Genomic DNA, 56497 nt, shown 5'->3' on the forward strand with positions numbered 1-56497 from the left:
CTCGTAGGTGCCGTAGAGGTATCCGGAGGCGGGCAGGCCCAGCCGTCCGCAGGGCCCGGTCGCCAGGATGACGGCCTTGGCCCCCACCGCCACGAGCTCGACGTAGGTGGCGTCGGCGAACTCCGGGTCGGTCATGATCGTGGCCGGGTTGGAGTTGACCAGCGAAACCCGCAGGCCCTCCGAGCGCAGCACGCGGCACGCCTGGGTGCCGGAATAGTCGAACTCACAGGCCTGGCCGATGACGATCGGGCCCGAGCCGATCACCAGGATGTGCTCGAGGTCGGTACGGCGTGGCATCAGGCACCTTCCATCAGGGCGGAGAAACGATCGAACAGGTAGGCGGCGTCGTGCGGTCCGGCGGCGGCCTCGGGGTGGTACTGCACCGAGAAGGCGCGGCCGCTGACCAGCTGAACACCTTCCACGACACCGTCATTGGCGCACACGTGGGAGACCTCGGCCTTGCCGAACGGGGTGTCGAACACCTCGCCGCGCTCGCCCTCGAGGGCGAAGCCGTGGTTCTGGGCGGTGATCGAGATGCGCCCGGTGTGGTGCTCGATGACCGGGATGTTGATGCCGCGGTGACCGAACTTCATCTTGTAGGTCTTGCGCCCCAGGGCGCGGCCCAGGATCTGGTTGCCGAAGCAGATGCCGAACAGCGGGATGTCGGCCTGCAGCACCTGCTGGGTCAGCGCGACCGCGCCGTCGGCGGTGGCCGGGTCACCGGGACCGTTCGACAGGAACACCCCGTTGGGGTTCAGTTCCTTGATCTGGTCGAAGGTGACGTTCGAGGGCACCACGTGCACCCGCATGCCGCGCTCGGCGAACATGCGCGGGGTGTTGGACTTGATGCCGAGATCGACCGCGACGACGGTGAAGCGGTGTTCGCCGACCGGCTCGATGGTGTACATCTCGTCGGTGGAGACCTCACCGGCCAGGTCCGCGCCCAGCATGGAGGGCTGGTTGTTGACCCGGGCGAGCAGTTCCTCGTAGTCGGCCAGGGCGCTGCCGGAGAAGACGCCGGCCTTCATGGAACCGCGGGTGCGCAGGTGCCGCACCAGGGCCCGGGTGTCGATGCCCGCGATGCCGACGATGTTCTGGTTCTCCAGCTCTTCCTGGAGGGTGCGCTTGGAGCGCCAGTTGGAGGCGCGGCGCGCGGGGTCGCGCACGGCGTACCCGGCGACCCAGATCCTGCTGGACTCGTCGTCCTCGTCGTTCCAGCCGGTGTTGCCGATCTGCGGGGCGGTGGCCACCACGATCTGCTTGGCGTAGCTGGGGTCGGTGAGGGTCTCCTGGTAGCCGGTCATCGCGGTGCAGAACACCGCCTCGCCCAGGGTCTGTCCGGCCGCGCCGAAGGTCGTCCCGCGGAACACGCGACCATCCTCGAGCACCATCACCGCGGTATCGCCGCTGCTCATGCCTCGTCTCCCGTCTTCGTAGATGTCTTCGCCCCGGTCCAGGCCGGGTACACGGTCTTGTCATCGCCCCGGAAACCGGTATCCACCTCGGTTCCGGTCGGCAGCTTCCAGCGAATCACCAGCACGCCGCCTTCGGTCATCACCTTGCCCGCGTGCCCGCGCTCGGTGCGCACCGCGGTGATGGACTCCTCGGGAATCCAGATGGTCCCCGCGCCCGATCGCTCGAGCAGGATGCCGCGTTCGAACCTGGTCATCTCCGCGGTTGCCCGGAAACCCAGGTCGCCCACCGTGATTCGCTGAATCCAGCTGGGCGAGAGGGTGCTGCCCAGGTAGAGGCCGGTGGTCGGCTCCAGCAGTTGCGCGCCGCAGTCCGCGGGCACGGGCGGCAGTTCGCCGATCGAGGCCGCCTGCTTCTTGGCCCTACCGGTCCAGGCCCAGTACATGAGCCCGATTCCGGCGACGAAGGCCACCAGCAGCAACACGACCTGCACGGTTCGATCCATTACGGTTCTCCTCGGTTCCCCACCCGCCGGTCTCCACCGGCGAAGACCACATCGGCGCCGCGCGCGGCGCTCGCGACCCCGTCGCGCGAGGTGATCCGGCCGCGCAGGAAGGTGGCTGTCACCTTCGCGGGCAGGGTCATCTCGTCGAAGGGGGTGTTGTGGGCGATGCTGGCGAGTTCCTTCGCGCGCACCGTCCACTCGGTGTTCGGGTCGATCAGCGTCAGGTTCGCCGGTTCGCCGACCGCGATCGGGCGGCCCTGATCGTCCAGGCCCACGATGCGGGCCGGGTTCTCGCTCATGACGCGGGCGACGCCGCGCCAGTCCAGCAGGCCGGTCTCGACCATGGTGCGCACGATGATCGACAGCGCGGTCTCGAGGCCGAGCATGCCGGGGCGGGCGGCCGCGAACTCGCAGCACTTGTCCTGTTCGGCGTGCGGGGCGTGGTCGGTGGCGACGCAGTCGATGACGCCCTCGGCCAGGGCCTGGCGCAGGGCGGCCACGTCGGAGGTCTCGCGCAGCGGCGGGTTGACCCGGTTCACCGCGTCGTAGGTCTCCAGGCGCGAGTCGTCCAGCAGCAGGTGATGCGGGGTGACCTCGGCGGTGATCGAAATGCCCTGGGACTTGGCCCATTTCAGCAGTTCGACGGTACCGGCGGTGGAGGCGTGGCAGATGTGCACGCGGGCGCCGGCGTCGCGGGCCAGCAGCGCGTCGCGGGCGACGATGGACTCCTCGGCGGCGCGCGGCCAGCCGGCCAGGCCCAGGCGGGCGGCGTTCGGGCCCTCGTGCGCGACCGCGCCCTTGGTCAGGCGGGGCTCCTCGGCGTGCTGGGCGATGAGCACGCCCAGGGAGTTGGAGTACTCCAGCGCGCGGCGCATGATCAGCGGGTCGTAGACGCAGTGGCCGTCGTCGGAGAACATGCGCACGTTGCCGATTCCCGCGGCCATGGTGCCCATCTCGGCGAGCTGCTTGCCTTCGAGGCCGACGGTGACCGCGCCGACCGGGTGCACGTCGACCAGGCCGACCTCCTGCCCGCGCCGCCACACGTGGTCGGTGATGACCGAGGAGTCGGCGACCGGGCTGGTGTTGGCCATGGCGAACACCGCGGTGTAGCCGCCGATCGCCGCTGCGGCGGAACCGGTTTCGATGGTCTCGGTGTCCTCGCGGCCCGGCTCGCGCAGGTGCGTGTGCAGGTCGATGAAGCCCGGGAGCAGGAATTGCCCGGCGCCGTCGATGATCTCGGCGTCGCCGGCGCTCAGGCCCGTGCCGATCTCGCGGATCTCACCGTCGGCGAGCAGCACGTCGACCGCGTCGCCTTCGCCGTAGAGAAGGACGTTCTTGATCAGGACGCTGTTGCTCATGCCACCACCTCGTCGGTTCCGACCAGCAGGCGGAACAGCACCGCCATGCGCATATGGACTCCGTTGTTGACCTGTTGCAGCACAGCCGCTTTGGAAGAATCGGCGACGGCCGACGCGATTTCCATGCCGCGCAGCATGGGGCCCGGGTGCAGCACCACGGCGTGCTCGTCGAGCAGGCCGAGGCGGCGCTCGCTGAGGCCGTAGTTGATCGAGTACTCGCGCGCCGACGGGAAGAAGCCGCCGTTCATGCGCTCGGCCTGCACGCGCAGCATCATGACCGCGTCCGCGCCGGGCAGTTCCGCGTCCAGCGAGTGCGAGACGCGCACCGGCCAGGCCTCCACGCCGACCGGCAGCAGGGTGCGCGGGGCGACCAGCACCACCTCGGCGCCGAGGGTGGCCAGCAGGAAGGCGTTCGAGCGGGCGACCCGGCTGTGCAGGATGTCCCCGACCAGCACGACCCGCTTGCCGTCCAGGTCGCCGAGGCGCTGGCGCAGGGTCAGCGCGTCGAGCAGGGCCTGGGTGGGGTGCTCGTGGGTGCCGTCGCCGGCGTTGATGATGGCGGGGCCGGGGCCGGCGAAACCGCCGCTGCCGTCCTGCATCTGGGCGAACCAGCGCGCGATCTGATGGGCCGCGCCCGAGGCCGGATGGCGCACGATGAGCGCGTCCGCGCCCGCCGCGTGCAGGGTCAGCGCGGTGTCGCGCAGGGACTCGCCCTTGGAGTTCGAGGACGAGCTGGAGCTGACGTTGATGACGTCCGCGCTCATCCACTTGCCGGCGACCTCGAAGGAAACCCTGGTGCGCGTGGAGTTCTCGAAGAACACGGTCATGACCGTGCGCCCGCGCAGGGTCGGCAGCTTCTTGACCTCGCGGCCCAGCAGCGCCTGTTCGAAGCGCTCGGCGTCATCGAGCAGCGCGGTGGCGTTCGCGCGGTCCAGATCGGTGACCGAGAGCAGATGCTTCACTTGTCCCCCTCCTGATGACGCAGGTACACGCCGTCGCGGCCGTCGTGCTCGCGCAGCAGCACCGAGATGTCCTCCGAGCGGGAGGTCGGCACGTTCTTGCCGACGTAGTCGGCGCGGATGGGCAGTTCGCGGTGGCCGCGGTCGATGAGGACCGCCAGCTGCACGGCGCGGGGGCGGCCCAGATCGCGCAGCCCGTCCAGCGCCGAGCGCACGGTGCGGCCGGAGAAGAGCACGTCGTCGACGAGTACGACCAGCGCGTCCTCGACCCCGCCCTCGGGCACCGAGGTGCGCTCGAGCGGGCGGTGCGGTCGCGAGCGCAGGTCGTCGCGGTAGAGGGTGATGTCCAGGGAGCCGACCGCGGGGCGCACACCGGAGAACTCCTCGATGCGATTGGCCAGCCGGGTGGCGAGAGTGGTTCCGCGCGTGGGGATTCCGACCAGGACGACGCGGGCGTGCCGGGCGTCTCCGGAATCCAGGGCGGTCTTCTCGATGATCTGGTGCGCCATCCGCGCGATGGTGCGGCCGACATCGGAATCGGAAAGCAGTTCGCGACCGGCGTCGACCTGTTCGGGGTCGTGCCGCTGCGAGTGTTGCTGCTCAGCGCTCGACTTGGGCGCCCGGTCTTCGGGCACAGCCATGCCGACCTCCTTCTCCGCCTCACCGGACGGTCCGTTAAAGGATGTCTTTTCGGGTTTGGAGCCTAGCAGCGGCGGCGAACGCGGCGGGCACCGCACCCCTGTGGCAACCGGGCGTTCGCGGCGGTGGCGCGGGGTGCCCGGAACGCCGGTTCCGCAGAGTGCCCGGTTCGACGGGAATGGGCAGTACAGGGGCCGGCACCTGCGGATTCTTCACCACCGATCCTCGCAACCCGGGGGCGCGAACAGCAATCTTGCAGCAATGAATGAGACCGATGAGTTTGCATAGATCGCCGCCCACTCACCGCGGGCTGGGAGGAACATCACAGCGAACAGGGCGCTGATCTGCGGGTCTCGCCGAGGCGGTCGAGATCACACGCGGTTTGCTCACGCCATCGCCGCGTCTCGCGCGCCGCGCCGCGCACACCCCCGGCGACACGGACATTCCCGGCTACTGACCGGTCTTCATACACCGTAAACCAGACGTGTGCGATGCTCGGGGTGTGAGCAACGAAGCTGATTTCACCGAGCCGGCCCGCGTCACCTTCCGCGGCCACGGCGGCATCGACCTCGCGGGCGACTCCTGGGGACCCCAGGACGGACCGCTCGTGGTGTTCCTGCACGGGGGCGGGCAGACCCGGCATTCCTGGAAGGACTCCGGGCTGGCGCTGGCGAAGGCCGGCATGCACGCGGTGCTGCTGGACGCGCGCGGGCACGGTGACAGCGACTGGTCGCCCGATGGTGACTACCGCCGCGACGCGATGGTCCAGGATCTGATGTCGGTGCTCGAGCAGCTGGGCAAGCCCGCGTTCGTGGTGGGCGCGAGCATGGGCGGGCTGACCGGCCTGCTCGCCACGGTTCACCCGCGCCACGAACTCATCACCGGTCTGGTGCTGGTGGATGTGGTGCCGCGCCCCGAGCGCAAGGGCGTGGAGCGGGTACTGAACTTCCTCAGCGGCAACCCCGAGGGTTTCGCCACCCTCGACGAGGCCGCCGACGCCGTCGCCGCCTACCTCCCCCACCGCCGCCGCCCCCGCAGCCCCGAGGGCCTGCTGCGCAACCTGCGTCAGCGCGCGGACGGCCGCTGGTACTGGCACTGGGATCCGGCGATGATGTCCGGCAGCGGCGAGGACATCGACCTGCACTCCGAGGTCCTCGAGGACGCGGCCCGCCGCCTGACGATCCCGGTCCTCCTGGTCCGCGGCGCCCTCTCCGACGTGGTGAGCGAGACCGGCGTGGCCGCGTTCCGCGCCCTGGTCCCCGCCGCCGACTACGTGGAGATAGGCGCCGCCGCCCACACCGCCGCCAGCGATGCGAACGACGAGTTCACCGACGCGGTAGTCGATTTCGTCCGGGCCAAGTCCCTGCTGAACTAGGTCCCGCGCCCCGCGGCGACTACTCTACGGGCCGTGACCGTGCGCGCGAAGATCTGCGGAATCCGATCCGAGTCGGACCTCACCATCGCGGTCGCCGCGGGTGCCGACGCCGTGGGCTTCATCTGCGGCGTCACCCACCTCAGCGAGGACGCGCTCACCGCCGAGCAGGCGCGCGCACTGGTCCGCCGGACTCCCCCGTTCGTGACGCGGACCCTGGTCACCCATCTCGAGGATCCGGCCGAGATCCTCTCGCTCGCGGACGATCTGGGTGTCGACGCCGTTCAGGTGCACGGTCTGGTCTCCGACGACACGGTCCGCCGGGTCCGCGACGGTGCGCGGGGACGCAAGGTTCTCCGAGCCGTTCATGTCACCGGCACCGAAGCCGTCGAGACGGCGACCCGGATCGCCGCGGATTGCGATGGCGTCCTGCTCGATTCGCGCACCGGCGACCGGCTCGGCGGCACCGGCCTGGTTCACGACTGGTCCATCAGCGCGGCCATCGTCCGGGCACTCGAGGGCTCCGGTTGCCGGGTGATCCTGGCGGGAGGTCTCGATCCCGGCAATCTGACGGCGGCGATCCGGGCGGTACGCCCGTTCGCCGTCGATGTGAACACCGGTGTCGAATCACCCGGCGGCGACAAGTCTTTCGACGCGTGCGCGCGATTCGTCTCGCTGGCTCACGAGGGCGGACAGGACATGGCACTGTGAACTTCCCCTTGATGTCGCACGTCCGGACTTGATCACCGGTCAAACGTCGCGGTGATCCGTGTGGCGAGGGCGGCGACGTCCACGGGAACGGTCGTGTCGACCTCGATCACCGGGGTCAGGGACAGGGGTTCGGGGGCTCGAGACCAGAGGGGCCAGTCGGTGCGTAGGCGGTCGGCATCCCTGTGGATCGCGGCGCGAATTCTGTTGGTGTAGCGGGCTTTTGCTACATCGGGCGGGACCGCGCACCAGATTTCGGCGGTGTGGGTGGCGGCTACGCGGGCGATGCCGGCCTTCGCGTGCGCGCGGTCGCGGGGAGCGAACCACCACGAGTCGAGTACGACAGTATGGGGGGCGGACGCGGCCAGGGCCCACGCCGCGTCCATCGCGATGCCGCCGAGGCCGGGGAACGCCAACTCGTCTTCCACGCAGGTGGCCAGGGACTCCTTGATCGCGTCCTTGGACAGCAGTTCCGCGCGCAGCAGCGGTGCGAGCGTACGCGCCAGCGTCGACTTGCCGGAGCCGGGCAGGCCGTTGACCAGTATCAGGAGTTTGCTCACGGGGGAATCCTCGCCGAAGCGCGAATCCGGCGGGGGCGGATCAGACCCGGGGCAGGGTCGTGTCCAGGGACTCCAGGTACAGGTGGGTGTCGGTCGCTTGGATCTTCAGTTCGTAGATCTGCTGGTTGTTCAGGTGGGTGCGGAGGTAGTCGGACAGCTCGGAATTCTCGGGGGTCCAGGGGGCGGCGGGGCGGAAATCCAGGGCGCTTTCGAGGCCTCGGGGGGTCGCGTCCAGGCCGGGGGTGCGTGGGAGGAGGCGGAGCTCGTCGGTCGTGTACAGGCGCAGGGGGTAGGTGCGGTTCGTGGGGGAGGTCAGGGTCGCGGGGTGTTCGGTTTGGGCCCAATCGAAGTGGTCGAGGGTCAGGGTCCAGCCGGCGGGCAGGGGGCCGCGGAAGGACAGGGGGCTCTCGGGGGCCAGGGTCAGGGCGGACTGATCGGTGTGCGGGTCGGCGGGCAGGAGGGCCTGTTGCAGGGGGTGATCGGTGGGGGTGAAGGACCAGGAATCGGCGTACAGGGGTTTGGACCAGAAGCCGGTGCGGCCGCCGGACCTGCCCTCCACCACCAGGATTCGATCCTCGACGGCGGGACCGCTGTCGTGGATGGACAGCCGCGAGGTGATCTCGCCGGGAACCTTGGGCTGATGCCGCCAGTCCGCGGCGGGCAGCGCGATGGCGGCATACCGCGGATCGAGGCGTTCGACCAGCTGATTCGGCGCGGAAGGCTTGTCGCCCTGCGGTTGCCAGGTGTACCGGCCCGGAATATGGTTCGCCCCGGCGAGATCCAGGTCGTATTCGCGGGTGTAGATGTCCCCGTGGCGATTCATGACCACCGTGACCGACCCGGACACCGACAGGGATTCACCGATGAACCGCCCGCCCACGGGCCCGCCGATCTCGTAGCTGAGATCGGCCGGGAGCCAGGGATCCTGGTAGGTGATGCGCGATCCGTCCCCGGTGAGGCTGACGATCTGCACCAGCCCCGCGGTCAGCGGATGGGTGTACCCCTGGGCGTCACGGAAGCTCGTGGACATGCGATGACTCAGCGCCCACCGGTTCGAGGAGATCGAATCCGATTCCGCGCCCGGAATTTTCATCCCCGGCCACAGCCAGATCGGCCCGCCGTAGGAGTGCGTCCAGTTCCACAGCAGCGGCCCGGACAGCAGATTGTCCAGGGAATAGATCCAGCCCCGCGCGTCGATGGCGACGAGCATGTTCGCGTTCAGCGAGATCGCCTCGATGCGGCCGGCGAGGCAGCCGGGGGTCGGCACCGTGCGCCACGGATCGTCCGAGCCGCGCGGTCGCACGTACAGCGCGCCCGAGCGCAACACCATCTCGACGTAGTCGTTGAATCCCTGCGTGTAGTCCCGGAATTCGACCGCGGGCGGGAAGCTCACGTCCCCCGGAGCGAGCGCGAGCGTATCGAATTGCGCGAGCCCGCCGGGCGTGGGCAGCGGCAGGAACAACCCCGGCAGCGGCGGCAGGATCTGCAGCGTCCCGATCGCGGGCACACAGTCGAGCGGCGCGTCCGCGGCGGCCGGCGGCACCCCGGCGACCCCGGTCGCGGCGCAGGCGGCGACGATCAGCAGCGACGTGCGTACCGAGTGACCCATCATGCGGTTCCCGACTCCGATCGACTGTTCACCCCCGGGCGCACAGCGCGCCCGCCGGAGCCTATCCCCGCCGCCTACGCGATTCCGCTCAGCGACACAGCCGCGAACCACCCTCGAACAGTTGTTCGATGTCTGCTACGTTGATGCCATGTCGATGCCGCTGCAGGGTTCCCTGCTCGATGGATTCGGGGAGGTGGGCGTGGGCGCCCTGACGGGCGTGCGCCGCACCGAACTGACCGCCGGGGCCTGGGTGGACGTCCTGCCCGGCTGGCTCACCGGCGCCGATCAGCTGTTCGAGCACCTGGCCGCCGCGGTGCCGTGGCGCACCGACCGGCGCACCATGTACGACCGCGTGGTCGATGTCCCCCGGCTGCTGTTCTCCTACCGCGAGGGCGAGCCGCTCCCGGATCCGGTGCTGGTCGAGGCCAGGCAGGCGCTGAGCGCGCACTACCGGGACGAGCTCGGCGAGCCGTTCGTCTCGGCCGGCCTGTGCTACTACCGCGACGGCAACGACAGCGTGGCCTGGCACGGCGACACCATCGGGCGCGGCGCCACCGACGACACCATGGTGGCGATCGTGTCGGTGGGCGCGGCCCGCGCCCTGGCCCTGCGCCCGCGTGGCGGCGGCGAGAGCCTGCGCTTCGCCCTGGGCCACGGCGATCTGGTGGTCATGGGCGGCAGCTGTCAGCGCACGTGGGAGCACGCGATCCCGAAGACGCGCCGGGCCGTCGGCCCCCGGATCAGCATCCAGTTCCGCGCCCGCGGCGTGTGGTGAGTCCCCCGCGCGTCCCCGCCGATCCGCCGTTCGCCGAGGGGCGAAGACGGGAATGAACCCCGCCGCCACGCGGTTGCCCCGCATCGCGACAGTCGATACGCGAGGCGAGGAGTGATGTGCGATGGCAACTTTCGAGCTCGGTGGCGATCTACCGGTGGGCCGGATCGGCTACGGCGCCATGCGATTGGCGGCCGCTCCCGAACCCGGATTCGACGCGGGCATGGGCCATATCTGGCGCGCCCCGCGCGATCGTGACGCGGCGATCGCGGTCCTGCGCCGCGCCGCCGAACTGGGGATCACCCTGTTCGACACCGCGGATTCCTATGCCCTCGGCGAGAACGAGGAGCTTGTCGCCGAGGCCCTGCACCCCTATCGCGACGAGGTGGTGATCGCGACCAAGGTCGGGGTGGCCCGCCCGTCGCCGACCGAATGGGTACCGGTCGGGCATCCGGCGTATCTGCGCCAGCAGGCCGAACTGAGCCTGCGGCGGCTGCGGGTGGACCGCATCGATCTGCTGCAGCTGCATCGCGTGGATCCCACGGTGCCGCTGGCGGATCAGATCGGCGCGCTGCGGCAACTGGTCGACGACGGCAAGGTCCGGCACATCGGCCTGTCCGAGGTCTCGGTCGAGCAGCTGCGCGAGGCGACGGCCATCACCCCGATCGCCTCCGTGCAGAACCTGTACAACCTGGGTGCGCGTCAGCACGAGGACGTCGTCAATTACGCAGCGGCACAGGGCATCGCGTTCATTCCGTTCTTCCCGGTGGCCGGTGGATCGCACGCCGGCGCGGACAGCCCGCTGGCGGCGGTGGCCGCCGAGGTCGGCGCGACGCCGGCGCAGACAGCGCTGGCCTGGCTGCTGCGCCGCTCCCCCACGATCCTGCCGATTCCGGGCACCACCTCGATCGCGCACCTGGAGGAGAACACCGCGGCGGCCGAGGTTCGGCTCTCCGCGGACCAGTTCGAGCGCCTGTCCGAGGTAGGCGCGGCGGTGCCCGCGTAACCATCCCGCTGCGAACGGATTTCGCGCGCACCCACGCTCAGGGCCGGCGCGCGAACTCCGGCGCGTGCTTGGGCAGCACGCCGCGTGCCACCAGGAACGGCGGCACGCTCCGCAGCACGGGAATGCGCCGGAACACCCGCAGGGCCGGATTCGCGCGCTCGGCGTTCGAGACGTTGAGCTCCCCGCGCACGGCCGGGCCGATGATCCGGGCGTGCGCGGTGCGCTGCATGGCCTGGGTCAGGACGGTCGGCAGCATCCGGCGCCGTTGCACCCGGGCCAGATCCGCGGGCCGCACCCGGCGGGCGAGCAGCTGGGGCGCGAGGATGCGCGCCGCCGCCACCGCGTCCTGGACCGCCAGGTTGATCCCGACCCCGCCGACCGGCGACATGGCGTGGGCCGCGTCGCCGATGCAGAGCAGGCCGTCGGTGTACCAGCGGTCCAGCCGATCCAGTTGCACGTCCAGCAGTTTCACCTCGTTCCAGTCGCGCACGGCGTCGACCCGGTCGAGCAGCCACGGCACGACCGCCGCCATGTCGCGCAGGATCTCCCCCACCGGCCGTTCCCGCAGTCTCGCGTCGGCGCCCTTGGCCAGCAGCACCGCGCACTGCCAGTAGTCGCCGCGATCGAGCATGATGGCGACGCGGTCGGCGGTCAGCACCGGTACCGCGCCCGCCGGGTCGACGCCGGTGCGCGGTATCGAGAACCACCAGACGTCGAACGGTGTGGCCCAGCGCCGCGAACCGAGTCCGGCCGCCGCGCGCAGCACCGAGGTGCGGCCGTCGCAGGCCACCACCAGGTCGGCTCGAATCTCGCCGGCCGCACCGTCTTTCGTGCGGTAGCGGACACCGGCGATCCGGCCGTTCTCCCGCAGTGGCGCGGTGACCTCGGTGTCCATCTGGAGCCGGAAAGTGGGTTCGCGATCCCCCGCGCGGGCGATCAGATCCAGCAGATCCCACTGCGGCACCATGGCGATGTAGTTGTATCGCCCCGGGATGCGGTCGAAGGTCGCCACGGTCTGCATCGACCCGCCGATGGGCAGCTGCACCGAATTCATGCGCCGCTGCGGCAGTTTGGCGAATTCGTCCATGAGCCCGAGCTCGTCGAGCAGCTCGAGCGTCGTGGGATGCACGGTGTCGCCGCGAAAGTCCCGCAGGAAGTCGCCGTGTTTCTCGAGCACGGTGACCTCGACCCCGGCCCGGGCGAGCAGCAGCCCGAGGATCATGCCCGCCGGACCGCCGCCGGCGACGAGACAGGTCGTTTCTTCCATCGGGCAACCTCCCGGGCGACAACCAGGTTTCGGTCAGTGTCGATGGTAGGCCGAATCCCCCGGGCGACACGGCGGTTCGACGACCTCGCGCGACGATGACCGTGATTCACCGGCCGACCGCCGGGGGAACGAGGGCGGGAACAGCTCGTCGGCGGTGCGGCGCAGGTAGTCCCGTTCGGCATAGGCCGCGCGCATGCGGTCGAACAGCCCTTGCGCGCGCCGCGTCATCGCGGGCAGATCGACCCCGGGAATCGTGCCGTCACGCAGGACCGTGCGCCCCGCCACCATCGCGAACCGAGCGGACCGAGCGGTGCCGTTCATGCACAGCGTGCGCACGGGATCGTCGTGGACGCCGTCGCGCGGGTCGTCCAGGCCGAAGGCCACCAGGTCCGCGGTGGCGCCGGGCTCGATCCGGCCCAGGTCGCCGCGGCCGAGCGCGTCCGCACCGCCGAGCGTGGCCGCGGTGAGGTAGTCGCCGTAGGTGGCCGCGTCGGTGCGGTGAGCCAGGATCTTGGCGATGGTGACCCCGATGTCGATGCCGCGCACCAGATCCGGTGGGAACGAATCGGTGCCCAGCGCCAGGGCGACACCGGCCGCCCGATAGCGCCCGAAGCTGTGCAGCGCCGCGCCGTGCCGGGCGAGGGTGAGCGGACAGTGGACGATCGTCGCGCCGGACGCGGCGAGCGTCGCGACATCCGAGTCCGCTTCGGAGTCGACGTACGGGCTGGCGTCGATATAGATCCCGTGCGGGATGAGCAGTTTCGGCCCGAGGAGCCCGGTGCGCCGCAGCACCTCCAGGGGCGGTGCGCCGAACCTGTCGAGGATCAGCTCCCGCTCGTGGAGTCCCTGAAGCGCGTGCAACCGCACGAGCGCGCCGGTCTCGGCGGCCAGCGCGGCGGTCGCGGCCAGCAGATCCTCGCTCAGGGTCTCGATGCGGCACGGCAGCAGCACCCCGTGCACGAGATCGGATCCGCGTTCGGCCGCCCAGTCGAGAAACCGTGCGGCGCCGTCGAATCCGTCGGTTCCCAGTGCCTCGTTCCAGTAGACGGTCCGCTCGCCGGTGTCGTCCACGACGTTGACCCCGGACCGGTAGCTCGGCCCCAGGTACACGCGCAGCCCGAGCCGCTCGGCGGTCTCGGCCATGGCCGTCGCGTCCTCGAACGTCTCGGCCCAGTCGCTGTGCACCTCCGAGGCGATGGGCATGGCCGTGGTGACCCCGTGCAGCAGCAGCTGCACGAACCCGTATTCCCGGATGAAGGCGCGTTCCTCGGCGTCGAACACCGCGCGCCGCCGGTGTGCGGCGTAGTCGCGCGACCACTGCAGCCCGAGCCCGAGTTCGGGCGACTGCCACGAGTCGAGCAGGGTGTGGTCGATGTCGGTGAGCGCGTCGAGATCGATGAGCCCGGGCAGCAGCACCGCCGTGCCGAGGTCGACGACCTCGTCCACCTCGGCGGCGCCGCGCGGGCCCACCGAGACGATGCGCGTGCCCCGCACCACCACCTCGGCGTCCTCGTACAGCACCTGCTCCCCGTCCCGGTGGCCCAGCACGTGCCGGGCCCGAATGGCCTGTCGCACCGTCATGTCCGACCCCAGCGCCCGGGAATCTCGAAGCCGTCGTGATCGGTGTCCACGGCCACGACCGCGCCCCGGTGCACCACGGTGCGCTCGCGCGGCCGGTCCATGACCGCCGCGGTGGGACCGATCGCATCGAGCAGCACGAATTCGGCGGGATCGCCCGGCGCGAATCCGCCCCACGCCCCAGGTTCGCCGATCGGGCGCAGCGTGCGGTCCAGGATTCCCGCGCCACCCCAGGTCGCGACGGCGAGGGCGTGCTCGACCTCCGCGTCGGCGCCGAACCCGTTGGTGAAGGCCAATTGCCATGCGCGGTCGAGCATGTCGCCGTTGCCGTAGGGCGACCAGTAGTCCCGCTGGCCGTCCATGCCCACCCCCACTCGCACGCCCGCCGCGGCCAGGTCCAGCAGCGGCAGTTCCCAGCCCTTCGGGCTCGCGGCGTGGGTGATCGCGACCTGGTTCGCGGCGAGCCGCTCGATCGCCGCCGGGACCGCGGGCAGTCCGCTCGCCAGGCAGCGCGCGTGCGAAATGGTCACCCGCCCTTGCATTCCCAGCGCCTCGACCCGCTCGAGAATGAGCGAGAGGGTGAACAGGCCCAGCTCCCCCGCCTCGTGCAGGTGGATGTCGACCTCCACCAGATGCCGCTCGGCGAGGGCGAACACCGCGTCCAGGTGCCGCACCGGATCCCGGTCGATCTCGCACGGGTCGATCCCGCCGATCAGGTCGGCGCCCGAGCGCAGGGACGCGTCGAGCAGATCCACCACACCCGGTTCCAGCAGAATGCCGACCTGCGGGAACGCCACGATCTGCACATCGGCGGCGTCGGCGTAGCGCTCGCGCGCCGCGAGCACCCCTTCGAACTTCTCCAGCCCGGAGTCCACGTCGATCTGCGCGTGCGAGCGAATGCGCGTGGCCCCGTTGGCGATCGCCACCGCCAGGGTGAAGGTGGCCCGCTCAGCGACCGACCGTTCGGCCGATCGCCAGTTCGCCCGGTCGTTCATGATCCGGCCCCAGCGGCCCGGCGCGCCGGTGGACTCGCGAACCGGCAGACCGAGACAGCTGGAGTCCAGATGCAGATGCGTGTCGGAGAACGCCGGCAACGCGAGCCGGCCGCCGCCCTCGAGCCGGGAGCCCGCGGGCCCGTCGCCGGGGGCGGCGGCGCGCACCGCCGCCACCACCCCTTTCTCGACGGTGATGTCGACGGCGGCCCCGCCCCAGGGGCGCACGTTGGCTATCACGAGGTCGTGCACGATCAGTCCTTTCCGAAGGTCGCCGTGTTCACGGTGATCATGCCGTCGGCCCGCGGGGTCCAGCTCAGCGCGGGATCCACCGCGTAGCTGGTGTCCGGGGTGTACAGGCCGATCAGCAGCGCCTGCGCGTCGTTCAGCGCGAAAAGCTCGCTGTAGGCGTCGATTCGGGCCTGCCCGCCCACGGTGCGGGTCTTGGCGACCAGGGCCTTGGTGGCGGGCAGCATGGCGTAGTCGTTCTGCTGGCCGCCGAACATGGAGGACACGGGCGCGTCGCCGTCCATGGTGGAGGGCGCGTAGGTGTTCAGGTACAGCCCGGTCGCGGATTTGGTGCCGTAGATGATCTGGGAGAAGCTGCCCTGGTCGGTGCCGTGCAGGGTGACGTTGAGCCCGGCCTTGGCCAGGTCGCCCTGAATCGCCTGTGCGATCTCGGAACTGAGCGGGATGCGCCCGTTGTTCGCGTACTGGAACGGGATCGGCTCGCCCTTGTACCCGGATTCGGCGACCAGGCGCGCGGCCGCCGCTGGGTCGTACACGGCCGCCGGGTACTCGGGGTTGTAGCCGCCGACGTTCTCGGCGACGAGCTGATTGTCGACCTTGGCCTTGCCCGCGAGCACGTTCTTCACGATGCCCTCCCGGTCGATCGCCAGCGCGATGGCCGCGCGCACCTTCTGGTTCGCCAGCGGCCCACCGCTCGAGTTCATACCCAGGAAGGTGACGCCGTTCGACACACCCGACTGCACAGACACATTCGACGCGTCCGAGACCGCCGCCACCTGGTTCGGCGCGATGAGCGCGACGTCCAGGCTGCCCGACTGGACGCCGTTGAGCCGGGCGTCGGCGTCGGCCACGGTCTTGAAGGTCACCTTGTCCACGGTCGCCGGGGTGCCCCAGTAGTTCGGATTGCGGGTGACCACGTATTCGACCCCGCGCGTGTAGTGGTCGAAGACGAACGGTCCGGAGCCGACCGGCGCCGCGGCGAAGCCCGCGGAACCCAGTGCGGTGTAAACGCTTTCGGGCACGATGGACACGCCCGTGACGATGGTGGGCCACGCGGAATAGGCCGCGTTCAGGGTGAAGATCACCGTGTTGCCCGGCCCGGTGACGGCGTTGTCGAACATCTCCATGTACGAGGCCGGATCGCCGGTCGGCGTCGCCTTGATCGTGTTGTAGGTGAAGGCGACATCGGAGGCCTTGACCGGTTCGCCGTTCTGGAACGTCGCGTCCTCGCGAATGGTGAAGGTCCACCGCGTGAAGTCGGCGTTGGCCTCCCAGCGCGTGGCCAGCAGCGGGGTGATCACGCCCTGCTCGTCGAAGCGGGCGAGCTGGTCGAAGGTGGCGAAGTAGTAGTTGTATCCGGCGAGCGAGCCGTCGACGATCGGGTCGGGCACCTTCTCGGGCTCGGCGACCGCGCCGACGACGATGGCGTTGGCCGGGCCGCTGTCGATTCCGGCCGGTGAGCAGCCGCTGACGGCGAGCGCCGCCGCGGTGAGCGCGCCGACGCCGGCGAGGGCGGTGAATCTGGTGAATCTCACGGTGTTCCTTCGGATGTAGTTGCCGGGGTCAGAGGGGGAAGAGACAGGCCGCCGTGTGCTCGGCGGCCCCGATCGGGGTGAGCGCGGGCGTATTCCGCGCGCAGGCGGGCTGGGCGCGGGGGCAGCGGGTCCGGAACGTGCAGCCGCTCGGCGGATTCGCCGCGTCGGGCATTTCGCCGCGGACGAGGGCGGCGGTCCGCGCGCGGCGGGCGTGCGGATCCGGCACGGGGACCGAGTCGATGAGCGCCCGCGTGTACGGGTGCCGGGGCGCGGTGAAGATGTCCTCGGTCGCGCCGATCTCCACGAGCTTGCCCAGGTGCATGACCGCGACCCGGTCGGCCAGGTGCCGCACGACCGACAGGTCGTGCGCGATGAACAGATACGACAGTCCGAGCCGATCCTGCAGGTCCCGCAGCAGATTGATGACCTGCGCCTGGACCGAGGCGTCGAGCGCGGAGACGGGCTCGTCCAGTACCAGTATTTCCGGTTCGAGCGCGAGCGCGCGGGCGATCCCGAGCCGCTGGCGTTGCCCGCCGGAGAATTCGGCCGGTTTTCGCGACAGCGCGTCGGTGGTGAGACCGACCTGGTCGAGCAGTTCCGCGACCCGGGCCGGGGTGTGCCGACCGGCGATGCGCAGGGGTTCGGCGACGATGTCGTGCGCGGTCATGCGCGGATCGAGCGCGGAGTACGGGTCCTGGAACACCAGTTGCACGCGGTTGCGCAGGGCACGGCGTTCTCGCCCCCGGACCTCCCGGGGGTCGTGGCCCAGAACGCGGATTCGACCGGCATCGGGGGTGTTGATGCCGAAGAGCGTGCGCACCAGCGTGGATTTGCCGCCGCCGGATTCGCCGACGAGACCGAAGGTTTCGCCGCGCCGCACCTCGAAGCTGATGTCGTCGAGTGCGCGCAGGGTGCGGCGGGCGCGCAGGCCGCGGCGGCTGGTGAAGGTCACCGTCAGGTTCCGCACCTGGATGACCTCGTCGTACACGGTGGTGGGTTTCATGCCGGGATGTCCTGTCCGGTCGACCGGGCCGCGAGGGCGGGCGGGCAGGCCAGCGCCCGGCCGGACCCGAACGGAATCAGCGGGGGCGGAGTCGATTCGCAGGCGTGTCCCTTGCCCGCGAAGTCGCAGCGGGGCGCGAACCCGCAGCCGGCCGGCCGGTCCGCGGCCGGCGGCGGGGATCCGGGGATCGCGTAGGCTCGCGCCTTGGCGCCCGCCGGGTCCCGGCCGAGCAAACTGCGCTGGAGCCCGCGTGTGTAGGGGTGTGCGGCGTCGTCGAAGATCTGCCACATCGTGCCGGTCTCCACGACCCGCCCGGCGTACATGATCGCGACCCGATCCGCCTGCTGGGCAACCAGACCCAGGTCGTGGGTGATCAGGACCAGGGCCGCGCCGCTGCGTTCGCGGGCGTCGGCGAGCACCTCCATCAGCTGGGCCTGGATGGTGACGTCGAGCGCGGTGGTCGGTTCGTCGGCGATCAGCAGCGCGGGGTCGTTGGCCATGGCCATGGCGATCACGGCGCGCTGGCGCATGCCGCCGGACCATTCGTGCGGATACGACCGGGACCGCTCCTCCGGCTGCGGAATACCCACCGCGGCAAGCAATTCCACCACCTTGTCCCGGCGCGTGCGCAGGTCGAGCCGCTGATGGACCGCGAGCGCCCGCTCGATCTGCACGCCGACCCGGCGAACCGGGTTGAGCGAGGTCATGGGGTCCTGGAAGACCATCGCCAGTTCCGGTCCGCGCAGGCGGCGCAGCGTCTCGTCGTCGGCGCCGACCAGCTCGCGCCCGCGATAGCGCACGCTGCCGGACAGCACCGTCAGCGGCGGCGCGAGCAATCCGAGCACCGCGAGCATGGTGAGGGATTTGCCCGAGCCGGATTCGCCCACCAGGCACAGGACTTCGCCCTCGTCCACGTGCAGACTGACCGAATCGACCAGCGCCACCGGGTGTCCGTCGGGGGTGCGGTAGCCCACGGTGAGATCGGTGATCTCGAGCAGCCGGGCCGGCGCCCCGGGGGTCGTCGAGGTGCTCATGCCGCCACCGACCGCATCCGCCGGGCCGACCGCCGCTCACGGGGTGCGCGCGTGTGCCGGCGCAGCCCCTGCCGTTCGGCGGTGAATCGGCGGCTGATCAGCAGTGTTCCGGCGATGACCAGCAGCAGCGCCACCGCGGGGACGATCGTCAGGTACGGCGCCTGGCGCACGTACTTCTGTCCGTCGGTGATCATCAATCCCCAACTGGGAGTGGGTGGTTGCACGCCGAGCCCGAGATAGTCGAAGGACGAGATCATGATCATGACGTTGCCCAGGTCGGCCGTGGCCAGAATGCCCGCCGGGACCAGCGCGTGCGGCAGGATGTGCTTGCGCAGCACCCACGCCGGTCGCGCCCCGAGCAGTCGCGGCGCGATGACGAAGTCGCGGGCCGACAGGCTCAGCGCCACCGACCGGCTCACCCGGGCGTAGCCCACCCAGAAGGTCACCGCCAGGATCGTGGCCATCAGCGTGACGCTGGGGCCGCGCACGGCCGAGAGCGCCATGATGATCAGGCTGATCGGCACCGCGAGCTGCACGTCGGCCAATCCCATGAGCAGGTTGTCCAGCGGGCCGCGGAAGTACCCGGACAGCGTGCCGATGAGCACGCCGATCGCGGCGTTGACCAGGACGATGGCCAGCACGAGCCCGAGGGTGATGCGGCCCGCCAGCGCCAGCCGCGCGGCCAGGTCCCGGCCGAGCGAATCGGTTCCCAGCGGATAGCGCGAGTCGGTGAACGGACGGGTGAACGCGTCCGAAAGCTGTTGTGCGTACGGGTCGTAGCCCGGGGTCAGCGGGTACAGCAGCGCGAACAGCACGACCGACAGCACCATCGCGAGGCCGATGCCCGTGGCGATGTCGCGTTTCGGCCGGGTGCGCCCGGTGTTCGAGGTTTCAGCGGTCATCGGACTCTCGCTCTCGGATCGACGAAGCCGTACAGCAGGTCGACGCACAGGTTGACGACGACGAAGATCGTCGCGATCACGATCAGTCCGGACTGGACCACCGGGAAGTCGCGACTGAAGACCGCACCGAGCATCAACTGCCCCAGACCCGGCCAGGCGAACACGGTTTCGACGATCACCAGACCGCCGAGCAGCGTGCCGAAGTTGATGCCGGACACCGTGAGCACGGGCAGCAGCGCGTTGGGCAGCATCTCGCGCAGCAGGACCGTCGAGCGGCGCTCACCCCGCGCGAACGCGGTGCGCACGTAGTCCTGCGAACTCTCCGTGGTCAGCGAATTGTCCAGCAGCCGTGCGTACACGACGAACTGCGCGGTCGCGATGGTCACCGCCGGCATCACGATCGACAGCGGATTCGGGCCCGCAAGCGACGGCAGCCAGCCCAGCGACACCGAGAACACCAGCACCAGCAGCAGCCCGAACAGGAAGTCCGGCACCGCGAGCCGGGCCGCGCCCAGTCCGAGCAGCACGCCGCGCAGGGACCAGTACCCGCTCAGGTGGACCGCGAGCACCGCGAACAGGGCCAGGGCGACGCCGAGCACGAATCCCGCGACACCCAGTTGCAGGGAGGCGGGCAACCGCTGCAGCACCAGGTCCATCGACGAGGTGCCCTCCTGGCGGTAGGAATCGCCGAAGCCGCCGGTCACGACCGCGCCCAGGTAGTCCAGGTACTGGGTCAGCGGCGGCTTGTCGAAGCCGAGTTTCGCGTCCAGCGCGGCGATGTCGGCCTGGCTCGCGGTATCGGGCAGGAGCGACGCGGCCGGACTCCCGGTGAGCCGCCCGAGCACGAAGGCCAGGGTGACGACGACGTAGATGGTGATCACCGCCTGAACCAGGCGGCGCGTTAGGTAGACGGCCAAGCTCGACTCTCCTCAGATCTGCCAATCGGTATACAGAATTGGTTCGAGCCGTATCCGGGCCATGATCCGGGTGTTTCCGGACGGTGAACGATCACGAGGGCCTCGGACACTCGAAAACCCGTGCTCAAAACGACTTTGGAGAGAAATCGCGCCCACGTGCGCGCGTTAGCGAGCCGATGGGCATCCGTCAATACCGCGGAAAGGCGCGGAAGAATATATCTTCCGGGATACCGAATGCCTGGAAAGGTAGGCTGAACCGGTGCCCCGTGATCTGAACCCTGTACCGCCGGTCGCGGACGACACCACCCAGACCCGGCGGATCTACGACGATCTGCGCCGCGGCATCATCACCGGCGCGTACGGCGAGGGGCAGAAGTTGCCCGAGGCGCGCCTGGCCGAAACCCTCGGTGTCTCACGGCTTCCGGTGCGTGAGGCGCTGGCGCTACTGGAATTCGACGGGATGGTCGGCACGCGGCCGCGGCGCAGCGCCGTGGTGCACTCGTGGGACAGCACCGGGGTCGAGGAGCTCTTCGACGTCCGCATCGGCCTGGAACCGCTGGCGGCCCGGCTCGCCGCCGCCCGTATCCGGCACGGCCACGATCGGGCCCCGCTGCTGGCGGCGCTGCGCGAATCCGAGTCGGCGGGCGCGGCCGGAGACCGGCTGCGCGTCGCGGAAACCAATGTCGACCTGCACCGGGCGATCGTGGAACTAGCGGGCAACACCCTGCTCACCCGGCTGATGCGCACCATTCTCGCGCGCATGACGTGGCTGTTCTACATCACCGCCCAGCGCACGGACGACGGCAGCCAGTTCGATGAGCACCGGCATCTCATCGACGCGATCTGTTCCGGCGAGGAGCGCATGGCCGAGTACGCGATGCTCAGCCATACCGAGGCGGGACGGGCGCCGTCACTGGCGATCGTCACCGCGCTGCGGCATCCCGGGGCGGAATCGCCCGGGGCGTAAGGCTTTCGGCGACCGCGTCAGTCGCGGTAGAGCACGAAGAAGTACGGGTCGCGCATCCCGCGCATGTCCATCACGCCGAGCAGGGTGTCGGCGTCGATCTTGCGGAAGACGTCGATGATCGGGAGGTGGTCGTAGATCATTGCGGCGCCGGACTTTCCGCGGAACTCGAGATCGCGCAGGCGGGCGCGCGGGGTCCGGGTGGACAGCAGCGGGCGCAGGACGTTCAGCGATTTGCGCACGGGGCGCAGCGCGGCCAGCGGGACCTTGCCGGCCAGGAACAGCGGCGCCTTGCGCGGATCGACCGGGAAGATCCTGCCGTCAGGGCCCGCGAACAGCAGCGGCTGCACGCTGTCGGCGTCATCGAACTGCTTTCCGTACCAGCCGGATTCGACCAGCACGCCCGCCCACGGATGCCCGGTGTCGAGTTCGTCGCCGCGCCAGCGCCCGGTGGTCACCTCCGCCACCCGGGCCACGGGCAGGCTGTCGAACAACTGCCACGCCTGCTCGGGCGTGCACCCACCGCGCAACTCCCGCAACCGCGCGGCGCCCCTCGACGCCACTTCACCGGCGACCATAATCAGCCTCCCAGCCGAGTCGATGACACATTTTCGCACACAATATCTCAGTGCCGGGGAACGGCATACCCCCTAGGCTGGCGCGATGCTCACCGGACTTTCCGCCCACGTCCAGGGTTCCAATCGCCTCACCGCCCGCTGGTGCGCGGCCGCGGGCACAGACGATTTCGCGGTCGCCGGCTGCGGAGTCTGGCCGCTGCTGGCCATTCTCGCCGCGACCGCCGCGGAACCGGCGCGATCCGAATTGGCCGGGGCCATCGGCATTCCCGCGACGGACGCGCACGCGGCGGGCCTCGACCTGCTGCGCACGCTGGCCGAGTCGAAGACCGTCACGACCGCGCTCGGCGTGTGGATCCACCGCGACCTGCCGCTACACGAGGACTGGCTGGCCGCCCTGCCCGCCGGGACGGCGGACCTGATCACCGATCAGGCGGCGCTGGACGCGTGGGCGCGGCGGCACACGGCCGGGCTGATCGAGAAGTTCCCCCTCGACCTCACCCCCGGCACCCTCATGCTGCTGGCCACGGCGCTCCTCGCGGAAACCGAATGGCGGCAACGATTCTCCGAGGAGGGCATGCTCGTCACGGACGGGCCGTGGCGCGGGCACGAAGGGCCCGCCCTGGTGCGCAGGGCATCCGGAGCCGAATACATCAGCGTGCTGGCCGGGCTCGACGCGGTGACGCGCGTCGTCGTCGAGGGCAACTCCGACCTCGATGTGCATCTGCTGCTGAGCGAGGGCTCGCCCGCCGACACCCTCGCTACCGGAATCGCAGCGCTGGACGGTTCGGTCGCCGTGCACACCGAGTTGCCCGAGGACAACCCCGGTCCCGGACTCTTCGTATCCCGCGTGCGGAATTGGTCGGAGGAAGACGTGTCCGAGGTCTGGGTGCCGCCGTTCGAGACGCACTCCTCGCACGACCTGCTCAAGCATGCCGAGGTCTTCGGCCTGGACTCCGCGCTGGACAGCACCCGAGGGCATTTCCCCGGCATATCGCCCATGCCGCTCTGCGTATCCAGGGCCGCCCAGGACATCCGGGCGCGATTCAGCGCCACCGGATTCCAGGCCGCGGCCGTGACCGTGTTCGGGGTGGCGCCCGGATGCGCGGAGCCACAACGACCCCCGTACCTGGTCCGCAAGACGACCGCCGTCTTCGATCGCCCCTTCGGCTATCTGGCGGTGCACCGGCCCACCGGCCTCGTGGTGGTGGCGGGCTGGGTCGCGCGGGCGCCGACGACGCGGGAGTACCTGCTCGGCCGGCTTTGCCGAGGGTTGCACAGGCTCTACTCGACCCGGGACGGGTTCGATCAGCCCTGACCGCTCCAGTGGAGACTCCGCGAAACCGCACCGCGCCGTAGGCCCGCGGTCGCACGGCCACGGGACCGGATGGCGGAGCCCCCGACTGCAGGCACGGGCCGCCCGGCCAACCTGCCGGGGGCACGCGGCGCGATCGTCGGTTCGCGCAAGCTCACCCGACTGCCCGCGCGAAGGTTTCATGCGAGGACAGGCCGATGCGCCCGATTCTGCACAGGGAGAGCACCACTTCCCGCGCGAGAGTCCGAGCCGCGCGGCGGCCCAGCGTTTTAGTCTCCTGAACAATTAATTCCCCGAATCAGTAGCGCTCCATGTTTTAGTCATCTAGCCTAAAACACATGACGACGGTTGGGGACACAGCGGAGGAGATCCGGGCGGCACGACGGCCCGAGGATCTCTTCGGCAGTGCCGCAACCGATTCCGCCGCGCGTGTGGCCGCCAAGCGCCGCTACCACCGCATGGCGGCGGTCGTACATCCCGACCGGGTGGACCGGGCCGACGCCGAGCTCGCGGCCACCGCTTTCGCCCGGCTGGCCCGGCTGTACCGGCAGTGGCTGGCGACCGGTCCGGCGACGATCGAACTCACCGGGAAATACGCGACGCATCCGGTCGGCGAGCTGTACGCGCGCGGATCGGTGGCCGACGTGTATCACTGCGGTTCGGACCGGGTCGTGAAGATCCCCCGCCGCGCGGTCGCCAACCGCCTGCTCGCGGGCGAGCGAAACGCGCTGCGGGACATAGCGTCCACCGCCGCGGGGCACGAATGGCTGCGGCCGTACTTTCCCGAACTGGTCGACACCGTCGACCATCACGACGCCGCGACCGGTGAGCACCGGGCCGTCAACGTGCTCACCGCGCACATCGACGGCTTCGTGACCCTCGAACAGGTCCGCGCCGCCTACCCCGGCGGCTTGGACCCCCGCGATTACGCGTGGATGCATCGGCGGCTGCTGCGCTGCCTCGCCGGTGCGGCGCTCGCGGGCTGGGTGCACACCGCGCTCACCCCCGCCAACGTGCTCATCCACCCCCGGCAGCACGGCGTGGTGCTGGCCGGCTGGTCCTTCGCGACCCGGCCGGGCGCACCGGCCGCCGCCACCCTCGGCGCGCTCGACTATCCACCGGAGATCCGCGACGCGGTCTCCCCCGCCACCGACGTGTACCTGGCGCACGGGCTCATGCTCACCATGCTCGGTGACCGCGCACCCGCGCCGATGCGCACCTTCGCCGCCGGGTGCCGCCAGTCCGATCCGCGACTGCGCCCCGACGCCGCCGACCTGCTCGGCGAATTCGACGACCTGCTCGACCGGCTGTACGGACAGCGCCGCTTCCGGCCCTTCGAGCTACCGAAAGGACAGTGATCACCATGGGTTACGGCAAATGGGACGACAGCGCGTACGACGCCGCCCGCACCTTCCGCGCCGCGCGGGGCCTGGACGACTTCGGCTACACCGCCGACATGGCCTCGGTGCCGTGGGACAAATGGAAGGCGCACCCGGACCTGGATCCGCACGGGGTGACCGTGCGCGAGTGCCGGGACTCGGACGATCACGGGAACTCGCTGCCCATCGCGGTGCTGTTCGACGTCACCGGCTCCATGGGACTGGTGCCGCGCGTCATGCAGGAGAAGCTCGGCAAGCTGCACGGGCTGTTGCAGCGCAAAGGATATGCCGATGATCCCCAGATCCTGTTCGGGGCCATCGGCGACGCCGATACCGATCGGGTTCCGTTGCAGGTCGGGCAGTTCGAATCCGACAACCGGATGGACGAGCAGCTGCGGCTGATCCTGCTCGAGGGTGGTGGCGGCGGGCAGAAGTCCGAAAGCTACGAGCTGGCCGCGTATTTCATCGCCCGGCACACCGCCACCGACGCCTGGGACAAGCGCGGGCAGAAGGGCTACCTGTTCATCGTCGGCGACGAGCTCAACAAACCGCGACTGGCGGGCAAGCACATTCGGACCGTCATCGGCGACAGCGTGAACCAGGACATCGCCGTCGAGTCCGTCTACCGCGAACTCACCGACCGCTGGCACGTGCACTACATCCTGCCCAATCAGTCCAGCTACTACAACGATCCCGAGATCGGCGAACACTGGCAGGGACTGCTCGGCGAGCGCTTCCTGCGGCTGGACGATCCGGCGGCGGTGTGCGAACTCATCGCGCTGACCATCGGCATCGGTGAGGATCGCGTCGATCTCGGTGCGGGACTGGCCGATCTGCGCGACATCGGCTCCGGGACCGCGGCGGACGCGGTCGGCAAGGCCCTGGCCCCGGTCGGCGCGGCCCACCGCCCGCGCAGCACCGGCGCGCTGCCCGCCGCCGAGTCCGACGTGGACGACGATGTCGATTTCGGGAAATAGTTCCCGGTCAGCGAGGGAGACGGGCATGTTCGGGGACCGGCATCTGATCGTCGTCGATCTCGGCTTCGGCGACGCGGGCAAGGGCGCGACGGTCGACTGGCTGTGCTCGCCCGCCGCGGGCCTGGACGTGTCGGCCGTGGTGCGCTTCAACGGCGGGGCGCAGGCCGCCCACAACGTGATCGCGCACGGGCGGCATCACACCTTCCAGCAGTTCGGGTCCGGCACCTTCTCCGGGGTGCCGACCCTGCTGTCCCGGCACATGCTGGTCGAGCCCATCGCACTGGCGGCCGAGGCGCGGGCGCTGGCCGAACTCGGTGTGCCCGAACCGCTGTCGCTGCTGTACGTGGACGAGCGCGCGCTGCTCACCACCCCTATTCACGGGGCCGCCAACCGGTGCCGCGAGGACGCGCGGGGCGACGCGCGGCACGGTTCGTGCGGCGTCGGCGTCGGGGAGACCGCGAGCTACGCGCTGACCGCCGACGCGCCCCGGGTCGGCGACTGCCTGCGGCCGGAGGTGTTGCGGCGCAAGCTGACAGCGCTCGCGGAACACTATCGGCCGCTGCTCGATGCCGGTTCGCACCGCCACGCTCCGGTCGACGACCTGGTCGAGGTCTACACCGAATTCGCTCGGGCCGTACGCATTCTGCCCGGGGACCAACTGGCCGGATTCGCCGCGCACGGGCGGCTGGTCTTCGAAGGCGCGCAGGGTGTCCTGCTGGACGAATGGCGGGGGCTGCATCCGTACACCACCTGGTCGACGGTCGAACCGCGCAACGCCCGCGCCATGCTCGCCGGTATCGGAGCGCCCGGCTACGTCCTGGGCGTCACCCGCGCCTACCTCACCCGGCACGGCGCGGGCCCCTTCCCCACCGAGGACACCTCGCTGTCGATTCCGGAGCGACACAACGGAACCGGGCGATACCAGGGTGAGTTTCGCGTCGGGCACCTCGACCCGCTGCTGCTGCGCTACGCGGTGGACGCGTGCGGGGGCGTCGACGGCCTGGCTGTCAATCACCTCGACGTGGTCGGTGAGATCCGCACCGCCACCGGCTATCTCACGCGCACCGGCTTCCTCGATCGGCTCGACTGCGGCCCGTGGCGCGATCTCGGCTATCAGGAGCGGCTCACCGGCCTGCTCGGCGCGGCCGTGCCCGCTCTCGCGGACCTGCCCGCCGATGTGCCCGCCTACCTCGAGACCGCCCTCGGAGCGCCCGTGGTTCTCACCGCGCACGGCCCGAAACGAACCGATCGCACGATACGGGTGCCCGCTGAGGCATGATTGTCCACTTGTGGAGCAACAGTCCGCGGTATCCATCGATGTCATCGCCCTGCGCTACGGGCCCGACGACCCCACCCTGACCCTCGGGGTCGCGCCCCGGGCATGGGAGCCGTTCGCCGGTGAGCTGGCGCTGCCCGGCGTGCTGCTCGATCGCGGGGAGCGGCTCGACGCCGCCGCCCGCCGGGCGGTGCACACCAAACTCGGGGTGCCCGCGGACGCCATCCTGGCCGTCGGCCAGGTCGCGACCTTCGACGAACCGAATCGCGATCCGCGCGGACCGACCCTGTCCATCGCCATGTGGGCGGTCATCGGCGAGCACGACGGCGACACCGCCTCCTGGCCGTCGTTCGACGACGTGCCGCCCCTGGCCTTCGACCACAACCGCATCCTGGGCACCGCCCGGACCATCTTCGCCGAAATGCTCTGGAAGGACCTGACGTTCACACGCCCCCTGATCGGCGAACAGTTCCCCGCCACCCGCGCGGTCGAACTGACCGCGGCCCTGGCCGGCGAACGCCCCGACCCCGGGAACCTGAACCGCACCCTCGCCGCCCTCCCCGGCCTGGCCCGAACGGGCGAACGCGTGCGCGTGAAAGCGACCGGCCGCCCGGCCGCGATGTGGGCCTTCGACGCGGAGTGAGCGGCGGTTCGTCAGAATCCCAGCAGCAGCCGTAGCGGCCCGGCCATGATTCCGGCGGTCAGGTTGTTCAGGGCCTCGGGGTCGGTGATCGTGGTCGGCACGGTCCGGACATCGCAGCCGGTCGGGTCGGCGGGATCGGCCGCCCGCGCCTCCAGCCAGGCCAGGGCCGCCGGGGCGCCGATGAACCACTCCAGGGTGTGGGCGGAGACCGGCATCGGCATCGTCTCGCGGCGGTAGGTCACCGGCGTGCCCGCCGCGCAGTAGCGCTCGACGAGGTCGTCGACACCCGCGATGAGGGCGCCCTCGTCCTCGACCGAGTTGTAGACGTACTGCGGAATCGAGGGTGCGACCGTGCCCAGCTTCATCGCCTCGAGGGCCGCGCTGATCACCGGGTCGTTCAGCAGGTCGGTCAGCGGGACGGTCAGGAAACGGTTCAGGTCGAACCCATAGTTGGCGGCCATGTTCTGCGGTGTGCAACTGCCCGCCGCGTCCGCGACCCGCTGGAGCCCCTCGGGCGTGAGGTATCTGTCGAGGGCGGCCGCGGCGGTCGGCGATTCGTGCACCAGGGCGCTGAACACCACCGGCACCAGTCCGCCGAGCATGGCCTTGCCGTTGATGGCCTCCAGTGTGGCGCGCGGATCGCCCACCGGGCCGCCCAGCGCTGCCCCGGCGATGTCGAGTTCGGGCGCGTAGGTCGGATGTTCCTGTGCCGCCCAGGCACTGGCGATCGCGCCGCCGGAGTAGCCCCACAGCAGCGCGCGCGTGTCACGGCCGGGCAGCCCGAAGGGCTCGAAGTCCTCGGCGGCCCGAATACCGTCCAGCACAGCGAATCCGGGATCACGCGGGGTCATGAAGTTGTTGTCGATCCCGCCGAAGTCCGGCACCGCCACCGCCATGCCGCGCACCAGCGCCGCGACGACCAGCGGGGTGTCGTTGGCCATGGTGCCGAGCTTGATCGGCCCCGGGCTCGACGGATCGATCCAGGGCACCTGCCCCTGGAGCAGAATCTGCGACGGCGCGCAGTGCGGCGCGACGGCGTCGATCATGTTCTGGAAGGACAGCAGGGTCGAAGGCTGTTCGGCGCCTGTACGTTTCAGGACCGTCGTCACCGCGGCGTACGGACTGCCGTCCGCCTTGGTGGTGCGGTACAGCAGCTGCCACGCCTGCACCGGCAGCGGTATGGCCTGGAAGTAACTCGCCTGGATGGGGCGGCTGCGCAGGATCTCGCCCGGCTGGGCCGCCTCGTATTCCGCGGGCGGGGTGTAGAACGGGTCCGTGGTGTTCGGGAGGGCGGGTGCGGGAGCGGCCATCACCCCCGCGCCCAGGGCCAGCGCTACCAGCGGCAGCAGCACCCCCCGCGCCAAACCCTTTGTTCTGCAGAAATATTCATGTACGACAGACATCGACATCTCCCCCTTCGCAGCGAAACTGTAACAGGTTTCACCAATTCGCCAGGGGATTCTCGGCCGAACGGCCGAATCGACGGTGCGATCAGAGTGGTTGGCGCAGGACCGATTCCACCAGTTGGCGGATCGCCGTCCGCAGGCGGTCGACCTCGTCGGCGCGGACCATGGCCCGGGCCACCTCCGACCCGACGGAGCTGAACAGCAGGCGACCGGCGGCCTGGGCGTCGAGGTCGGGACGCGCCTCGCCCAGCAGCACGGTGATGTGGTTGTCCCAGGTCGTATGGAACTCGGCCGTGCGAGGATGGGGCGGCATCGCGGACCCGGTGTAGGCGGCCATCAGCTCGACGTTGTCGGCCATCATGAGGGTCATCGCGTCGAAGAAGGCGAGCAGGCGATCGGGGGCGGGGGCGCCGGGGCCCAGCGGCGGCGGACCGGACGCGATCGCGGCCATGAGGGTTTCGGCGGGCTCGGCCACCAGGGCGTAGAGCAGGCCGGCGCGACTGCCGAACCGGTGGAAGATCGTGCCCTTGCCGACCCCGGCGGCCGCGGCGACCCGGTCCATGGTGAGCGCCTCCCCGCCGTGCTCGGCGAGCAGGGCGCGGGTGGCGTCGAGGATCGCGCGCCGGTTGCGCGCGGCGTCGGCGCGCTCTTTCGGCTGGTCAGCGGACATCTCTCCCCCTCTGTCGGATCGGTCGGACGCGGTCCGCCACACCGCGGGCGCGGGGAACCGTCAGCCGGATTATGCCGGGACACACCGAAACCGGCCGCCATCGGGCAACCCGCGAGCGTTCCCACGGGCGGCTCAGCCGCGCACGAACAACCGTTGACAACTTGACCGCCGGTCCATATTGTCGCTGACACATATTGACCGTCAGTCCAGTTAAGGATGTCACATGCAGGCAATCGTCATGACCGCGACCGGTGGACCCGAGGTGCTGGAGGCCCGGGAGGTCCCCGCGCCCACGCCCGGACCGGGCGACATCACCGTGCGCACCGAAGCGATCCCCGTCCTGTTCCCCGAGACCATGCTCCGTTCGGGCGCGTTCCCCCTGCCGACGCCGCTGCCGCTGATCTTCGGCACCCAGGCCGCGGGCGTGGTCACCGAACTGGGCGCGGGCGCCGACCCGGCGCTGCTCGGGCAGCGGGTCATGGTGAGCAGCAACAGCTTCGGCACCTACGCCGAACAGGTGTGCGTCCCCGCCGCGGCCGCGGTGGCGATCCCGGACAACCTCTCCTTCGACGACGCCGCCGCGGTCACCATGAGCGGCTCGGTGGCCCTGCCCCTGCTCGCCGCCGCCCGCCTGACCGGCACCGAAACCGTCCTGATCCAGGCCGCCGCGACCGGCGTCGGCGGCTACCTCGCCCAGCTCGCCAAGGAATTCGGCGCGGCGCGCGTCATCGCCACCGCCGGCGGCCCCGCCAAGGCCGACCTGGCCCGCCGCAACGGCGCCGACGAGGTGATCGACCACAACGACCCGCACTGGCCCGGGCACCTGCGCGCCCTGCTCGGCGCCGCGACCCTCGACGTCGTCTTCGACTCGATCGGCGGCGAATCCGCCACCGCCCTACTCGATCTCATGACCCCCCTGCGCGGCCGCATGCTCTCCTACGGCTTCCTCAGCGGCGCCCCCGCCCAGGTAACCGCCATGGACCTGATCATGCGCGGCCTCACCCTCACCGGCTGCTCCGGCCCGGCCTGGCTGGCAAACGTGGACGCCGCCCGCTCCGCAGCCCTCGAACGCGCGGCCACCGGCACCCTCACCCCGCTCCTGGATCGCGTACTCCCCCTGGACCAGGCCGCCGCGGCCCATCAACTCATCGCCGACCGGTCCGCCGAAGGCACGATCGTGCTGCGCCCGGGCAACTGACGCACCGTTGTCACCGGCGAATCGGTCCGGCCGGACGGAATGCCCGAATATCCTCGGCGCCGCGCATAGAGTGCGTACCAGCGACAGCAGTGTCGAATCACGAGTCCGGAAGCGAGGCCCCGATGGGCAGCTCGAAGATCGTTCTCATTACCGGCACCTCCTCGGGTATCGGGCTGGCCGCCGCGGTCGCGGCCGCCGACGCCGGATGGCACACGGTGGCGACCATGCGCGACACCGGGCGGGACGGCGACTTACGGGACGCGGCCGAGCGGGCCGGGGTCGCCGAGCGGTTACAGGTCGAGGAACTGGATGTGACCGAACCGGATTCGATCGCGAGCTGCCTGAAGAAGGTCGTCGCCGAGCACGGGCGGCTGGACGCGGTGATCAACAACGCGGGGGCGGGCTTCGTCGGCACCGTCGAGCAGATGAGCATGGACTTCATCCGTAAATCCATGGAGGTCAACTACTTCGGCGTCGTCGAGGTCACCCGCGCCGCCATGCCGCTGCTGCGCGAGTCCGGCGGCCGGATCATCACCGTGACCAGCGTCGGGGGCGTGATCGGGCAGCCGTTCAACGAGGCGTACTGCGCGGCCAAGTTCGCGGTCGAGGGGTTCATGGAATCGCTCGCCCCGGTGGCGGCCACCGTGGGCGTCAAGGTCTCGGTGGTCGAACCCGGCGCGGTGGCAAGCGAATTCATCGCGGGACAGCAGCTGGACATCCCCGCCATGGTCGCCGCCGCCGGGCCGTACGCGCCCGCGCTGCAGCACTATGTCGAACGCACGGTCGGAGCCTTCCGCAACGCCCAGACCTCGGATGAGGCGGCGGCGACCGTCATCGCGACGCTGACCGCCGAGGAACCCGCGTTCCGGGTGCAAACCTCGTCCTGGGCACGGGGATTCACCGGTGTGAAGCTCGCGGACCTGGACGGTTCGGCGGTCCAGATGCTCACCGGCGGCTGGGTCGAGGAACACCAGCACCACCACTGAGGATCAGCCGGTGATTTCCCACTCGTAGACGGTGAGTTCGGACGCGCCGGTGGTGTGAATCGGATCGGTGAGAACCAGATCCCGTGCGGCGTCGAGAGATTCGGCGAGAATGACGTACGCGCCACCGGAACCGTCGGTGAACTTGCCCGTCTCGACCAACTGGCCGCGGGAGCGAACGGCGTCGAGCCATTCGCGATGTGGCTGCGCCACAGCCGAATCGAAGCGCGGGGTGCGCATGGCCAGAACCAGATACTTGCGCACCCTGCGCTTCTCCTTCGCTACTGCTGCTCGTCGCCCGCGCGCGGCGCGCGCGTGGCGGCGGCCGCGGCCCGCACCTGCGGGGCCACCGTCACCACCTGGCCGAGCACCCCGTTGATGAACGAGGGGGAATCGTCGGTGGACAGCTCCTTGGCCAGCTCCACCGCCTCGTCCACGGCCACCACGGGCGGGACGTCGTTGGCGTGGAACAACTCCCACACCGCCACCCGCAGAATGGCGCGGTCCACGGCGGGGAGCCGGGGCAGCGTCCAATCCTGCAGATAGGACTCGATGGTGCCGTCCACCCGGTCCAGGTCGTCGGCGACGCCTTCGACCAGCACGCGGGTGTACGGATTCACCGGGGCCACCGAATCGTCACGCACCGAGAGCGATACGCGTTCGGCGAGCAGCTCGGCGGGATCGATATCCCGAGCTTCGGCCTCGAAGAGCAGATCCACGGCACGGCGGCGGGCCTTGTGCCGTGCGCCGAGCTTCTTGAAGCCCGGCTTCTTGTCCTGGGGCTGATTGGCCACGGTCACCATTCTCCGCGCGTCAGGAGTTGACGCGGGAGATGTAGGACGCGTCGCGCGTATCGACCTTGAGCTTGTCGCCCACGTTGATGAACAGCGGGACCTGGATCTCGGCGCCGGTCTCGATGGTCGCGGGCTTGGTGCCCGCGCTCGAGCGGTCGCCCTGCAGGCCCGGCTCGGTGTGGGTGACCACGGCCTCGATGGAGACCGGGAGCTCGACGAACAGCGCCTCGCCCTCGTGCATCGCTACCTGCACGCCCATGTTCTCCAGCAGGAAGCCCGCGCTCTTGCCCAGGAGCTGCTCGCCCAGATGAATCTGGTCGAAGGTGTCGCCATCCATGAAGATGTAGTCCGAGCCGTCGTGGTACAGGAAGGTCATGTCGCGACGATCGACGGTCGCGGTCTCCACCTTGACGCCGGCGTTGAAGGTCTTGTCGACAACCTTGCCGGACACGACGTTCTTCAGCTTGGTGCGCACGAAGGCGGGACCCTTACCGGGCTTCACATGCTGGAACTCGACGATCTGCTGCAGCTGATTGTCGATCTTCAGCACGAGGCCGTTCTTGAAGTCGCTGGTATCCGCCACTGTCCTCGGATCTCCTGTTCTCGTTTTCCATTCACGGCTCGCCGTGCTGGCAAACCGACGTCATTCGACGACGGTAAGGTCTTTGCTGGTGCGGGTGAGCAGCTCCGGGCCCCCTTGGCGAACCACGAGCGTATCCTCGATCCGGACTCCGCCACGGCCGGGGAAATACACACCTGGCTCGACGGTCACCGCCACGCCATCGAGAAGTGTACCCGTGCCCGTTTTGGCGAGTCCGGGCGCTTCATGGATCTGCAGTCCGACCCCGTGTCCGAGGCCGTGCACGAAGAGCGCGCCGTGGCCCGCCGCCTCGATCACCGATCGCGCGGCCCGATCCACCGCCCGGGTCGACGCGCCGGGTGCCAGCGCCTCACAACCCGCCCGCTGCGCGGCGTGCACCAGGTCGTATATCTCGCGCTGCCACTCCGAGGGCTGTCCCAGCACGACCGTGCGGGTCATGTCGGAGTGGTAGCCCGCGACCGTCGCGCCGAAGTCGAGCTTGACGAAGTCGCCGGCGGCCAGCACGGCCTCGGTCGGACGATGATGCGGCACGGCCGAATTCGCGCCCGCCGCCACGATGGTCTCGAAGGAGATGGCGTCCGCGCCGTGCTCGAACATGAGCCATTCCAGCTCCCGCGCGACCTGGCGTTCGGTGCGGCCCGGGCGGATCCCGCCACGTTCGAGCAACACCGCCAGCGCCGCGTCGGCGGCATCGCAGGCCCGCCGCAGCAACTCCACCTCGACCGCGTCCTTGACCATGCGCAGCTGTTCGATCAGCCCCGCGATCGGCACCAGGTCCAGGCCGCAGCCCTGATTCACGAAGCCGCGATGCTGATCGACGGTGACGATATGACTCTCGAACCCGACCCTGCCGGTCTGCCACTCCCCCGCGATCTCGATGACCCGGCGAGCACTGGCGCGATTGATCTCCGCGCGCAGATCCGGGGCCTGCTCGCCGACCTGGGTGATGTACCGGCCGTCGGTGCACAGCACCGTGCGATCCTCGCCGCTGTCCCAGGCGTAGACCAGCAGGGCGGCGTTGGAACCCGTGAAGCCGGTGAGGTACCGGATGTTGATCAGGTCGGTCACCAGCAACGCGTCGACGCGGTTCTCGACCAGCAGGTTCCGCAGGTTGGCCCGGCGCACCGCGTAGTCGGGGCGACCGGCCGGATCGTGGTCAGCACACATGCGTCAAAGTTACCGCCGACACGCGGCATCCCGGACATGCAACACGTCAATCGGGGTGTAGGCGAAACCTGCGGTGTTCACATGCCAAGAGGTTGTCCACATTTCGCGGAGCAGGCGACCGAACGGGCCGGGATCGGCGCACGCTCGGCACATGCGAATTCCGCTGCTGCTGATACTCACCGGCTGGTGCGCGCTGCTGAGCTGGATCGACGTCCGCGAGCGCCGGCTGCCGAACGCGCTCACCCTGCCCGGGTTCGTCGCGGTGCTCGGCTGCGGGGCGCTGCTGGGCCGGGGCGCCACGGCGGCGGCCGGGGCACTGCTGCTGGCGTGTCCCTATCTACTGGTTCATCTCTGCGCACCCGGGGCGCTCGGGGCCGGAGATGTGAAACTCGCCGCTGGTCTGGGAGCGGCGACCGCGCTCGGCGGCGCCGGGGTGTGGGTCTGGGCCGCGCTCGGGGCACCCGTGCTCACCGCCGTCGCCGGTGTCGCGCAACTGCGCGCACGGGCCGCGCGACCACGGGATTCTCCGGAATCCGCGCCGCCCGCCCGTACGCTCCCGCACGGCCCCGCCATGTGCGCGGCGAGTTTGCTGGCGCTGTTCGCCGCAGCGTGAACGGGTCGCCGCCCGGCACCGGCCGCGGGCTCGCGCCGGACCTGCGTGTCCGGGTAACGGGATTCCCATGGAAAGATGTATTCCGTGTTGCGCTGGATAACTGCCGGGGAATCCCATGGTCCTGCTCTTGTCACGATCCTCGAGGGGATGGTGGCCGGAGTCGAGGTGAGCTCTGCCGATGTTGCCGCACAGTTGGCGCGGCGCCGACTCGGCTACGGCCGTGGCGCCCGGATGAAGTTCGAGGCCGACGCGGTCACCCTCGTCGGTGGCGTGCGCCACGGTCGCACCATGGGCGGTCCGGTCGCCGTCGAGGTCGCGAACTCCGAGTGGCCCAAGTGGACCCAGGTCATGTCCGCCGACCCGGTCGACGCCGACGAGCTCGCCGAACTCGCGCGCAACGCCCCGCTCACCCGTCCGCGCCCCGGGCACGCCGATTACTCGGGCATGCTCAAGTACGGCTTCGACGACGCCCGCAACGTCCTCGAGCGCGCGAGCGCCCGCGAGACCGCCGCCCGCGTCGCGGCGGGCACCGTCGCCAAGAACTTCCTGCGCCAGGCGCTCGGGGTCGAGGTCATCTCGCACGTGATCTCGATCGGCGCGGCCGCCGACACCACCGGTTTCGTGCCCTCGGCCGCGGATCTGGCCGCCATCGACGAGAGCCCGGTACGCGCGTTCGACAAGGCCGCCGAAGCCGCCATGATCGCCGAGATCGAGGCCGCCAAGAAGGACGGCGACACCCTCGGCGGTGTGGTCGAGGTCGTCATCGACGGCCTGCCCGTCGGCCTGGGCTCGTTCACCAGCGGTGAGGCGCGCCTGGACTCGCGACTCGCGGCCGCCCTCATGGGCATTCAGGCCATCAAGGGCGTCGAGGTCGGCGACGGTTTCGAGACCGCGCGCCGGCGCGGCAGCCAGGCGCACGACGAGATGAAGCCCGGCCCCGACGGGGTGCTGCGCTCGACCAACCGCGCGGGCGGTCTCGAGGGCGGTATGACCAACGGTGAGGCCCTGCGGGTGCGCGCGGCCATGAAGCCCATCTCCACCGTGCCGCGTGCGCTGGCCACGGTCGACATGTCCACCGGTGACGAGGCCGTCGCCATCCACCAGCGCTCGGACGTGTGCGCGGTGCCCGCCGCCGGCGTGGTCGCCGAGGCCATGGTCGCGCTCGTGGTCGCGCAGGCCGTGCTGGAGAAGTTCGGTGGCGACTCCCTGGCCGAGACCGTCGACAACATCACCAGCTATGTGAAGCGAATCAACGCGCGCCCGCACGTGCCCTCGGGCAACGCGCCACAGTGACAGAGGCAGCCGACCAACGACCACCGAGTGTGGTCCTGGTCGGTCCGCCCGGCGCGGGCAAGTCGACGATCGGCCGTAAGCTCGCCCGCGAACTCGGCGTGGACCTCTATGACACCGACGCCGGGATCGAGGAGGAGACCGGGCGCACCATCCCGGAGATCTTCGCGCAGGACGGCGAACCCGAATTCCGCCGCATCGAGGAAGAGGTGGTGCGCGCGGCCGTACTGGCCGAGCACGGCATCGTCTCGCTCGGCGGCGGCTCGGTGCTCTCGGCCGCCACCCGCGAACTGTTGCGCGGACGCACCGTCGTCTACCTGGAAATCAGTGTGGGCGAAGGACTTCGGCGTACCGGGGCCAGCACCAACCGCCCGCTGCTCAACGGCGACGACCCGGCGGCCAAGTACCGCGAGCTCATGAAGATCCGCCGCCCGCTGTACCGCGAGGTGGCCTCGGTGCGCGTGCGCACCGACGGTCGCAGCCCGGGCCGCGTGGTGCGCATGATCCTGGGCAAACTCGGCCTGGAGTCCACCCTCCCGCCCGAGGAACTCGTCATCGAGATGCCCACCCCCGCCGCGGAACCCGGCTCGACCGGCCGCTCCCGCTCCCGGCGGCGGCGACGCCGCGGCCGGGGTCGCGGTGAGGCGCAACAGGCCGCCACCGCGCCGAATCCGTCCGGCGGCGAGCCGGTTTCGGCTCCGGAGCGGTCCGGCTCCGACGCGGGCGGCGGCCCGGACGCCGCCGACGCCGCGACGAGCACGGCCAAACCCCGCCGCCGGCGCGGACGCGGGCGGGGCCGCAAGAACGCGCAGCCCGTGCCCGGTACGCAATCGGCCGAAGCCGCGACCGGCACGGCGGTACCCGGAACCGAGGCGACGACCCCGGCTCCCCGACCGGTGACCGCCGCCGGAGCCGACGCGGTCCACACCGCGGCGCTCGACGTCCCCGCCGAAACACGCACCGCGGCAACTCGGTCCGACGCCGACCGATCCGGTCCGGTCGAGCCGGGCGGCACGGACGCTGCGAGCACCGGCGCGTCCGGCACCCGCAGCCGTCGTGGCCGCCGCCGTGGCCGCCGACCCGCGGGTCCCGCGGCCGCGGTCTACGGCGAAAACACCGGCGCTTCCGGCGCCGCGGATGCCCACCCGGGTACCGCCGCACCGGAATCCGGGAACATTCGCGCCGGGGCGACCGGCTCGCCGAGTGATCTCTCCTCCACCGCGGGACGATCCGCGGCGTCGGGCGGCGGTCCAGCCACCGGTGCGGACTCGCCGTCCGCCACCGGTTCCAGCTCCGGCACCGGTCCGGGTTCCACTTCCGCGGGGTCGGCCACCAACCCGGGGTCCGACCGCGGCGCGGATTCGGCTGCTGGACAGCCGGATTCAGGCGGCGGACAGCCGAACGCGGGCGAGGCACGACCCGGCGCCGGCGGCCCGGCCACACCCGGGGCCGGGCGATCGCGCCGAGCCAGAGCGCGGCGGGCCCGCGCCCGGGCGCGGGCCAACGGCGAGCAGACACCAGACACACCTTCACGAGAATCGGAGCAGCACCCATGAGCGAGCCGACCCGCATCGAGGTCCGCACCGCAGACCCGTATCCGGTGATCATCGGGCGCGGTCTGCTCGGCGATCTGGTCGAGGAGGTCACCGGGCGGAACGGCGTGCGCACGGTCGCGATCTTCCATCAGCCGCCGCTGGCCGAGACGGCCGAGGTGGTGCGAAAGGCGCTCGCCGACAAGGGCATCGACGCGCACCGCATCGAGATCCCCGACGCCGAGGCCGGTAAGGACCTGCAGGTCGCCGGATTCTGCTGGGAGGTGCTGGGCCGGATCGGGCTGACCCGCAAGGACGCCATCATCAGCCTGGGCGGCGGCGCGGCCACCGACCTGGCCGGTTTCGTGGCCGCCACCTGGATGCGCGGCGTGGCCATCGTGCACGTGCCGACCACCCTGCTGGCCATGGTGGACGCGGCGGTCGGCGGCAAGACCGGCATCAACACCGAGGCGGGCAAGAACCTGGTCGGCTCCTTCCACGAGCCCGCCGCGGTCCTCGTCGACCTGGCGACCCTGGAAACCGTGCCGCGCAACGAGATCGTCGCCGGTATGGCCGAGATCATCAAGGCCGGTTTCATCGCCGACCCGGTGATCCTCGAACTCATCGAGCGCGATCCCGAGGCCGCCCTCGACCCGACCGGCACGGTGCTGCCCGAGCTCATCCGCCGCGCCATCCAGGTCAAGGCCGACGTGGTCGCCGCCGACCTCAAGGAATCGGATCTGCGCGAGATCCTGAACTACGGCCACACCCTCGGCCACGCCATCGAGCGCCGCGAGCGCTACCGCTGGCGGCACGGCGCGGCCGTGTCGGTGGGCCTGGTCTTCGCCGCCGAGCTCGGCCGCCTGGCCGGTCGCCTCGACGACGCCACCGCCGAGCGTCACCGCGCGGTGCTCGAGAGCGTCGGCCTGCCCACCACCTACGACGCCGACGCGCTCCCCCAGCTCATGGACAGCATGCAGGGCGACAAGAAGACCCACTCCGGCGTCCTGCGCTTCGTGGTCCTGGACGGCCTGGCCAAGCCCGGCCGCCTCGAGGGCCCCGATCCGTCACTGCTGGCCGCCGCCTACTCCGCGATCGCCCGCGAAGGCACCCCGGCCGGCGGCGCGATCCTGCTGTAGCCCGGTCACGCGCGTGCGAAGCGGGCCCGCGCCCGGCGAATCGCACCGGCCCACAGCACTTTCGAGCCGTTCAGGAACTCGCCGCCGAGCTCGCGGGGCGTGGCCAGATCCTTGGTCAGGCGGGCGGCGGCGGACCTGGTCCGCGCGTCGGCCTTGCTCGGGTGGCCGCTGTCGTAGGGCGGCTGCGGGTCGTACTCGATCGCCAGCTGCACCGCCCGGGCGCGATCGGGTCCGGCGATCTCGCCGATCAGCCACAGGCCCAGATCGATGCCCGCGGACACCCCGGCGGCGGTCACGATCTTGCCCGAGCGCACGATCCGCCTGTCGCGCTGCGGTTTCGCGCCGAGCCCGGTCAGCAGCGACTGGGCGGCCCAGTGCGAGGTCGCGGGTTGCCCGTCGAGCAGGCCCGCGGCGGCCAGGATGATCGAACCGCTGCACACCGACAGGGTCCAGGTGGTGTGCTCGTGCACGCGGCGCAGCCACGCCAGCACCTTCTCGTCGGCGGCGGTGGCCATGGTGGCCGGAATCGATCCGCCCACCAGCACGATGTCGGGCGCGGGCGTCTCGTCGAGCGAGTGCGTCGCGGCCAGCACGAGCACCCCGCTGTCGGTGACGATCGGCCCGGGTTCGTGCCAGACGAAACGGATCTCGGCGCCCGGCAGTCCGCGCAGGACGTCGTACGGCCCGATCGAATCCAGGGCCGTCATCCCCGGATAGGCCAGGATGGCGATCTGAACACGGTCGGGCTGCGGCGTGGCGCCGGTCATGGATGCCTCCGGGCGGTCGGTGCGAACTCGTCTCGCTCGCTCGCGATCGACGCTAGGCGCCGGGCCCGGACCGCCCCAGTGGCATTGGCGACAGCATTCGATGGATTATCGCCGCCGCCCGTATGTTCGGATCGTGCACACGGTGGCTGTTCTGGCGCTCGACGGCGTGATCCCCTTCGATCTGGCGACCCCGGTCGAGGCCTTCGGCCGGGCCCGGCTGCCCGGCGGCGACCCCTGCTATCGGGTGCTCGTGTGCGCCGAGACACCCGATATCGACACCGGGACCTTCACGCTGCGCGCCCATCGGGGCCTGGACGCGCTGGCCGAAGCCGACACGATCATCATTCCCGGCATCGCCCGCCCCACCGCCGCGCTCCCGGAGAACTGCCGCGTCGCGCTGCTCGCGGCCGCCGCGCGCGGCGCCCGGATCGCGTCGATCTGTTCGGGCGCTTTCCCTTTCGCGGCCACCGGCCTGCTCGACGGCCTGCGCGCGACCACGCACTGGATGGCGGCCGAGCTGCTGGCCGCCCGCTATCCCGCGATCGAGGTCGATCCCAATGTGCTGTACGTCGACAACGGCCGGTTCCTCACCTCCGCCGGGGCGGCGGCGGGAGTCGACATGTGCCTGCACCTGATTCGCCGCGACCACGGTTCCGCCGTCGCCGCCGACGCCGCGCGCCAGGCGGTGATGCCCCTCGAACGCGAAGGCGGTCAAGCACAGTTCATCCCGCACGATCACGTCCCGATCCCGGCGGGCGCCGGACTGGAGCCGACGCTGCGCTGGATTCAGGAAAACCTCGCTCGCCCACTGACACTCGCCGATATCGCCGCGCACGCCGGGGTGAGCGATCGCACCCTGCTGCGCCGTTTCGCGGAGCAGACCGGCAGCACGCCCCTGCAGTGGGTGCACCGGGCCCGCGTCCGGCGCGCCCAGCAACTGCTCGAGACCAGCTCCGACTCGGTCGAGCACATCGGCGACCGGGTCGGATTCGGTTCCGCCGCGGGTTTTCGCGAGCGGTTCAAGCGCACGACCGGGGTGAGCCCGGGCGCCTATCGGCGGGCTTTCCGCTGAGCCGGAACGTCTTTCGGCCGCGCCGGGCCGCCCCGGCGCGGAGTCGTGGCGTCTCAGCCCGCGCGCAGCAGCGGCTGGGTCGAACAGCGGAACGCGCCGCCGAACAGCCGTGACACCGAGAAGTCGATGTACTCCACGGCGATGCCGCGGTTCTGCAGTTCCGTTCCGACCCTGGCGAATTCGGGGTCGGTGATGTAGGTGCGCTCGTCGATGGGCAGGCCGTTGGTGGCCATGGCCGCGGCTTCGTCCTCGCTGACCTCGATCACCTCCCAGTCGCGCAGCGGGGCGGGCAGGCCGTCGGGCAGCCGGTCCGGGCAGGCGATCAGCAGGCCGTCGCGCACCAGGCCCAGCGCGCAGTCCAGATGCAGCACGTGCGCGGGCAGGCGGACCGGAATCACGGTGTGCCCGAAGGGTTCCAGGTACTTCGCGAGCCAGCGGCAGCCGAGTTCGTCGCTGGCCATTCCGGACAGCCCGACGAACACGTGCTCCCCCAGCATCAGCACGTCGCCGCCCTCGAGGAAGGGCCCGGGGCCCGGGTGTCCCAGCGGCGCCTTGCCGGGCTGCAGCAGCGACACATACCGCGCCGCGGACGGCAGCACCCGGTCGAGCAGCAGGTCCCGGCTCGGCAGCACTTCCATCCGCCGGTGCGGGAACTGCAGCACGCCCTCGATGACGTGGTCGCCGACGGTGAACCAGGGATCACGCACGAAGAAGTTGGCGTACCCGACCGGGCCCGCGGCGGCCTTCTCGTCGTCGGTGAACAGCCGCGGCCGCAGCACCTCCACGCCGTGCCGGCGCAGCACCGTCGCGAGTTCGTCGCGCTCGGCCTCCCAGCGCCGCTGTTTCTCCGGATAGACCGCGCCGAAGTCCCTACCCCACACCGCTTCCAGGATCTCGACGGCGCTCGCCTCGACGGGCATCGAATGCCCGAGGATAGTCGCGTCGTCCGGGGCCCGGAATTCACACCGCGAGACCACCACGGTACGCAGCGGGGCGAATTCGCTCTCGACGAGTACGTTCACGGTTTCATCGGCCATGTGATCGGACCCTAAACGCGCCGGCGCGAAGTTCGCCGTTCCCTCGCCGCCGGGCTCAGAACAACCCGCGAATATGTGGCCGCCCGTCCGGCCAGAACCCGTTCTCGAAAGCCTCCGCTCGGGCCGCGGCCTTGGGATGTCCCGCCGCGACCGCCGCGCGGAACAACGGCCGCGCCGCGGCCGGATCGATCACCTCGTAGGCGACGGCGAGGCTGTACGCGCTGTGCATCTCACCGGCGTCGGCCCCGCGCTGCCACCAGGTCCGGTACTCGTCGCCGTAGTCGAACTTGCCGCGGTCCACGAACAGCAGACTGCCGACGTTGTACATGGCCTTCACATCGCCCGCGGCCGCTGCCACCCGATAGAACTCGATGGCCTCGCGGGTGTCCCCGCGCCGCTCGAGCAGGTGCGCGAGGTTGAAGGCCGCGTCGGTGTCGCCCGCCGCCGCGCCCGCGCGAAACCAGCGTTCGCTGTCCGCCGGGCGGGACTGGTTGTCCGCGAGCAGCCCGAGGTTGAACATCGCCGCCGCGTGGCCGGCCGCAGCCGCCCGCTCCCACCAGGTCTCGGCGCTCGCCTCGTCACCGCTCTCGACGGCGATCAGACCCAGCCTGGACAGCGCCGGTCCGTACTCGCTCGCCGCCAGCTCTTCGAACACTCGCACGGCCTCGGCCGTGTCACCCCGGCGCTCGAGCGCGTCGGCCCGTTCGAACGCCTCCTGCATCGCCACACTCACTGTCCCCCGGCCCCTTCCGTTCGGTCGGAGCCGAGGATACCGGCGGGCGCGACCCCCGCGAACGCCGAACGCCACGGCGGGCACTCCGCCGTGGCGTTCGCTGCGCTCGGTGCCGGGTGTCAGACCGAAGCCGACTCCTTGTTCAGGACGACGGTGTCGGCCGAGGCGTTGGCATTGCCCTTGGACTCGCGCCCGGCCAGGTAGCGGCCGATGGTCACGCCGATCACGCCGGGGATGAAGATCAGCAGAATGATGAAGGAGGCGCCGGAGCTGACCTCGAACAGCAGCCCGTTGTCGCCGAGGTCGAACTTGGGCACGAAGTCCAGGATCCACGCGACCACGCCGCTGCCGATGCCGCCGACCACGCCGGCCTTGAGCCAGCGCATGGTCAGGTCCGTGCCGCGCTCGGGATCGGGGTTGGCACGACGATCGGCGCGGCCGTCCAGCACTCCCCAGCCCACGACGGCGGCGAGCAGGACGATCAGGCACAACATCCGCATCCAGGCGCCGTTGGTCGGCCAGTTAATCATCGCCAGGCCGAGCACGGTCCGGAGCACCACGGTCAGCGCTCCCAAAGCCACGGCGCGCAACACCCACGCATTCATGATGATCACCTTAACCTGCGAACCGGTTCACGGAATTGAAACTCGTTCTAGAACTTTAGCTGGTTCGTCGGATTCCGACGCGCACGGGCGACCGCGACCGGGCCCGATGGGACCGCACGCTGCTACAAAGACCGGGTGAGCATCGAAGCCGTCGCCCTGCTGCAGGACCCGATCCGCCGACGCCTGTACGACTACGTCGCGGCCGCCGATCACGATGTGAGCCGGGACGAGGCCGCCGCCGCGGTGGAGATCAAGCGCCCGCTGGCGGCCTTCCATCTGGACAAGCTGGCCGAGGCCGGACTGCTGGACGCGGTGTTCCGCCGTCCCGAGGGCCGGACCGGACCGGGATCGGGACGTCCCGCGAAGTTCTACCGGCGCGCCGATGCCGAGTTCGCGGTCCTGCTCCCGCAGCGCGACTACCGCACCGCCGCGACGATTCTCGCCGAGGTCACCGAGCACGCCGGACTGGAGACGGCCATCGAGGCGGCCGCCGCCGCGCACGGGCCACGCCTGGAGGGGCGCGAACTGTTCGACGTGCTGCGCGAGCGCGGCTACGAGCCGTACCTGGACGGGACTCGAATCCGGCTGCGCAACTGCCCCTTCCATCGCCTGGCGGCGGACTTCCCGCCGCTGGTGTGCGGCATGAACCTGGCCCTGCTCGAACCCGTCGCCGCCGAGGCGGGCTGGACCGCGCGGATGGACGCGGCGCCCGGCCGGTGTTGCGTATCGTTCTCTAAAACAAGCGATGATTAGTTATAGTCCGGGTATGCACCTCGCACAGCTCAACATCGGCCGCCTGGTCGCCCCGCAGGGTGACCCGCGCGTGGCCGACTTCTACGCCGGACTCGACTCGATCAACGCCCTGGCCGAACGCTCGCCCGGATTCCTGTGGCGCCTGGTGAAGGACGGCTCCAACGACGCGACCTCCCTGCGCCCCTACGACGACGAGCCCGACATGCTCGTGAACATGAGCCTGTGGGAATCGCGCGAGACCCTGTTCGACTACGTCTACCGCAGCGGCCACATGGATTTCGTGCGCCGCCGCCGCGAATGGTTCGTCTCGCTCGGCGAGGTCTTCACGGTGCTGTGGTGGGTGCCCGCCGGCGAACTGCCGACCCTCGAGGACGCCATGGGACGCCTGGCCCACCTGCGCGAGCACGGCCCGACCCCGCACGCCTTCACCTTCCGGCACGCCTTCGATCCGGAACCCTCGGACACGGTACAGATTTCCGCGGCCACAACAGCGAGCGCGCAGGACTGAACTGCGGAAAACCTTCCCGCACAAGGCGGCAGACACCGGCACTCGCCCGATCGACCCGGCGGGCTACCGGTGACGAACACGAGTGACCCGAGGGCCGACGCGACGGGATCGGCCCGAGCTCACCGACCGGAACCATCACGGCCGGACGCCCGCCGGAGACGGCGAACGGCGCCGCGACCACGCGACGCCGTTCCTGTGTCCTGCTTCCGGGAACTCGCCCCGGGATCTCATTCCGCCAGCGCCGCAGCCATTTCCGCGCGCGGCGCGGGCTTGCCGGTGAACTGCTCGACCTGCCCGTACGCCTGCTGGAGCAGCATCTCCAGCCCGCTGACCACCGTGTTCCCGGCCCGCTGCACCGCTTCCGCGAGCGGCGTCGGCCACGGGTTGTAGATCGCGTCCAGCACCACGGGCGCCTGCGCCACCGCGTCCGCCACACCCGCCGCCCCGGCGGCCGGGACCGTGCTGACCACGGCGTCCACCTCGGCGCAGACGAAACCCAGTGCGTCCGCGTCGAAGTCGATGATCTCGGCCGACATGCCCAGGCGCTCGGCGAGTTCCAGGGTGTCGGCCGCGCGGCCCTTGTCGCGGGCGACGATGGTGACCGTGTGCGCGCCCAGTTCCGCCAGCGCCAGCAGCGCCGGGCGCGCCGTGCCGCCCGCGCCGAGCACGACCGCGCGAGCGATCTCCTCGACGCCCGCGCCCTGCAGCGCACCGCGCACACCGTCGACGTCGGTGCAGTCCGCGCGCCATCCGGTCGCGGTGCGCAGCAGCGTATTCGCCGAGCCCACCAGCTCCGCCCGCTCGGTGCGCTCGTCGGCGTACGCGAGCGCGGCGACCTTGCCCGGCATGGTCACCGACAGCCCGACCCACTCCGGCCCGAGCCCGTCGACGAATCCGGGCAGCTGCTCACCCGTGCACTCGACCCGCTCATAGGTCCAGTTCAGCCCGAGCGCACGGTACGCCGCCAGATGCAGTTGCGGTGAGCGCGAGTGCGCGATCGGGCTGCCGAGCACGGCGGCCTTGCGAACCTCACCGCCCACTGTCGAGAATTCCACTCTGCTGTGCCTTTTCGATGTTGCGCAGATGCTCGCTGTAACTCTCGGTGAAGAGGGTGGTGCCCTTCTTGTCGATCGTCACGAAGTACAGCCACGTGCCCGGTTCGGGATTCTCCATGGCGCGCAGGGCATCCAGCGACGGGGACGAGATGGGTGTGGCGGGCAGTCCGGCCATGGCGTAGGTGTTCCACGGCGTCTTCTGGGCGCGATCGGCGTCGGTCGTGGCGACCTCGGTCTTGTCGAGCCGGTAGTTGACGGTGGAGTCGAACTGCAGCGGCTGATCGACCGCCAGGCGGTTCACGATCACCCGCGCCACCTTGGACATGTCCGGCGGCAGCGCCTCGCGCTCCACCAGCGACGCGCCGATGAGCATCTCGTAGGGGCTGAGCTTGCCGCCCCCGGACTGCAGCAGACCGGTCGACTCGTAGCTCTTGGCGCTCTCGGAGACCAGGAACCTCAGCACGCCCTCGGGGGTGGCGCTGGGATCGAAATCCCAGGTGCCTGCCGAGATCAGGCCCTCGAGCTGACGGCTGCGATCGGGTACCTGCCGCACCCGGTCCAGCGCCCACGCCGGCACCCCGAGCGCCGCCGGGTCGGTGTTGGCGCCGGCCGCTTCGAGCTGCTCGTAGGTGAGGCACTTGCTCGCGGCGCCGGCGCCGACGCAGCTGGCCGCCGCGATCTTGCGGTAGATGCCCTCCTTGGAGGCGCCGGTGTTGACATCGCTCGAGTCGTGCAGCTGCCTGCCCTCGGAGATGACCACGTTGCCGACCCGGGAGGTGGTCCCCACCAGCGTGGTGACCGCTTCGGACGCCTTGCTGCGGGTGGGAATCGCGTAGTAGCCGGGCTGGATCGAGTTCATGCCGCTGTTCTGTACCGCGGCCTCGTAGAAGGCGGCGCTGCTGGCGACGACACCCTTGTCGTACATGGATTCGGCGATCTGGGTGGCGGTGTCACCGGACTTGACCTGCACCACGACCAGCGCGCCGGACTCACCCGCGGCGAAATCCTCGGCCGGGGTGAAGCGGTTCATGAATTTCCACGCCGCGAAGCCCACCGCGCCCACGAACAGCACGACGAACACCGAGGCGATGACGACCATGTTGCGACGGCGGCGCTTGCGCTCGGCGGCCTTGCGCGAGGCCGCACGCGAACGCTTGGGACGCGACCCACCCGACTTGCCACCCGCGCGCGACTTCGCGCCGCCCGCGGGCGCGCGACGGCCCCGGTCGGCGCGCTGCGGCGCGGCGCGACGGGGCGGCTCGGGCTCGAGGTACGGCTCGTCGTCGTACTCGTCGTCGTCCTCGTACCGGGGGATGACGGTGGTGTCGTCCTCGTCGTCGTCCGCGTCCGGCCAGTCCAGGTCGTCTCTGCGGTAACGACGTTCAGCGTTCTGCCGGTAGCGTTCCTCGGCCCGGGTCCAGCGGTCGGTCATGCGGTATCACCATCACCGCGCGGCTTCAATAGCGCACTCCGTTCGTCCAACCATCCTTGCAGGATCGACACGGCGGCCGCCTGATCGATGACCTGCCGCTGCCCGCGCGCGCGAACTCCACTGTCCCGCAACGCGCGTGCAGCAGACACCGTAGTCAAACGTTCGTCGGAAAGTCGCACCGGCACCGGTGCGATCAAAGTCCGCAAACGCCCCGCGAAGGTGGCCGCCAGCTTAGCGGACGAGCCACTCTCACCGCGTAAGGTGCGCGGCAGGCCGACGATTACTTCCACGGCCTCGTACTCCCGCACAATCTCGGCAATTCTCGCGAGATCGGGGGCCAGGGTCCCGGGGGCGACCTTCTTAGCCTTGGGAACGGTTTCCACCGGCGTGGCGAGCAGGCCGTCCGGGTCGCTCGAGGCGACGCCGACGCGGACGGTGCCCACGTCGATGCCGATGCGGCGACCCCGGCCGGGATCCTCGCCGGGGGTCGGGCGATCGGCGCTGTAACTCGCCGATCGCTCGACGGCCGGTGTTCGCGAATCCGAGAATTCGGACTGATTGGACATCAGCCGGCGAGCTCGGCCACCCGCGCCCGCACAGCCGTCAGACCGGCCTCGATACCGGACGGATCGGTGCCCGCGCCCTGTGCCATCTCCGGCTTGCCGCCGCCGCGGCCCGCGATGCTGGGACCGAAGCTGGCGACCAGATCGCCGGCCTTGACGCCCAGATCCTGCGCCGCCTTGGTGACCGCGACGACGAACGGAACCTTGCCTCCGTCGTTGCCGAGCAGCACCACGATGGCCGGCTCGGAGCCCAAGCGGCCCTTGATGTCCTGCACCAGGGTGCGGATATCGGCCGCGCCGACACCCTCGGGGGCCGCGGCCGCGACCAGCAGGACCTTGCCCACGCGCTGGGCCTGCTCGGCGAACGTGCCCGCCGAGGACAGCACCGCGGCCATCTTGGTGCGCTCGAGTTCTTTCTCGGCAACCTTGAGCCGCTCGACGAGCTGCTCCACGCGCCCGGGCACCTCGTCCGAGGGCACCTTGAGCGAGGAGGCCAGACCGGCCAGCAGCGCCCGCTCCTTGGCGAGGTACTTGTACGAGTCCAGGCCGACGAACGCCTCCACGCGGCGCACGCCCGAACCGACCGACGACTCACCGAGCAGGGTGATCGGGCCGATCTGCGAGGAGTGCTGCACGTGGGTGCCGCCGCACAGTTCCATGGAGAACGGCCCGCCGATCTCCACCACGCGAACCTCGTCGCCGTAGTTCTCCCCGAACAGCGCCATCGCGCCCATCTTCTTGGCGCTGGGCAGATCGGTGATGAAGGTGTTCACGGTGAAGTCGTCCGCGACGGCATCGTTCGAGATGGCCTCGATGTCGGACTTCTGCTGGTCGCTGAGCGCGCCCTGCCAGTTGAAGTCGAAGCGCAGGTAGCCGGGCTTGTTGAGCGAGCCCGCCTGAACCGCGTTGGGGCCCAGGACCTGTCGCAGCGCGGCGTGCACCATGTGGGTGCCGGTGTGGCCCTGGGTGGCGCCGCGCCGCCAGGCCGGATCGACCTGCGCGAGCACGGTGTCGCCCTCGGTGAGCTGTCCCGCCTCGATGGTGGCCTTGTGCGTCCACACCTTCTTGGCGATCTTCTGCACGTCGTTGACGCGCACCTTCAGCCCGTGCGAGGAGCTCATGGAACCGCGGTCGGCGATCTGGCCGCCGGACTCGGCGTACAGCGGCGAACGGTCGAGGATGATCTCCACGTCCTGGCCCACTTCGGCCACCGGCACTCGCACGCCGTCCTTGATGATGGCGAGCACCGTTGCCTCGGTGGCCAATTCGTCGAAACCGGTGAACTCGGTCGCGCCGCGGTCGACGAATTCCTTGTAGACGGTGAGGTCGGCGTGACCCTGCTTGCGCGAGTACGCGTCCTCCTTGGCGCGCGCCCGCTGCTCGGCCATGAGGTTGCGGAAGCCGGTCTCGTCGACCTGCAGGCCCGCCTCCGCGGCCATCTCCAGGGTCAGGTCGATCGGGAAGCCGTAGGTGTCGTGCAGCGTGAACGCCTCGGTGCCGCTGATCGTCTTGCCGCCCTGGGCCTTCACCTCGGAGACGGCGTCGTCGAACAGTTTGGAGCCGGTGCTCAGCGTGCGCAGGAACGCCGATTCCTCACCGACGGCGACGGTTTCGATGCGCTTGTAGTCGGTGGCCAGTTCCGGGTACGAGGGGGCCATGAGGTCGCTGACGATCTTCATGAACTCGCCCATGACCGGCTTCTCGGCGCCGAGCAGGCGGGCCGAGCGCACGATGCGGCGCAGCAGCCGGCGCAGCACGTAGCCGCGGCCGTCGTTGCCCGGGTTCACGCCGTCGGCGATGAGCATCGCGCCGGTGCGGGCGTGGTCGGCGATGACGCGGAAGCGCACGTCGTCGGCGTGGTCGACGCCGTAGTTGCGGCCGGTCAGTTCCTCGGCCTTGTTGATGATCGGGCGCAGCAGATCGGTCTCGTAGACGTTGTCGACGCCCTGCAGCAGGAACGCCACGCGCTCGACGCCCATGCCGGTGTCGATGTTCTTCTTGGGCAGCGGTCCCAGGATCTCGAAGTCGTCCTTGCCGCGCCCGGCGCCCCGCTCGTTCTGCATGAACACGAGGTTCCAGATCTCGATGTACCGATCCTCGTCGGCCTCGGGGCCGCCCTCGATGCCGTACTCGGGACCGCGGTCGTAGTAGATCTCCGAACACGGGCCGCACGGTCCCGGGATACCCATGGACCAGTAGTTGTCGGCCATGCCGCGGCGCTGGATGCGCTCGGACGGCACGCCCATCTTCAGCCAGATCTGCTCGGCCTCGTCGTCGTCGAGGTAGACCGTGACCCACAGCCGCTCGGGGTCGAAGCCGTAGCCGCCGTCCTCGACGCTCTTGGTGAGCAGCGACCACGCGAACTCGATGGCGCCCTGCTTGAAGTAGTCGCCGAAGCTGAAGTTGCCGGCCATCTGAAAGAAGGTGTTGTGCCGGGTGGTGATGCCGACATTCTCGATGTCGCCGGTGCGCACGCACTTCTGCACGCTGGTCGCGGTGGAGAAGGGCGGGGTCTGCTGACCCAGGAAATACGGCACGAACTGGACCATGCCCGCGTTGACGAACAGCAGGTTGGGGTCGGCCAGGATCAGCGAGGCGCTGGGCACCTCGGTATGTCCGGCACGGACGAAATGCTCCAGGAAGCGTCGGCGAATCTCGTGGGTCTGCACAGCTATCCAGCCTACCGGTCCCGGTCCAGCGGGTTTTCCCCGACTCCGGCCGGGTGGCTAGCATCACGGAGGTGCCTGAGATTCCCGATCCCGACGTCCGTTATCCGCTCCCGCACACCGATCGCACGATCTTCCTGAAGCCCTTCATCGAGGCGGCCAATATAGAGGTGGGCGATTACACCTACTTCGACGATCCCGATGCCGCGACCGAGTTCGAGCGCAACAACGTGCTCTACGCCTTCGGGCCCGAGAAGCTGATCATCGGCCGGTACTGCGCGCTGGCCACCGGCACCCGATTCATCATGGCCGGGGCCAATCATCCGACGGCCGGGGTGTCGACCTTCCCGTTCACCATCTTCGGCGGCACCTGGGCCGCGGACACCATGGACATCCTCACCTCGATCCCGAGCCGCGGCGACACCGTGGTGGGCAACGACGTGTGGTTCGGGTTCAACTCGCTGGTCATGCCGGGCGTGCGCATCGGCGACGGTGCGATCATCGCCACGGGTGCGGTGGTGACGGCCGATGTGCCGCCGTACACGATCGTCGGCGGCAATCCGGCCAAGCCGGTCAAGCAGCGCTTCGACGACGAGGACGTGGCCCGGTTGCGCCGCGCGGCGTGGTGGGACTGGCCCGTGGAGCTGGTGACCGCGCACGTGCGCACGATCATGGCGGGCACGCCGAAGGAGATCGAGCAGATCGCCCGGGACAACGGACTGTTCCGGGACGATCTGATTCTCGACTGAGCCCGCGCCTCAGTGCACCAGGTCGCGCAGCGGCTCGGTGTTGAGGGTGATCTCCACCGGATCGGGGAGTTCGAACGGCTCCCCGATCGGCAGGCGCACGCAGGAGGAGTACACGCTGCCGCGCGGGCGGCTGTAGACGATGAGCTCCTGGCTCTCCCGGTCGATGAGCAGATAGACCGGAATGCCGGTCTCGGCGTAGGCGCGGGGTTTCTCCTCCCGATCGCGCCGGTCGGAATCGGAGTCGAAGCGGGTCACCTCCACGACCATGAGCACCGCCTCGGGGGTCTTCCATCTCCCCTGCCCGGCGAACGCCCGCCGGGCCGCGACCACCGCGTCGGTGCGCGCGCGGCCGCCGCCGTACGCGTCGACGAGCAATCCGATCTCCGGGTAGAGCCGCACGCCCGGCAGCTGCGCGAGCACCTGCTCGAGCAGCCATTGGAAGATCTCGTCGTGATCCCCGTCGGGCAACGGCTTCGCCCCCAGCTTTCCGTTGATGAACTCCAGCCTGACCCCCTCGCGCGCATCGTTCGCGAGGGCCTCGAAATCTTCGATGAGCATCTGTGGCCGATCCGCTATGGCAGTCATGCGACGGACGTTATACCCGCTCGCGGCACGTTCGGCCGGGATCGCCACGCGCGCACCCCGACTCGCCGAACGACACGCCTGAAGTGCGGCTATCTGCCGCGCACGATGCGGCGGAGTTTGGTCACGCGCGGTCCGACTTCACGCTCGTAGCCGTGGTCCGTTGGATGATAATAATCCGTTCCGACCAATTCGTCCGGCGGATACTGTTGTGCCAGAACACCATCCGGATGATCGTGCGGATACCGGTAGTTCTGCGCATTGCCCAGCGCGGCCGCGCCTTTGTAGTGCCCGTCGCGCAGATGTGGCGGCACCGCACCGGCTTTGCCCGCGCGCACATCCGCGAGCGCCGCACCGATCCCCTTGACGACGGCACCCGATTTGGGTGCCGTCGCAATGTGAATTGTGGCCTGCGCCAACGCCAACTGTGCTTCAGGCATGCCGACCAACTGGACGACCTGGGCGGCCGCGGCGGCGGTCTGCAGGGCCGTGGGGTCGGCCATGCCGACCTCCTCGCTGGCCTGAATCATCAAGCGGCGCGCGATGAATCGCGGATCCTCGCCCGCACTGATCATGCGCGCCAGGTAGTGCAGCGCGGCGTCGACATCGGAGCCGCGCAGCGACTTGATGAAGGCGCTGATGACGTCGTAGTGCTGATCGCCGGCGCGGTCGTAGCGCACCGCGGCCCGGTCCACGCTGGCCTCGACCAGCTCCACCCCGACCTGTCCGTCGAGCGAGGATTCGGCGGAGGCCTCCAGCGCGGTGAGCGAGCGCCGCGCGTCACCCCCGGCGATGCGCACGATGTGGTCGAGGGCCTCCTCGGTGACGGTGTACTCCCCCGCCAGCCCGCGCGGATCCTCGATCGCGCGCCGCAGCACGGCGCGAATATCGCTCTCGGACAACGATTGCAGCTGCAGTACCAGCGAGCGCGACAGCAGCGGTGACACAACGGAGAACGACGGGTTCTCGGTGGTCGCCGCGACCAGCAGCACGATGCGGTTCTCGACCGCGGCCAGCAGCGCGTCCTGCTGGGTCTTGGAGAACCGGTGCACCTCGTCGATGAACAGCACGGTCTGTTCGCCCGCGGTGAGCCGGCGGCGCGCGACGTCGATGACGGCGCGGACCTCCTTGACCCCGGCGGAGAGCGCGGACAGCGCTTCGAAGCGGCGGCCGGTGGAGTGGGAGATGAGCGAGGCGAGGGTCGTCTTGCCGGTGCCGGGCGGACCGTACAGCAGGACCGAGGCGGCGCCGGAGCCCTCGATGAGCCGGCGCAGCGGCGAGCCCGGGCCGAGCAGATGCTGCTGCCCCATCACCTCGTCCAGGGTGCGCGGGCGCATGCGGACGGCCAGCGGCGCGAATCCCTCACCGCCCGCGGGTGCGCGCGGAGCGAACTCCTCGGACACGGCCTCCGTTCCCGGTGCGTCGAACAGCCCATCACTCACGAGCGAACCCTACCCAGCGGGACCGACAGCATCCGCGTCAGGCACGCGCGACCGGCCCGAACCCCGCGGTCACTAACTGTTCATCTGTCCAGATTTGCTCGGCGGGCACTGGATCGTATTCGATCTGTGGCGTGCGCCTCACCGAGATCATCTCCGGCCCCTTCGATCGACGCTCCGCGCTCAAGGGCGGAACGGCCGCGATCCTCACCGGCGGCACCGCCGCGGTGGCCTCCTCGCTGTTCGGTGCGCCCGCCCTCGCGCGGGCCGAGAACGCGGTGTTCCGGCACGGCGTCGCCTCGGGTGATCCACTCCCCGGCGGGGTGATCGTCTGGACCCGCGTCACTCCCGGCGAGGACGCCCTGCCCGGGTCCGGCGCCGGCGCACCGGTATCGGTGCGCTGGGAAGTAGCCAGCGACGCGGACTTCGGCTCGATCGCCGCCTCGGGCAGCCACACCGCCACCTCGGACGCCGATCACACGGTGAAGATCGACGTCACCGGACTCGGCGCGGGACGCGAGTACTTCTACCGGTTCACCGCGCTCGGCCAGACCTCGCCGACCGGCCGCACCCGCACCGCGCCCGCCGAATCCGACACCCCGGACCGGCTGCGCCTCGGCGTGGTGTCCTGCGCCAACTGGGAGGCCGGGTACTTCGGCGCGTACCGGCACCTGGCCGCGCGCGAGGATCTCGATGTCGTCGTCCATCTGGGCGACTACCTGTACGAGTACCCGCGCGGAGAGTACGGCGGCCGCGCCGGGTCGGTGCGCTGGCACGAGCCCGCGCACCTGATCGTGTCGCTGGCGGATTACCGAATTCGGCACGCGCAGTACAAGACCGACCCGGACCTGTCGAACCTGCACGCGCGGGTGCCGTTCGTGTGCACCTGGGACGATCACGAGACCGCCGACAACGCCTGGGCGAACGGCTCCGAGGACCACGATCCCGCCACGCAGGGCTCCTGGGCCGACCGCCGCGCGGCGGCGCTGCAGGCGTACCTCGAATGGATGCCGGTGCGCACCGGCGGCGACAAGCGCCTGTACCGGCGACTGCGCTTCGGCACCCTGGCCGAGCTGTCCATGCTGGATCTGCGCACCTACCGCAGCGAGCAGTTGCACGCCGGACCCGGCTGGCGCGACGTCGACAGCCCGGACCGCACGATCACCGGCAAGGACCAAATGGATTGGGTCACGGCCGGTTTGGTGTCCGCCCCGGTGACCTGGAAGGTGATCGGCAATCCGGTCATGATCGCGCCGCTGACGGTGCCGCCGCTGGATCCGGCGGTCACCGCCGCGCTGACCGAGACGATCGGCATCCCCGATCAGGGCATCCCGGTGAACCTGGACCAGTGGGACGGCTACACCGCCGACCGCCAGAAACTACTGCACACCATCGTCGACGATCAGGTCTCCGACGTGGTCTTCCTGACCGGCGACATCCACACGTCCTGGGCCGCCGACATTCCCCTGGTCGCCGCCACCTATCCGGCCTCGCAGACCGCGGGCGTGGAATTCGTGGTCCCGTCGATCACGTCCCAGAGCATCGGCGACATCACCAAGACCCCGCCCCGCACCACCTCGGTCGCCGCCGAGACCGCCCTGGTGAACGTGAACCGCCACCTGCGCTACACCGAACTCGACTCGCACGGCTACGGCGTCCTGCACATCGACGCCGACCAGACCCAGATGGACTGGTTCTACGTCACCGACGTCGCCGACCCGAATACCGGTGTGCGCCACGGCGCGTCGTTCGGCGCCCGCCGCGGCGGCCGGCTCGAGCCCCGCGCGACCCCGGTGGTCTGAGGCTCTCGCCGCTGCCCACCGACGCCATACACCGCGTGGGTGGGCTACATACCGTCGAGCCGCGCGGGGCGGCCGATCGACCGGACATCCGAGCAACGACGACTTCCGGAGGCGGGCGGCAGCGTGCTGGGCCGGTCGGCCGCCCGGTTCCCATTGGCCGGGTCCGCCATTCATGCGCCGTTCACGCGTTGCCCCTTGATTCGGTTCGCCCGCACGGGATGTCATGGGTCGTGGCCCGCTCCAAGCTCGCACCCGTCGCCGCTCTCGACCGCCGCACCGCCATCAAGGGCGGCACCGTCGTCGCGGCGTCCGCGCTGCTCGTCACCTCGGGTCGCGCCGGCGCCACCGGGCCGGTCTTCCGGCACGGTGTCGCCTCCGGTGATCCACTGCCGACCGGGGTGATCCTGTGGACGCGCGTCACCCCGGACGACGCGGCGACCCCGGGTTCCGGTGTCGGCGAACCGGTTTCGGCGCGCTGGGAGATCGCCGCGGACGCGGAGTTCACCTCGATCGCGGCAGCGGGCACGCACACCACCGACTCGGCATCGGACCACACGGTCAAGGTCGACGTCTCGGGGCTCGCCCCCGCCACCGACTACTTCTATCGCTTCAGCGCGCTCGGCCAGACCTCAGCGACCGGCCGCACCCGCACCGCACCCGCGGCCGACGACTCCCCCGGCAGTCTCCGCTTCGGCGTGGTGTCCTGCTCCAACTGGGAGTCCGGATACTTCGGCGCGTACCGGCATCTCGCGGCGCGCGACGACCTCGACGCGATCATCCACCTGGGCGACTACCTGTACGAATACGCGCGCGGCAAGCACGCCGGGCTGATGCCCAAGATCGACCGGCAGCACGAGCCCGCCCACGAGATCGTCTCGCTCGCCGACTACCGAATTCGGCACGGGCAGTACAAGACCGACGCCGACCTGGCCGCCCTGCACGCCCGCGTCCCGTTCATCTGCACCTGGGACGATCACGAGTCCGCCAACGACGCCTGGTCCGGCGGCGCGGAGAATCATCAACCCGGCGAGGGCGATTGGCCTGCCCGCCGCGCGGCCGCGCTCCAGGCGTACCTGGAGTGGATGCCGGTGCGCGCCTACGGTCCCGGCGCCCGGCTCTACCGCCGCCTGCGCTTCGGCGACCTGGCCGAACTCTCCATGCTGGATCTGCGCACCTATCGCGATCAGCAGTTGCCCGCCGTGGCGGGCTGGCGGCAGGTCGACGACCCGGCCCGTTCCCTCACCGGCCGGGCGCAAATGGATTGGCTCACCGGCGGTCTCGTCTCGGCGCCGGTGCGCTGGAAGCTGGTCGGCAACCCGGTCATGATCGCCCCGCTGCTGCTGCCGCCCATGGACGCGGCCACCGCAGCGGCCCTGAACGGCGTGATCGGCGTCCCGCAGGACGGCATCCCGGTCAACGCGGATCAGTGGGACGGCTACGCGGCCGATCGCCGCGCGCTCTTCGACGCGATCGTGGACCAGAACTGCTCGGACGTGGTCTTCCTGACCGGCGACATCCACACCTCGTGGGCGTCCGATCTCCCGGTGCACGTCACGGCGTATCCGGCGGGCCCGCGCGCGGGAACCGAATTCGTGGTCCCCTCGGTGACCACCGGCAGCGTCGGGGAGATCCTGCAGATGCCCGCGCGCACGGTGAGCGTGCCCCTGGAAACCGCCATCGCCCGCATCAACCCGCACATGCGCTATGTGGAACTGGATTCCCACGGCTACGGCGTGCTCTCGGTGACCGCCGAGCGGGCGCAGATGGACTGGTTCTATCTGCTGGACATCCGTGATCCGAATACGGGCGTGCGCCACGGCGTTTCCTACGCGGT

54 protein-coding genes and 1 pseudogene (1 of these 55 cut by a window edge) are annotated in these 56497 nt (G+C 70.3%); 22 read left to right on the forward strand and 33 right to left on the reverse strand.

The genetic code is table 11. From position 1 onward, the window contains the following. The 6 genes from ACWDOP_RS33220 to pyrR all read right to left on the reverse strand — a co-directional run. Positions 1-297 (reverse strand): carbamoyl phosphate synthase preATP-grasp domain-containing protein (locus ACWDOP_RS33220; protein WP_456348220.1); only part of this gene is annotated, 297 nt, incomplete at its 3' end. Further along, the gene (carA, locus tag ACWDOP_RS33225; protein ID WP_454202952.1) at positions 297-1415 is read right to left on the reverse strand and encodes a glutamine-hydrolyzing carbamoyl-phosphate synthase small subunit; all 1119 of its coding nucleotides are present in this window, start codon (positions 1413-1415) and stop codon (positions 297-299) included. The genes ACWDOP_RS33220 and carA, both read right to left, overlap by 1 nt. Next, a complete protein-coding gene (locus tag ACWDOP_RS33230; protein WP_456348221.1) occupies positions 1412-1918 on the reverse strand; it encodes a PH-like domain-containing protein in 507 nt (168 codons plus the stop codon). Before ACWDOP_RS33230 ends, carA begins: the two co-directional genes overlap by 4 nt. Next, positions 1918-3276 (reverse strand): dihydroorotase, encoded by a 1359-nt coding sequence (locus tag ACWDOP_RS33235; RefSeq protein ID WP_456348222.1) that lies wholly within the window; start codon positions 3274-3276, stop codon positions 1918-1920. The genes ACWDOP_RS33230 and ACWDOP_RS33235 overlap by 1 nt, the downstream gene beginning before the upstream one ends. Continuing rightward, complete coding sequence (locus ACWDOP_RS33240) at positions 3273-4238, reverse strand: aspartate carbamoyltransferase catalytic subunit (RefSeq protein WP_454202949.1); 966 nt, start codon at positions 4236-4238, stop codon at positions 3273-3275. Before ACWDOP_RS33240 ends, ACWDOP_RS33235 begins: the two co-directional genes overlap by 4 nt. Next, positions 4235-4876 carry a bifunctional pyr operon transcriptional regulator/uracil phosphoribosyltransferase PyrR gene (gene pyrR / locus ACWDOP_RS33245; RefSeq protein ID WP_454202948.1) on the reverse strand — a complete coding sequence of 214 codons (642 nt, stop codon included), beginning with the start codon at positions 4874-4876 and terminating at the stop codon, positions 4235-4237. The genes ACWDOP_RS33240 and pyrR overlap by 4 nt, the downstream gene beginning before the upstream one ends. Before the next feature lie 500 nt (positions 4877-5376). On the opposite strand from pyrR, the gene ACWDOP_RS33250 reads away from it, so the two are divergent. Together ACWDOP_RS33250 and ACWDOP_RS33255 are read left to right on the forward strand one after the other, a co-directional pair. Beyond that, the gene (locus tag ACWDOP_RS33250; protein WP_454202947.1) at positions 5377-6249 is read left to right on the forward strand and encodes an alpha/beta fold hydrolase; all 873 of its coding nucleotides are present in this window, start codon (positions 5377-5379) and stop codon (positions 6247-6249) included. A 33-nt stretch (positions 6250-6282) separates the two neighbouring features. Continuing rightward, positions 6283-6957, forward strand: a complete 675-nt coding sequence (locus ACWDOP_RS33255) for a phosphoribosylanthranilate isomerase (RefSeq protein ID WP_456348223.1) — start codon at positions 6283-6285, stop codon at positions 6955-6957. 32 nt (positions 6958-6989) lie between these two features. On the opposite strand, the gene ACWDOP_RS33260 is transcribed toward ACWDOP_RS33255, so the two are convergent. Both ACWDOP_RS33260 and ACWDOP_RS33265 read right to left on the reverse strand, forming a co-directional pair. Further along, positions 6990-7514, reverse strand: a complete 525-nt coding sequence (locus ACWDOP_RS33260) for an AAA family ATPase (protein ID WP_456348224.1) — start codon at positions 7512-7514, stop codon at positions 6990-6992. A 40-nt stretch (positions 7515-7554) separates the two neighbouring features. After that, on the reverse strand, positions 7555-9123 hold the full coding sequence (locus ACWDOP_RS33265) for a hypothetical protein (RefSeq protein WP_456348225.1): 1569 nt from the start codon (positions 9121-9123) through the stop codon (positions 7555-7557). Between the two features lie 148 nt (positions 9124-9271). Between ACWDOP_RS33265 and ACWDOP_RS33270 the strand changes: the two genes are divergently transcribed. After that, complete coding sequence (locus ACWDOP_RS33270; protein ID WP_456348226.1) at positions 9272-9898, forward strand: alpha-ketoglutarate-dependent dioxygenase AlkB; 627 nt, start codon at positions 9272-9274, stop codon at positions 9896-9898. 121 nt (positions 9899-10019) lie between these two features. Next, positions 10020-10901, forward strand: a complete 882-nt coding sequence (locus ACWDOP_RS33275; RefSeq protein WP_456348227.1) for an aldo/keto reductase — start codon at positions 10020-10022, stop codon at positions 10899-10901. Between the two features lie 37 nt (positions 10902-10938). On the opposite strand, the gene ACWDOP_RS33280 is transcribed toward ACWDOP_RS33275, so the two are convergent. Genes ACWDOP_RS33280 through ACWDOP_RS33315 form a run of 8 tightly spaced genes read right to left on the reverse strand, consistent with a single transcriptional unit; the run spans position 10939 to position 20378 of the window. Next, entirely contained in the window at positions 10939-12168 is a 1230-nt protein-coding gene (locus ACWDOP_RS33280; protein WP_456348228.1) for an FAD-dependent oxidoreductase, read from the reverse strand. Positions 12169-12201: 33 nt separating this feature from the next. Continuing rightward, entirely contained in the window at positions 12202-13749 is a 1548-nt protein-coding gene (locus ACWDOP_RS33285) for a chlorohydrolase family protein (protein WP_456348229.1), read from the reverse strand. Continuing rightward, entirely contained in the window at positions 13746-14990 is a 1245-nt protein-coding gene (locus ACWDOP_RS33290; RefSeq protein WP_456348230.1) for an amidohydrolase family protein, read from the reverse strand. Before ACWDOP_RS33290 ends, ACWDOP_RS33285 begins: the two co-directional genes overlap by 4 nt. Before the next feature lie 2 nt (positions 14991-14992). Then, entirely contained in the window at positions 14993-16522 is a 1530-nt protein-coding gene (locus tag ACWDOP_RS33295; RefSeq protein WP_456348231.1) for an ABC transporter substrate-binding protein, read from the reverse strand. Positions 16523-16550: 28 nt separating this feature from the next. Next, a complete protein-coding gene (locus ACWDOP_RS33300; protein ID WP_456348232.1) occupies positions 16551-17525 on the reverse strand; it encodes an ABC transporter ATP-binding protein in 975 nt (324 codons plus the stop codon). Further along, positions 17522-18559, reverse strand: coding sequence for an ABC transporter ATP-binding protein (locus ACWDOP_RS33305; protein WP_456348233.1), 1038 nt, complete (start codon positions 18557-18559; stop codon positions 17522-17524). The genes ACWDOP_RS33300 and ACWDOP_RS33305 overlap by 4 nt, the downstream gene beginning before the upstream one ends. Beyond that, positions 18556-19461, reverse strand: coding sequence for an ABC transporter permease (locus ACWDOP_RS33310; RefSeq protein WP_456348234.1), 906 nt, complete (start codon positions 19459-19461; stop codon positions 18556-18558). The genes ACWDOP_RS33305 and ACWDOP_RS33310 overlap by 4 nt, the downstream gene beginning before the upstream one ends. Further along, complete coding sequence (locus ACWDOP_RS33315) at positions 19458-20378, reverse strand: ABC transporter permease (RefSeq protein ID WP_454202934.1); 921 nt, start codon at positions 20376-20378, stop codon at positions 19458-19460. Before ACWDOP_RS33315 ends, ACWDOP_RS33310 begins: the two co-directional genes overlap by 4 nt. A gap of 259 nt (positions 20379-20637) precedes the next feature. Between ACWDOP_RS33315 and ACWDOP_RS33320 the strand changes: the two genes are divergently transcribed. Then, entirely contained in the window at positions 20638-21345 is a 708-nt protein-coding gene (locus ACWDOP_RS33320; RefSeq protein WP_456348235.1) for a GntR family transcriptional regulator, read from the forward strand. Positions 21346-21362: 17 nt separating this feature from the next. On the opposite strand, the gene ACWDOP_RS33325 is transcribed toward ACWDOP_RS33320, so the two are convergent. Then, a complete protein-coding gene (locus tag ACWDOP_RS33325; protein WP_454202932.1) occupies positions 21363-21920 on the reverse strand; it encodes a DUF4334 domain-containing protein in 558 nt (185 codons plus the stop codon). Positions 21921-22005: 85 nt separating this feature from the next. On the opposite strand from ACWDOP_RS33325, the gene ACWDOP_RS33330 reads away from it, so the two are divergent. From ACWDOP_RS33330 to ACWDOP_RS33350, 5 genes are all read left to right on the forward strand, one after another. Further along, positions 22006-23235, forward strand: coding sequence for a serpin family protein (locus ACWDOP_RS33330; RefSeq protein ID WP_456348236.1), 1230 nt, complete (start codon positions 22006-22008; stop codon positions 23233-23235). 335 nt (positions 23236-23570) lie between these two features. Continuing rightward, a complete protein-coding gene (locus tag ACWDOP_RS33335; RefSeq protein WP_456348237.1) occupies positions 23571-24590 on the forward strand; it encodes a hypothetical protein in 1020 nt (339 codons plus the stop codon). A gap of 5 nt (positions 24591-24595) precedes the next feature. Further along, positions 24596-25588, forward strand: coding sequence for a hypothetical protein (locus tag ACWDOP_RS33340; RefSeq protein ID WP_454203138.1), 993 nt, complete (start codon positions 24596-24598; stop codon positions 25586-25588). A 25-nt stretch (positions 25589-25613) separates the two neighbouring features. Next, positions 25614-26867 carry an adenylosuccinate synthetase gene (locus tag ACWDOP_RS33345; RefSeq protein ID WP_456348238.1) on the forward strand — a complete coding sequence of 418 codons (1254 nt, stop codon included), beginning with the start codon at positions 25614-25616 and terminating at the stop codon, positions 26865-26867. 10 nt (positions 26868-26877) lie between these two features. Continuing rightward, on the forward strand, positions 26878-27507 hold the full coding sequence (locus ACWDOP_RS33350) for an NUDIX domain-containing protein (protein ID WP_456348239.1): 630 nt from the start codon (positions 26878-26880) through the stop codon (positions 27505-27507). 11 nt (positions 27508-27518) lie between these two features. Here ACWDOP_RS33350 and ACWDOP_RS33355 read toward each other — a convergent pair whose 3' ends face one another. Together ACWDOP_RS33355 and ACWDOP_RS33360 are read right to left on the reverse strand one after the other, a co-directional pair. Beyond that, positions 27519-28871, reverse strand: a complete 1353-nt coding sequence (locus ACWDOP_RS33355) for a lipase family protein (protein ID WP_456348240.1) — start codon at positions 28869-28871, stop codon at positions 27519-27521. A 127-nt stretch (positions 28872-28998) separates the two neighbouring features. Then, positions 28999-29583 (reverse strand): TetR/AcrR family transcriptional regulator, encoded by a 585-nt coding sequence (locus tag ACWDOP_RS33360; protein WP_456348241.1) that lies wholly within the window; start codon positions 29581-29583, stop codon positions 28999-29001. 223 nt (positions 29584-29806) lie between these two features. Here ACWDOP_RS33360 and ACWDOP_RS33365 point away from each other — a divergent pair, with 223 nt between their 5' ends. Then, positions 29807-30781: a quinone oxidoreductase family protein gene (locus tag ACWDOP_RS33365; RefSeq protein ID WP_456348242.1), complete on the forward strand. Its 975-nt coding sequence runs from the start codon at positions 29807-29809 to the stop codon at positions 30779-30781. Between the two features lie 122 nt (positions 30782-30903). Further along, positions 30904-31767 (forward strand): SDR family oxidoreductase, encoded by an 864-nt coding sequence (locus ACWDOP_RS33370; RefSeq protein WP_456348243.1) that lies wholly within the window; start codon positions 30904-30906, stop codon positions 31765-31767. A gap of 3 nt (positions 31768-31770) precedes the next feature. Here the strand turns inward: ACWDOP_RS33370 and ACWDOP_RS33375 are convergent, their stop codons facing one another. From ACWDOP_RS33375 to ACWDOP_RS33390, 4 genes are read right to left on the reverse strand one after another with little or no spacing between them, the layout of a single operon-like run. Continuing rightward, the gene (locus ACWDOP_RS33375; protein WP_454202922.1) at positions 31771-32028 is read right to left on the reverse strand and encodes a YciI family protein; all 258 of its coding nucleotides are present in this window, start codon (positions 32026-32028) and stop codon (positions 31771-31773) included. Between the two features lie 17 nt (positions 32029-32045). Then, positions 32046-32558, reverse strand: a complete 513-nt coding sequence (gene nusB / locus ACWDOP_RS33380) for a transcription antitermination factor NusB (protein WP_354991738.1) — start codon at positions 32556-32558, stop codon at positions 32046-32048. 19 nt (positions 32559-32577) lie between these two features. Then, on the reverse strand, positions 32578-33141 hold the full coding sequence (gene efp / locus ACWDOP_RS33385; RefSeq protein ID WP_456348244.1) for an elongation factor P: 564 nt from the start codon (positions 33139-33141) through the stop codon (positions 32578-32580). Positions 33142-33201: 60 nt separating this feature from the next. Further along, entirely contained in the window at positions 33202-34326 is a 1125-nt protein-coding gene (locus tag ACWDOP_RS33390; RefSeq protein WP_456348245.1) for a M24 family metallopeptidase, read from the reverse strand. Positions 34327-34477: 151 nt separating this feature from the next. On the opposite strand from ACWDOP_RS33390, the gene ACWDOP_RS33395 reads away from it, so the two are divergent. The 4 genes and pseudogenes from ACWDOP_RS33395 to aroB all read left to right on the forward strand — a co-directional run bounded on the left by ACWDOP_RS33395 (position 34478) and on the right by aroB (position 38900). Continuing rightward, positions 34478-34939, forward strand: a complete 462-nt coding sequence (locus ACWDOP_RS33395) for an A24 family peptidase (RefSeq protein ID WP_456348246.1) — start codon at positions 34478-34480, stop codon at positions 34937-34939. An 84-nt stretch (positions 34940-35023) separates the two neighbouring features. Continuing rightward, positions 35024-36232 (forward strand): chorismate synthase, encoded by a 1209-nt coding sequence (aroC, locus tag ACWDOP_RS33400; protein WP_456348263.1) that lies wholly within the window; start codon positions 35024-35026, stop codon positions 36230-36232. Continuing rightward, positions 36229-36747: pseudogene (locus ACWDOP_RS33405) on the forward strand (shikimate kinase); the annotation flags it as partial. The gene aroC and the pseudogene ACWDOP_RS33405, both read left to right, overlap by 4 nt. A gap of 1034 nt (positions 36748-37781) precedes the next feature. After that, a complete protein-coding gene (gene aroB / locus ACWDOP_RS33410; protein WP_454202919.1) occupies positions 37782-38900 on the forward strand; it encodes a 3-dehydroquinate synthase in 1119 nt (372 codons plus the stop codon). A 5-nt stretch (positions 38901-38905) separates the two neighbouring features. Here the strand turns inward: aroB and ACWDOP_RS33415 are convergent, their stop codons facing one another. Beyond that, positions 38906-39667 carry a DJ-1/PfpI family protein gene (locus tag ACWDOP_RS33415; protein ID WP_456348247.1) on the reverse strand — a complete coding sequence of 254 codons (762 nt, stop codon included), beginning with the start codon at positions 39665-39667 and terminating at the stop codon, positions 38906-38908. Between the two features lie 133 nt (positions 39668-39800). Between ACWDOP_RS33415 and ACWDOP_RS33420 the strand changes: the two genes are divergently transcribed. Next, positions 39801-40739 carry a GlxA family transcriptional regulator gene (locus ACWDOP_RS33420; RefSeq protein ID WP_456348248.1) on the forward strand — a complete coding sequence of 313 codons (939 nt, stop codon included), beginning with the start codon at positions 39801-39803 and terminating at the stop codon, positions 40737-40739. Between the two features lie 53 nt (positions 40740-40792). On the opposite strand, the gene ACWDOP_RS33425 is transcribed toward ACWDOP_RS33420, so the two are convergent. The 3 genes from ACWDOP_RS33425 to ACWDOP_RS33435 form a co-directional block, all read right to left on the reverse strand. After that, a complete protein-coding gene (locus ACWDOP_RS33425; protein WP_456348249.1) occupies positions 40793-41776 on the reverse strand; it encodes a dimethylarginine dimethylaminohydrolase family protein in 984 nt (327 codons plus the stop codon). 55 nt (positions 41777-41831) lie between these two features. Beyond that, positions 41832-42509 (reverse strand): tetratricopeptide repeat protein, encoded by a 678-nt coding sequence (locus ACWDOP_RS33430; protein ID WP_456348250.1) that lies wholly within the window; start codon positions 42507-42509, stop codon positions 41832-41834. A gap of 119 nt (positions 42510-42628) precedes the next feature. Continuing rightward, positions 42629-43114, reverse strand: coding sequence for a B-4DMT family transporter (locus ACWDOP_RS33435; protein ID WP_456348251.1), 486 nt, complete (start codon positions 43112-43114; stop codon positions 42629-42631). A gap of 135 nt (positions 43115-43249) precedes the next feature. Here ACWDOP_RS33435 and ACWDOP_RS33440 point away from each other — a divergent pair, with 135 nt between their 5' ends. Continuing rightward, positions 43250-43867 carry a helix-turn-helix transcriptional regulator gene (locus ACWDOP_RS33440; RefSeq protein ID WP_456348252.1) on the forward strand — a complete coding sequence of 206 codons (618 nt, stop codon included), beginning with the start codon at positions 43250-43252 and terminating at the stop codon, positions 43865-43867. Between the two features lie 13 nt (positions 43868-43880). After that, positions 43881-44375 (forward strand): DUF3291 domain-containing protein, encoded by a 495-nt coding sequence (locus ACWDOP_RS33445; RefSeq protein WP_456348253.1) that lies wholly within the window; start codon positions 43881-43883, stop codon positions 44373-44375. Positions 44376-44602: 227 nt separating this feature from the next. Here ACWDOP_RS33445 and ACWDOP_RS33450 read toward each other — a convergent pair whose 3' ends face one another. From ACWDOP_RS33450 to alaS, 4 genes are read right to left on the reverse strand one after another with little or no spacing between them, the layout of a single operon-like run. After that, positions 44603-45430, reverse strand: a complete 828-nt coding sequence (locus ACWDOP_RS33450; RefSeq protein ID WP_456348254.1) for a shikimate dehydrogenase — start codon at positions 45428-45430, stop codon at positions 44603-44605. Then, positions 45405-46862: an endolytic transglycosylase MltG gene (locus ACWDOP_RS33455; RefSeq protein ID WP_456348255.1), complete on the reverse strand. Its 1458-nt coding sequence runs from the start codon at positions 46860-46862 to the stop codon at positions 45405-45407. The genes ACWDOP_RS33450 and ACWDOP_RS33455 overlap by 26 nt, the downstream gene beginning before the upstream one ends. Further along, positions 46859-47428: a Holliday junction resolvase RuvX gene (ruvX, locus tag ACWDOP_RS33460; protein WP_454202909.1), complete on the reverse strand. Its 570-nt coding sequence runs from the start codon at positions 47426-47428 to the stop codon at positions 46859-46861. The genes ACWDOP_RS33455 and ruvX overlap by 4 nt, the downstream gene beginning before the upstream one ends. Next, the gene (gene alaS, locus ACWDOP_RS33465) at positions 47428-50094 is read right to left on the reverse strand and encodes an alanine--tRNA ligase (protein ID WP_456348256.1); all 2667 of its coding nucleotides are present in this window, start codon (positions 50092-50094) and stop codon (positions 47428-47430) included. Before alaS ends, ruvX begins: the two co-directional genes overlap by 1 nt. Before the next feature lie 71 nt (positions 50095-50165). On the opposite strand from alaS, the gene ACWDOP_RS33470 reads away from it, so the two are divergent. After that, positions 50166-50840 carry a CatB-related O-acetyltransferase gene (locus tag ACWDOP_RS33470; protein ID WP_456348257.1) on the forward strand — a complete coding sequence of 225 codons (675 nt, stop codon included), beginning with the start codon at positions 50166-50168 and terminating at the stop codon, positions 50838-50840. 9 nt (positions 50841-50849) lie between these two features. On the opposite strand, the gene ACWDOP_RS33475 is transcribed toward ACWDOP_RS33470, so the two are convergent. Further along, positions 50850-51425 carry a Uma2 family endonuclease gene (locus ACWDOP_RS33475; RefSeq protein ID WP_354986869.1) on the reverse strand — a complete coding sequence of 192 codons (576 nt, stop codon included), beginning with the start codon at positions 51423-51425 and terminating at the stop codon, positions 50850-50852. An 89-nt stretch (positions 51426-51514) separates the two neighbouring features. Then, on the reverse strand, positions 51515-52864 hold the full coding sequence (locus ACWDOP_RS33480) for a replication-associated recombination protein A (protein WP_456348258.1): 1350 nt from the start codon (positions 52862-52864) through the stop codon (positions 51515-51517). A gap of 146 nt (positions 52865-53010) precedes the next feature. Between ACWDOP_RS33480 and ACWDOP_RS33485 the strand changes: the two genes are divergently transcribed. Both ACWDOP_RS33485 and ACWDOP_RS33490 read left to right on the forward strand, forming a co-directional pair. Beyond that, entirely contained in the window at positions 53011-54663 is a 1653-nt protein-coding gene (locus tag ACWDOP_RS33485) for an alkaline phosphatase D family protein (RefSeq protein WP_456348264.1), read from the forward strand. A 218-nt stretch (positions 54664-54881) separates the two neighbouring features. Beyond that, positions 54882-56497: the 5' portion of an alkaline phosphatase D family protein gene (locus tag ACWDOP_RS33490; RefSeq protein ID WP_456348259.1), read on the forward strand. The gene runs 52 nt beyond the window's last position; only the first 1616 of its 1668 coding nucleotides appear in the window; it begins with the start codon at positions 54882-54884; its stop codon lies off the right edge, out of view.

Source organism: Nocardia sp. NPDC003693, from assembly GCF_053981095.1.

Excerpts from the sequence above, each read along its gene's own strand:
- carA (WP_454202952.1), bottom strand. The coding sequence starts at position 1,415 with ATGAGCAGCGGCGATACCGCGGTGATGGTGCTCGAGGATGGTCGCGTG.
- ACWDOP_RS33365 (WP_456348242.1), top strand. The coding sequence starts at position 29,807 with ATGCAGGCAATCGTCATGACCGCGACCGGTGGACCCGAGGTGCTGGAG.
- ACWDOP_RS33305 (WP_456348233.1), bottom strand. The coding sequence starts at position 18,559 with ATGAGCACCTCGACGACCCCCGGGGCGCCGGCCCGGCTGCTCGAGATC.
- ACWDOP_RS33285 (WP_456348229.1), bottom strand. The coding sequence starts at position 13,749 with ATGACGGTGCGACAGGCCATTCGGGCCCGGCACGTGCTGGGCCACCGG.
- ACWDOP_RS33235 (WP_456348222.1), bottom strand. The coding sequence starts at position 3,276 with ATGAGCAACAGCGTCCTGATCAAGAACGTCCTTCTCTACGGCGAAGGC.
- ACWDOP_RS33325 (WP_454202932.1), bottom strand. The coding sequence starts at position 21,920 with ATGGTCGCCGGTGAAGTGGCGTCGAGGGGCGCCGCGCGGTTGCGGGAG.
- ACWDOP_RS33300 (WP_456348232.1), bottom strand. The coding sequence starts at position 17,525 with ATGAAACCCACCACCGTGTACGACGAGGTCATCCAGGTGCGGAACCTG.
- ACWDOP_RS33270 (WP_456348226.1), top strand. The coding sequence starts at position 9,272 with ATGTCGATGCCGCTGCAGGGTTCCCTGCTCGATGGATTCGGGGAGGTG.
- ACWDOP_RS33390 (WP_456348245.1), bottom strand. The coding sequence starts at position 34,326 with ATGTGTGCTGACCACGATCCGGCCGGTCGCCCCGACTACGCGGTGCGC.
- ACWDOP_RS33475 (WP_354986869.1), bottom strand. The coding sequence starts at position 51,425 with ATGACTGCCATAGCGGATCGGCCACAGATGCTCATCGAAGATTTCGAG.
- ACWDOP_RS33330 (WP_456348236.1), top strand. The coding sequence starts at position 22,006 with ATGCTCACCGGACTTTCCGCCCACGTCCAGGGTTCCAATCGCCTCACC.
- ACWDOP_RS33455 (WP_456348255.1), bottom strand. The coding sequence starts at position 46,862 with ATGACCGACCGCTGGACCCGGGCCGAGGAACGCTACCGGCAGAACGCT.
- ACWDOP_RS33425 (WP_456348249.1), bottom strand. The coding sequence starts at position 41,776 with ATGGCCGATGAAACCGTGAACGTACTCGTCGAGAGCGAATTCGCCCCG.
- ACWDOP_RS33415 (WP_456348247.1), bottom strand. The coding sequence starts at position 39,667 with ATGACCGGCGCCACGCCGCAGCCCGACCGTGTTCAGATCGCCATCCTG.
- ACWDOP_RS33265 (WP_456348225.1), bottom strand. The coding sequence starts at position 9,123 with ATGGGTCACTCGGTACGCACGTCGCTGCTGATCGTCGCCGCCTGCGCC.
- pyrR (WP_454202948.1), bottom strand. The coding sequence starts at position 4,876 with ATGGCTGTGCCCGAAGACCGGGCGCCCAAGTCGAGCGCTGAGCAGCAA.
- ruvX (WP_454202909.1), bottom strand. The coding sequence starts at position 47,428 with ATGTCCAATCAGTCCGAATTCTCGGATTCGCGAACACCGGCCGTCGAG.
- ACWDOP_RS33335 (WP_456348237.1), top strand. The coding sequence starts at position 23,571 with ATGACGACGGTTGGGGACACAGCGGAGGAGATCCGGGCGGCACGACGG.
- ACWDOP_RS33435 (WP_456348251.1), bottom strand. The coding sequence starts at position 43,114 with ATGAATGCGTGGGTGTTGCGCGCCGTGGCTTTGGGAGCGCTGACCGTG.
- ACWDOP_RS33310 (WP_456348234.1), bottom strand. The coding sequence starts at position 19,461 with ATGACCGCTGAAACCTCGAACACCGGGCGCACCCGGCCGAAACGCGAC.
- aroB (WP_454202919.1), top strand. The coding sequence starts at position 37,782 with ATGAGCGAGCCGACCCGCATCGAGGTCCGCACCGCAGACCCGTATCCG.
- ACWDOP_RS33345 (WP_456348238.1), top strand. The coding sequence starts at position 25,614 with ATGTTCGGGGACCGGCATCTGATCGTCGTCGATCTCGGCTTCGGCGAC.
- ACWDOP_RS33230 (WP_456348221.1), bottom strand. The coding sequence starts at position 1,918 with ATGGATCGAACCGTGCAGGTCGTGTTGCTGCTGGTGGCCTTCGTCGCC.
- ACWDOP_RS33370 (WP_456348243.1), top strand. The coding sequence starts at position 30,904 with ATGGGCAGCTCGAAGATCGTTCTCATTACCGGCACCTCCTCGGGTATC.
- ACWDOP_RS33360 (WP_456348241.1), bottom strand. The coding sequence starts at position 29,583 with ATGTCCGCTGACCAGCCGAAAGAGCGCGCCGACGCCGCGCGCAACCGG.
- ACWDOP_RS33275 (WP_456348227.1), top strand. The coding sequence starts at position 10,020 with ATGGCAACTTTCGAGCTCGGTGGCGATCTACCGGTGGGCCGGATCGGC.
- ACWDOP_RS33395 (WP_456348246.1), top strand. The coding sequence starts at position 34,478 with ATGCGAATTCCGCTGCTGCTGATACTCACCGGCTGGTGCGCGCTGCTG.
- ACWDOP_RS33340 (WP_454203138.1), top strand. The coding sequence starts at position 24,596 with ATGGGTTACGGCAAATGGGACGACAGCGCGTACGACGCCGCCCGCACC.
- ACWDOP_RS33445 (WP_456348253.1), top strand. The coding sequence starts at position 43,881 with ATGCACCTCGCACAGCTCAACATCGGCCGCCTGGTCGCCCCGCAGGGT.
- ACWDOP_RS33280 (WP_456348228.1), bottom strand. The coding sequence starts at position 12,168 with ATGGAAGAAACGACCTGTCTCGTCGCCGGCGGCGGTCCGGCGGGCATG.